Here is a 57,671-nt window from a genome sequence, read left to right on the forward strand (position 1 = left end):
TGCTTTGGCGGTGGGCGTCACGACCGGCAGGGTGGCCAGCGAGGCCGTCAGCTTCTGCCAGACCAGCAGGTAGCCGACCTCGGGGAACAGGCACATCGCCAACAGGAAGTAGACCCCGACACGCGAGGGCAGAGCGCGCAGACGGCGTTGCACGTTGCAGGTCTCCTCAAGGACCGCGTCGACGAGCTCGAACGGTATGAGCGCGGTCAGCTCACCCAAATGCCCGGGAGCGAACAACCGCCCGGCTGCCGAGCGGGGCGAAGATCCCGTCTCGACAGCACGGGAAACAGCAGAGCTGGCATACTCGGCAATCAACGGAGATCCGGTTCTTCGACGGCTGGTTGTGGAAGATCACCGTTCTACTGGATCTCCGTTCCCACGTCCTGAGAACTCGCGCGTTTGACAACACCACGACGACCTTAACTACCTGGCCTTGGGGCTTCCCCCTCGAACGTGGACGCCGATTTCAGGCGGCAGACTTCAGGCTATCTGTCGTCTTCTCGTAGTCGATCGGACTGAGCTGGCCGAGGCGGGAGTGCCGCCGGACCGTGTTGTAGCGGGTGATCCAGCGAAAGACGGCCAGGCGGGCGGTGCGGGGGTCGGGCCAGTGGTGCGCGCCCTGCAGCGTCTCGCGTTTCAGACTGGCATTGAAGGACTCGGCCGCCGCGTTGTCGGCGCTGGTGCCGACCGCGCCGCGCGAGCGGATGACACCGAGCCGGCGGCAAGCCCGCGCGAACTCCCGCGAGCAGTACTGCGCCCCGTTGTCGGTGTGAAACACCGCGCCATCCAGGCCGCCGCCGCGGGTGTGCGCCGCGGCCTGCAGCGCGTCGACGACGAGCTCGATGCGCATGTGATCAGCGATCGACCAGCCTGCCAGCCGACGCGAACACAGATCCACGACCGTGGCCAGGTAGAGGAACCGGCCACCGCTGACGGGCAGGTAGGTGATGTCGCCGACGTAGCGGGTGTTGGGCCGCTCGGCGGTGAAGTCACGCTGGAGCAGGTCCGGCACCGGTGCCGCGTCCGGTTCCGGGATGGTGGTGCGGACCTTCTTCCGTAGCCGTAGCCCGGTGATGCCGTGCTCGCGCATCACCCGTTCCACCCGCTTGTGGTTGACCACGACCCCGGCCGCGCGCAGTTCAGCCGTCATCCGGGGCGAGCCGTAGGTGCCGTCATGCTCGACATGGATCCGCCGCACCTGCCCGGCCAGTTGCTCATCGGCCTGGCGGCGGGCCAGCCGCGCCGCGGCGCCCTTCAACCACCGGTAGAACCCCGAGCGTGACACCTGCAGCACCCGGCACAACCGCTTCACCCCGTAGAGCGCCTTGTGATCCTCAACAAACTGGAAGCGGTTCACCAGTTTGTCTCGTTCGCGAAAAGTTTGGCCGCCTTGCGCAGGATGTCCCGCTCTTGCTCCAGCTCCCGGATCCGCGCCTTGAGCTGCTTGTTCTCCTCTTCCAGCACGTCGTCCGAGGGTAGGTGCCCGGCCGAGGTGTCCTTGCCGGGTCCGACCCGGCTGGCCGCTCGTTGCCCGCTTTCACCCCGAGCCTGCGCGGCGCGTACCCACACCCGCAGCGTCTCACGGCTGACCCCGAGATCTCGCGCGATCGACGTGATCGTCCGGTCCGGCCTCGACAGTACCAACGCCACCGCGTCGGCCTTGAACTCGGGCGGGTAGTTCTTCATCACCATCAGGGACATCTCTTCCCCTGGACCTCAAGATCCAGTCTCCAAGGTGTCCACGCTCAAGGGGAAAGGCCCGTCATTGCCAGGGCCCTCGGCTTCCACGACAAACCCACCACCCGAGTCGCCGCTGACGCAGGCGGAACCTGGAACCGCCACGCCCCGAATGACCACTCACAGTGAACGAGATCAGCGTGACCGGCTCGAATACAGACCACTTGATCAACGACTTCTACCAGTCTCGACCCCGGTGGTGCCGCATCACCAGGGTCGGCAGATCCGGCTGGGCGACCCCGAGCACGCCCCCGCCCACGACCGCGCCCTGGCCGCGGGGCCCATGGCAGGGCCCCGGCTGTCCCGTCTGCCACCGTCCCCAAAGACGCCAAGGATCCGCTGAGCATCGGACTGCAGGCCCGCAGCCGCCTGCCGGCCGTAGCGCTGGACCGGGGACGTCCCCGTCTGGGCAAGCTGAGGAATCTCGCCGCCCGGCTGAAGGTGATCGGGTTGCCCGCGGAGGATTAGCCGTGACGCAGGAGCAGCACTCCGCACTTACGGTACTCGGCGGCGCTCAGGGCGGTCTCGTTGATGTCGGCGAGGGTGACCGCGGCGCCGGACTCGGCGAAGGCGCGGGCGGCTCGATCAAGGCCGTGTGAAGCTTGTCCATCGTGGGCGTAGGGTGGCCCGATGCCCGGATCCTTGCGTGCGGCCGTGCTGGCAGTAGTGTCGATCCTCCTCTGCGGCTGCTCGGCCACGCCGGCGGCGGCCCCACCGTCCCCGACCGCACTGGCCAAGCCGACATCCACCCCCATCTGTGACGGCCAGCTGCCGCCCACGGGGCCGGAGAAGACCGCCTACACCGATCACATCGATGACTGGCAGCTCACCAAGGCCGTCAAGGACGGGTTTCCCGACGACCTGGCGGTCAAGCGGGACGGGACGGTATGGGTGGTCGGCACGGCCGAGGTGCCGGTAAAGCCCCATCTGGACAAGGAGCAGGGGTGCCTGATCACGACCGACACCGAGCGCCGGGGGAAGGTGTGGCGGTACGACGCGGGTACGTGGCGTGTGGTCGCTCCGCCGCGGAGGTGCTCGGACCACCTGTCCAAGGTCGACGTGACCGAGGACGGCAGCCTGTGGGTGTACGGCAAGCGACTGGAGAAGGATGACCAGGTGTCCTGCGTGGCTCGATGGAACGGCAGCGGATGGGAGGCGCGGACCGTCCGAACGGAGGACCCGGCGGAGGAGACCAAGGCGCTGACCGTCAGCGGCACCGATCCGTGGTTCATCGACTCCCGGGGGAGAACCGTTCGGCTGACCAAGGGGAAGCTCTCCGCTCACACACCGGTGGCGGAGGCTGACGTGCTCGCGCGAGGGCAGGGAGGCGCGCTCTGGGCGGCGGGAGTCCAGGGTGCACATCGCATCCAGCTCGCACGATGGAATCGCGGGCGGTGGCAGCGCGTTCCCGACCTGGCGCTGCCCCATCCGAAGGGGGAGCCGAGGGCCTGGCTCGCCTGCGACAGCATGGTCGCGACCGGGCCTGATGACGTCTGGGTGGCCGCCTCCTGGACCTGGTACGCGAGCGACGAGTCGGAGCCCGGGCGGCAGGTCCTGGCCCATTGGAACGGCTCGGCCTGGTCATGGCACACGGGCAGGGTGGCACTGCCGGACAGAGAGGCCGACCTCGCCCCGGATGGGCAGGGTGGCGTCTGGCTCACCTCCCTCGACGACACCGCCCTCGAACACGTCACCGGCCGGCGTCACGAGCCGATCAAGCTACCCGATACGGAGGAGGATTTCGGGCTGGGCATGCGGCTGTCCCAGCGTCCCGGCACCCACGAGGTCTGGGTGCTGAGCCAGGGGAACCTCTGGGTCACTCGAAGGGACGCCGGCTAGCGAACGGCCTACTTGGCGGCCGAGGTTGCCCAGCGCCTGACCTTCGCCGTGCCGGTCGTCCAGCTCCGGGCGGCGTTCAGCGCGATGCCCGTGACAGTGAGCATGTCGCCGAGGTGTCGACGCCAGGCCCCATACACCTGGAAGCACTCCACCAGGGTGTGATGACGGCGCGGAGACGACCAGTCTGGTGGGCGTGTGGCGGCGACCAGGTTTGAGGCGTTCCGTGTCGAACCAAGCCGGCGCGGCAGCTCGGTCGACGAACACCTCGGGCGTCTCCTGGCCGGGAAGCGCCCGCAGCCAAGCGGGAGCCGCGTACGCCGCGGGTAGTACGCGAAAAGCCGGTCCAGCGCCACCTCCCGCCCATCGTCAAGGGGTCCCGGTAGCAATGGAGCAGAATCCAACGGTGTTGCTGCTGACCTGCGGGAACTCCTTGAGAAACACCATCGCGGGACGGCTGCCCCGGAGCCCGTCGATGCAGGCCAGGCGCATATCCGTTGGATCTTCCGCTCAGCGGGGCACGTGCTGACCACGGGCTTGTCAGCAGCCCTCCAGGACTCTCCCCGCCGGGAGGCGCATGGCCGGCGTCGCGGACTTGCCTTTGGTTGGAGTAGGTGCGTCCTGCACCCCGGCCCATGCCGTAGGCGTTCTGCGGCACGAACCTGACCGGGTCGGGCAGATGGAGGGCCCCATGGTCGGGGTGGGACAGCAGGGGCCCAGTGGTGGTTGTCGGGCAGGTCGCCCTTGCCGTCATGCGGGGCGGTGGTCGCGATCGCGTACACCTCGCCGCCCAGGAGCCGGCCAGGACGGACCGTGGCCACCCCCGTCGCGGCGGCCGAGCCCCATGGGGGTGGCCGCCAGGTAAGACAGACGTGACATTTCATGCGGGCGGCGCTTCAATGGCTCGATTATGGACGATGCCGAAATGGCGGTGGAGCGGGTGGTCTCGCCCGTCCTCGTCGGCCGGGACGCGGAGCTGCGGCGGCTGCGGGCGGCGGTGCGGCGTCCCCCGGCCGTCGTCATGATCGAGGGCGAGGCCGGCATCGGCAAGACGCGGCTGGTCAGCGAACTGGCCGCCGCGCTGCGTGACCGGCCGCCGCCCGTCGCCGAGCCGCCTGATCGGCCGCCGCTCGTCGGTGGGTGCCCGCAGATTCGGGAGCCGTTCCCGCTCGGGCCCGTCATCGAGGCGCTGCGCGGCGCGGCCGGGAGGTTGCCCGAGGGCGGCCTGTCGCCGGTGACCGGCGCGCTGCGCCCGCTGCTGCCCGAGCTCGCCGCCGTCCTCCCGGCCGAGCCCGGCCCGCTGGACGACCCCGCCGGGCTGCGGCATCGCGTGTTCCGCGGGCTCGCGGAGCTGCTCGCCGCGCTCGGCCGGGCCGTCCTGGTGCTGGAGGATCTGCACTGGGCCGACGAGCAGACGGTCGAGTTCCTCGGCTACCTGCTCGCCGACCCGCCGCCCGGGCTCGTCCTCGTGCTCACGTTCCGCGGGGAGGAGGCTGGTCCCGGGCTGCGGGCGCTCACCGCGCGGTTACGTCCTGAGCTCGCCCATGCCCACCTCGTGCTGGCCCCGCTGGACGCCGCCCGGACGAACGAGCTGACGGCCTCGATCCTGGGCACCGCGCAGGTGTCGGACGAGTTCGCCGCCTACCTGTGCGAGCGTACGTCGGGCCTGCCGTACGCCATCCAGGAGCTGGTCGCGCTGCTGCGGGCCCGCGGCGTCCTGGTCCAGCGCGGTACCAGGTGGGCGCGCAAGACGCTCGACGAGCTGGGCGTACCGGCCGGGGTGCGCGACTCCGTACTGGAACGGGTGCGCGGCCTGAGCGCGAACGCGCAGGCGGTGGCGGAGGCCGCGGCGGTGCTGCGGGTGGCCGTGCCGGTGCCCGATCTCGTGGCCACCTGCCGCGTACCGGAGCAGGACGCCCACGAGGGCCTGGACGAGCTCCTCGACCGCGGCCTGTTCGCCGAGCACGCCGGTACGGCGGGCTTCAGGCACGCGCTGGCCGTCCAGGCGGTGTACGGGAGCATCCCGCTGCCCAGACGCCAGGACCTGCACGTCCGCGCGGCCAAGGCGGTGGCGCGGCAAAATCCCACGCCGCTCGGCCAGATCGCCCACCACCACCGTCACGCCGGTCAGCACGACGCGTGGGTGGACGCCGCGGAGGAGGCGGCCGACCGGGCCGTGGCCCTCGCCAACGACGCGGAGGCCGAACGCCTGCTGGAGGCGGTCCTTCGGCACGCGCCCCTCGCCCCGGAACGCGAGGGCAGGCTGGCGGCGAAACTGGGCTGGGCGGGCGGTTACGCGCTGGGCGCCGACGAGCTCATCGGCCTGCTGCGCGCCGCCGCCGCCCGCCAGCCGCCCGGACCGGTGCGCGGCGAGCTGAACTACCTCATCGGGCTGAAGCTGGAGGCCGGGGGCGCCGCGCCGGAGCTCATCCGCGGGGCCATGATCGAGGCGGTCGCCGATCTCGCCGACCGCCCGGTGCTGGCCGCGTACGCGATGGTGGGCCTGGGCATGCCGAGAACGCCCGGTGTCCCGCTCGCCGAGCACCTGCGCTGGCTCGACCTGGCGCTCGAACGGCTGCCCGTGATCGCGGAGCCCGAGCGGCGCATCTCCGTGCTCGGCAAGGTCGCCATGGTGCTGACCCTCGTCGGCGACCCGCGCGGGGCGAGCCTGACCGGGCAGGTCGTGGCGCGGACCGGCGGCCGTCCGACGAACCGGTGGGAGGTGGTGGCCTACGACTCGATCGGTGAGGTCGCCTGCCTGGCCGGGCATCACGACACCGCGTACCGCCTGCTGGACGCCGCGCTGGCCGAGGCGGCCGAGCACGATGTCACCGGCCTGATCGAGTCCAGGTGCCGGTTGAACCTGGCGACTCTGGCGTACTGCCGGGGTTCCTGGGACGGCGTGGCGGACGAGCTCGAAGCGTTGCGGGTGCGTTTCGCCGACCTGCCCAGTTTCCGCCTCACCGCGGACACCGTGTCCGGCTGCCTGGCCCTCGCGCGCGGGCGGGCCGACGCCGCGCGGCTCGACGACCTGGTGCGCGCGAACCTGGAGACGGGCGCGGCCGACGTGCTCGCGCTGCCGGTGAGCGCGCTGCTGCGGCTGGCCGTCGCACAGGACCGGGCCGGGGAGGCCGTGGCGCGTACCGGCGAGGCGTTCTCGTTGTGGGCGGCCAAGGGGTTGTGGCCGGTGGGTGTTCGGGCGGTTCCCGCGCTGGTCGAAGCCCTGGTGGGGCTCGGCAGGGTCGAGGAGGCCGGGGAGCTGGTGTCACGTCTCGAAGGCGAGCTCGCCGCGCTGGACGCGCCGCTCGCGCGGGCGGCGCTCGGCCATGCGCGGGGCTTCCTGTCCGCCGACGCCGTGCGCTTCATGGACGCGGCGGCGTCGTACGAACGGCTGGGGGCGCCGTACGAGGCGGCGCAGGCGCGCGAGCACGCGGCCGGGCTGCTGCTCACCGCCGGTGACGAGCGGGGGGCGTCGATGCTGGAGGCCGCCCTGCACGCGTACGGCGGGCTCGGCGCCGCCTGGGATCTCGACCGGGCGGGCCGGCTGAGCAGGCGCTGGGGCCTGCCCGTACCGGCCCGGCATCGCGGCGGCCCGCGCGGTTACGGGTCCGCGCTCTCCCCCAGGGAGGACGCGGTGGCCAGGCTGGCCGCCACCGGCCTGACCAACAAGGAGATCGCCAAGGAGCTGTTCCTGTCGGCCAAGACCGTGGACAAGCACCTGGGGTCGGCCATGCGCAAGCTGGGCCTGCGCTCCCGCGCGGGGCTGGCGCACCGCCTCGACGCCTGACTATTGGGGTGTTTGCCCCATAGGTAGCCATCTGTCGCTCCTGTGACGCTAGGCGCATGCCCGAAGAGCCCGATCCGAAGGACGAGCAGGACACACCCGAGCCCGAGGCCGACCCCGAGGCCGAACTCGAAGAGGGCTGGGTCGACGCATGAGGAGAGAGGCAGAACCCCCGATGCCAACCACCAGAAGGCGGCCGTGGCCGCGCGTGTTAGCGGGCGCGGCCGTAACGGCACTGGCCGCGGGCCTGCTCACCCCGGCGACGGCCCTCGCCGCGCCCGACGAGGGCGACACCGGCGTCGTCACGCTCCCCGGCGCCGCCGGCGGCGAATGGAACCTCACCCTGATCACCGGCGACACCGTCCGCCTCGCCAGGGACGGCGACGGACGCTACACCGCGACCCCCGAGGCCGTCCGCCGCCCCGACGGTCACACCCCGTTGTTCCGCAGCGAGGCCGGCCCGGAGGGGATATTCGTGATCCCGGACGACGCCCAGCCCGCCCTCGACGCGGGTGTCCTGGACCTCAAGCTGTTCGACGTCCGCTACCTGGCCGAGAACGGCTACGCCGACGGCACGGCCGACCGCCTACCGCTGATCGTCCAGTACCAGGGCACCCAGAAGAGCACCGCCCGCGCCCTGCCCGACAGCACCGCCACCCGGTCGCTGCCGAGCATCCACGGCGCCGCGCTCACGGTCGACAAGGCGAAGGCGGACGAGTTCTGGGCCACCCTGCGCGACTCGGCCAATGGCAGGACGAAGCTGGCCGGCGGCGTCGGCAAGGTCTGGCTGGACGCCAAGGTCAAGGCGGACCTGGCCGAGAGCGTGCCGCTGATCGGCGCCCCCGAGGCGTGGAAGGCCGGCTTCGACGGCTCCGGCACGACGGTCGCCGTGCTGGACACCGGCGTCGACGCCACCCACCCCGACCTGGCCGGCCGGATCGCCGACAGCCGCAGCTTCGTCGAGGGCCAGGAGGTGACCGACCACCACGGCCACGGCACCCACGTCGCCGCGACCGTGGGGGGCTCGGGCTCGGGCGCGGACGGCACGCGCAAGGGCGTCGCCCCCGGCGCCAGGCTCGTCATCGGCAAGGTGCTGGGCGACTCGGGCTCGGGCGACACCTCCGACATCATCGCCGGCATGGAGTGGGCCGCCACCGAGGAGAAGGCGAAGATCGTCTCGATGAGCCTCGGCGGCAACCCCACCGACGGCACCGACCCGCTGTCCCAGTCCGTCAACGACCTGAGCGCCTCGACGGGCGCGCTGTTCGTGGTCGCCGCGGGCAACGACGGCCCCGGCAAGGAGACGATCGGCGCGCCCGGCGCCGCCGCGTCCGCGCTGACGGTCGCCGCCACCGACAAGTCCGACCGGCTCGCGAGCTTCTCCAGCCGCGGGCCGAGGGCCGTGGACGGCGCGCTCAAGCCGGACATCGCCGCCCCGGGCGTGGGCATCGTCGCCGCCCGCGCCGCCGGAACCTCGCTGGGCAGCCCGGTCGACGCCCTCTACACCAGCCTGAACGGCACCTCGATGGCGACCCCGCACGTCGCGGGCGCGGCCGCGCTGCTGGCCCAGGAACATCCGTCCTGGGACGGCCGGCGGCTCAAGGCGGCGCTGATGTCGACCGCCAAGGACGCCGGATACTCCGCCTACGAGCAGGGCGCCGGCCGCGTCGACGTGGCCAGGGCCGTCTCCCAGGCCGTCGTCTCCACCACGCCGAACCTGGACTACGGCGTCATCCCCGTAGACGTGAACGACACGGTGGACAAGACCGTCACCTACGCCAACGACGGCGCCGCCGAGGTGACGCTGACCCTCGCCGCCACCCTGGGCGAGGCCAAGGACGCGCTGACGTTCAGCGCCCCGTCGGTCACCGTCCCGGCGGGCGGCACCGCGTCCGTCACCGTCACCCTGCGCCCGGACGGCCTGCCCAAGGGCGGCTACACCGGCGCCGTGGTCGCCACAGGCCCGTCCGGTACGCACGTCACGACCCCGGTGGGGCTGCGCCGAGGGCCCAAGAAGGTGCCGCTGACCGTGCACCTCATCGACAGGTACGGCAACCCGCCCTCGCCGGTGGTGACCTGGGTGGACGCGAGCGCGGTCGACGTCCCCGACACCTACGGCGTCGGCTCGGGCGAGTTCGTCAGCGACGGCGTCTACCGCTACATGGTCGAGCCGGGCACCTACAGCGTCCAGGCCGGCGTCCAGCACAACACGACCGACAGCGGGCCTCCCCCGGTCGCCCAGCTGTACGACCCCGAGGTGGTCGTGCCTGAGGGAGGAGCCGAGATCACCCTCGACGCCCGCGAAGCCGTGCTGCTGCGCGTCCAGACGCCCAAGCCGATCGACTGGCGGCACGCCAGAGGCACCATCTCCTTCGTGCGCACGGCCTGGGACGGCACCTCGCTGTCGTCCGGGAACATGGGCGCCCTCGGCATGAACGACTGGTACATCAGCCCCACCAAGAAGGTCACCAAGGGGAAGCTGCTGTTCTCGGTGCAGGCCACGGCCGCCAACCCGCAACTGGCCGTGCGCGCCGTGTCCCCGCGGAAGTACGCGATCGACGCCAGAACCTATGAGTACTTCGACCGTGGGCTGAGCTTCGACCTCGGCTGGGACATCCCGTTCCCGGCCGGCACCCGCCGCTACGACCTCGCGTACGTCGGCGGCGGCGCGAACCCGAAGGGCGACCTGCGCGGCAAGCTCGCGCTGATGACGATCGACCCCGATGACACCTGCCTCATCGAACTCGAGCGTCTCCAGGCGCTGAAGGCCGCGGGCGCCGCCGGGGTCGTGCTCTTCGCCAACCGCGTGTCCCCCGGCTGCTCGATCCCCGCCCCGCCCAGCGGGGACGAAAAGCCGGAACTGCCGGTGATTCAGATCTTCAAGGCCGTCGGCGCCCAGCTCGCGGCCGGCCGGGTCACGCTGGAGATCACCAGCCACCCGATCATCGACTACACCTACCAGCTCCTGAAGTACGGGGACGGCAGGGTCCCCGACCCCGTCTACCGCTTCACCGACAGCGGCCTGCGGGCCGTGGACACCGCCTACCACACGCCGTTGAGCCTCGACAACCAGATGGAGATCTGGCACAGCCGCAAGCCGCTGGAGCGGGTCACGTTCTCGACGGCCTTCCACTTCGCCGCCCCCTCCAGGCGGATCGAGTACTTCAGCCTGTCCGGCGCGGACACGCTGCGCGAGGGGACCGTCAGCGGCACCGACACGAAGACCTGGGGACTGGAGACGACGATCGAGAAGCCCGGCAGGGAGACCAGGCGTTGGGGCACCGGCCCGGCCACCCCGGGCGGCATGGTGATCCCGGAGGTCCCCGGCGTCGAGGAGAAGGTGTTGTGCGCGATGTGCCGGCGCGGCGACACGTTCCTGCCCGCCTACACCTTCGTGACCGGCGACGGGCGGCTGGCCATGACCGGCGGCAGCGTCAACACCAACGCGAAGCTGTTCAGGGACGGCAAGGAGATCCCGCGCGTCGCCGGCGCCGCGTTCCCGATGTTCACGCTGACCAAGGAGGAGGGCGTCTACCGGCTCGAACAGAGCGGCCCGGGCTCCGTCAACGCCTGGACCTTCCACTCCAGGGCCCGCGACGAGGACACCGTCCCGCCCACGACCGCCTGCCACCCGACCATGGGCTCGTCCGGTTCGTGCAACCCGCAGCCGCTGGTGTTCGTCGGCTACGACCTGCGTGACACCCAGGCCCTGGACACCTCCGTACGGGCCGGTGGCCGGCACACGTTCCAGATCGACGTGACCCATTCCCCGTCGGCCGAGCGGATGCCGGCCGTCGCGGGGCTGAAGCTGGCCTACAGCACCGACGATGGCCAGACCTGGAAGGACGCCAAGGTCCGCCGGGTGGGTACCGGCATCTACACCACCACACTCACCTACCCCGCCCTCGCGGATACGAAGGGCGCCGTAACCCTCAAGGCCGAAGCCTGGGACACCGAAGGCAACAAGGTCGAACAGACCACCACCCGCGCCTTCCCCCTGCGCTGACCCCTGGACCCGAATCCGTGCCCGCCACCCACCCAGGGCGGCGGGCACCTGCCTGACCGCCGCCGACACGATCTGTAGTCATACGCCGCAGGCCATCGCATCTCGTACCGGAGCGGCGGGTGACGCGGGTGGAGGGTCGGGATGCCGGCGTCGGCCGGTCCTGCGGATCAGCCGACGCCGCACCATCTCCACCCTGGCGATATGCGCATATACCGCGACAAGCTTCTCGGTAGTCGTCCGTTACAGTCTTTCCATGCTGCGGGGGCGGGATGACGATCAGCGTGCTGTCGACGAGGTACTTGAGGGCGCGCGGGCTGGGCGAAGTGGCGTTCTCGTCATCTATGGAGACCCGGGGATCGGTAAGACCGCGCTGCTCTCCTACGTGACGGGCCGGGCCGCCGACGCGCGGGTCCTGCGGTGCGCCGGGGTGGAGACCGAGGCCGAGTTGCCGTTCGCTGCCCTGCACCAGCTCCTGCGTCCCGCTCTGGCGCGGGTGGACTCCCTGCCCGAGCCGCAGGCGGCGGCCCTGCGCGGGGCGCTGGGTCTTGGCGCGGGCAGGGGTGAGGACCGCTTCGTGATCGGCCTGGCCACGCTCTCGCTGCTGTCGGAGCTCGCCGAGGAGGGCCCGCTGGTCTGCCTGGTGGACGACGCCCACTGGCTGGATCGGGCGTCCGTCGACGCGTTGCTGTTCGCGGCCAGGCGGCTGGACGCCGAGGGCATCGCGTTCATCTTCGCTTCGCGCGACGGCTTCCGCGCGCCCGGCCTGCCGGAACGGCGCCTGCGGCCGTTGGCCCCTGAGGCTGCCGCCGCGCTTCTGCGCGACTGCGACCCTGACCTGGCCGACGCGGTGAGGGCCAGGGTTCTCGCGGAGAGCGGCGGCAACCCGCTCGCGTTGATCGAGCTGCCCCGCACCGGGGACCGGCTCGCGCCCGCGCCTCTGCCGCGCCGCATCCAGGAAACCTACGGGGCCCGTATCGACGCGCTGCCGCGCCGGACGCGGCTGATGATCCTGGTCGCCGCGGTCGAGGGCACAGGGGACCTGGGTGTCGTCCTGCGCGGAGCCGAGTCGCTGGGCATCGGCCCGGAGGCGTTCGGCGCCGCCGAAGGTCTGGTCGAGGTCGATGGCGGCACGGTGACCTTCGCGCACCCGCTGATGCGGGCCGCCGCCCTCCACGTGGGCCTCCTGGACGAGCGCCTCGCCGTGCATCGCGCGCTGGCCGAGGTGCTGCATGACCAGGAGGACCGGCGGGCCTGGCATCTGGCCGCGGCGGCGCTCGGCCCCGACGAGCACGCGGCGGCCGCGCTGGAACGTACCGCGGAACGGGCCAGGGAACGGCAGGGGCACGCGGCCGCCGCCGCCGCGCTCGAACGGGCCGCGGAGCTGACCGCCGACCGCGTTCAGCTCGCCAGGCGGCTCACCGAGGCCGCCGTGGCCGCGGCGGACGCCGGTTCGCCCGAGCGGGCCCAGGAGCTGGCCGAACGCGCCGCTCCCCTGATCGACGCCCCTCGTCCCGCCGCTCGGCTGGCCGGGCTGCGCGCCAGGATCGCCTTCGAGCGCGGAGCCGTCCACACCGCGCACGACCAGCTCCTGGCGGGGGCCGTGCGCATCGCCGAACTGGATCCGGGCGCGGCCGGGCTCATGCTGGTGGACGCGGCACGCAACGCCTCGCAGCTCGGCGACCCCGCGCTGCTCGTAGAGGCGTCGAACCGGTTGCACGAGCTCCGTCTGGGCCCGGAGCACGGGCTGGACTCCGCCGTGGCGGCCGTCGCCGCCCGCGCGGAGTCGCTCATCGCGGGCCCGGCCAGGGCCCTGCCCGCCATGCGGCCGCTGGTGACCGACGCGCGCCGCATCGAACGCGGCTCGTACGGCCTGCGTCTCAACGCCGCGTTCGTCGCGGGGCTCGTCGGCGACTTCCCCGCGCAGCAGGAGATCTGCGCCGCCCTCGTCGAGGAGTGCCGCTCGCTGGGGACGACCGGGTGGTTGCCGATCGCGTACGCGACGCTGGCCTCCGCCGAGCTGCACCTGAACAGGTTTCGCAGCGCCATGTCCGATGCTGAGGAGGGGTTGCGGATCGCGCTGGACAGCGGCCAGCCCCACCGGACCGGCTATCTGGAGGGTGTCCTGGCCTGGCTGGCCGCCGTGCAGGGCGACGACGCGCGGTGTGCGGAGTTGGCCGTCCGGTGCCGGAATCAGTTCGCGCTGACCGGGATCGTGCACGGAATGGCCTGGGGTGAGTGGGCGCTGGCCATGCTCGACCTGAGCCGCGGCCGGCACGCGCTGGTGCTCGACCGGCTGGAGGAGGCTCAGGCCGGGCCGGTACGCCACCAGAACCAGGCCGTCTACTTCGCCGCCGACCAGGTGGAGGCCGCTGTGCGGGCCGGTGAGCCCGGACGGGCGGCGGAACCGCTGGCCCGGTTCGCCGAGTGGGCGGCCGCCGCCAGGATGGATTGGGCCGATGCCGTGCTGGCGCGCTGCAGGGCCCTGATGTCGGGGCAGGAGCAGCACTTCGTCACGGCCCTGCGGCTGCACGGGCCGCGCGAACGTCCTATGGAGCGGGCCAGGACGGAGCTGCTCTACGGCGAGTGGCTGCGCCGCGAGCGCCGCAACAGGGATGCCCGCACGCACCTGCGGGCCGCGGTGGAGATCTTCCAGCGGCTGGGCGCGCAGCCGTGGGCCGAGCGGGCGGCCGGGGAGCTGCGCGCGGCCGGCGACAGCGGCGCCGTGTCCGTTCCCGCCGACAGGCGCGGCGACCTGTCGCCCCAGGAGCTGCAGATCGTCCGGCTGGCCGTGACGGGGCTGACCAACAGGGAGATCGGTGCTCGCCTGTTCATCAGCCCCAAGACCGTCAGCTACCACCTCTATCGCGCCTTTCCCAAGCTGGGCGTCTCCTCCAGGGTGGAGCTGGCCCGACTCGGCCTCGGTGAGAACTAGCGAGGGCGTCGCAGGGCGGGCACGATCGAGGCGAGTACGCCGAGGAACGCACATCCTCCGGCCACAGCGGCGACCGAGGACCACGGCAGGCTGATCGAGATCGGCCCCGCGAGCTGCACCAGGGAAGCCCACAGTCCGGCGAGGCTGACCGCCGCCACACCCGCGGCCAGGACGACGCCGATGGCGACGACCAGCAGAGCCTCGCCCGCGGCGTAGCGCAGCACCTGGTCGTGGGTCGCGCCGAGCAGGCGCAGCGTGCCACGCTCGGCCTTGCGGCCGGAGGCCGCCATCAGCAGCGTGTTGACCAGCGCGATCGCAGCATAGGCCAGGATGATGCCGAGGACGACGAGCAGCCCGAGCCTGCTGGCCGAGCCACGCCGATCCCTGGTCTCCGCCACCCAGCTCGCCTTGGTGACGGCTCGCGCGTTGTGTCCGGAGACGGCGCGCTCCAATGCCGCCCGGACGGCGGCCGGTGACGTTCCCGGACGGAGCTTGAGGTAGGCGGCGGCCGTCGGCGCGGAGCGGGCCTGCGCTCGGGTGATGTAGGAATCGGCCGGTGCGTCGGCGCCGAGCAGTCCGACGACCTTGAGTGAGGCTTTGCTGCCGTCCGCGCGCCACACCCTCGCGGTCGCACCGAGCCTCATCTGCCAGGTCTCGGAGACGATGATGCCGTCATCGTCCAGATCGGCGAACGACCCCGCCGTCAGCGCCACATCCAGTACGGCGGGCAGCCGGGCCGGGTCGACGGCCTCGGCCGGGCGTTGGATGAGCACGGCGTCGCCTTCGAGGGTGTAGAGGCTGGTCGGCGCCGTGACCGCGACCTCCACGCCGGGAAGTGCGCGCAGGCGTTCGACGAGCTTGCGGTCCAGTCCTGCGCCACCGGTGGGGAGAACCAGGTAGTCGGCGCGCACCGGAGCCGCCTGCGCCGCGGCCTTGGCGGTGTCGGTCATCGCGGCGCCGCCGAGCAACGCGGCGGCCAGGCCGACGGCGATGAGCACGGGAGCGGCGACCGCGGCGGTCTGCCGGGCGGAGGCGACGGCGGCGGCGGGCACCAGGGTTCCGCCCGCGCCGCGCAGGTGGTCCATCGGGGCGGCCAGGAGCCGGGTGACCGGCCGCACCAGGGCGGGGGCGAGTATCCCCGCACCGGCGACCAGCAGCATCACGATCGGCATGAACGACTTGTTGTTCGTCGCTCCTGCCGGGTCACCGATGGCGGTCACAGCCATGCTGACCAGCGCCGTCCCGACGACGGCCGCGCCCATCACCCAGCGGCCCCACGTCATCGCTCGCGGCTCGACGGCCACCTCGCGCATGGCCTCGGCCGGACGCACCCGCCCCGCCCGCCCGGCCGCGAGCGCCACCCCGGAAAGTGCGACCACCACGCCGGTCGTGAAGGCCACGACGGACGGCCAGGTGTCGGTGCTCGGCACCAGCCAGCTCGGTGCCATCCCCAGCCCGACCAGCCAGTCCAGGATCGGACCTGCCAGGAAGGGGCCGATGACGGCGCCGGTCGCCGCCGCGATCACAGCGACGATTCCGGCCTCGCCGTACAGCATCCTGCGTACCTGACCCGCGGTGGCGCCGACGGTGCGCAGCAGCGCGAACTCGCGCCGGCGCTGCACGACCGCGAAGGCGAACGTCGAGGACACCACGAAGATCGCGATGAACACGGCGAACCCGGCGGCGATGCCGACAATCGTGCCGGCGTTGTTCCTCGCCTGCTCGTCGCTGTCCCTGGTGGGGTCGAGGAGAGCTCGATCCTGCCCGGTCAGCACCCTGGCGGTGCTCCCGACCGCGGCGCGCACCTCCTGCGGCGGGAGCCACAGCGCCAGCGCGTCGATCCGCGACGAGAGCCTGGCCGCCTCCGCGTCGCTGAAGAACACGGTGCCCGGCGCGGTCGTCACCCCCACGACTGTGTACGGTTTCGCGCCCTGGGCCGTCACCACCCGCACCAGGTCGCCGACCCGGGCTCCCCCACTCACGACGATTTCCCGTGGCCCCGCCGGCGCGCCGCCTTCGACAAGCCTCTGGGGCGCGGTGCGTGAGGCGGACCAGGGACGCCCGACGGCGGCGGGGCCACCGGCGAGCTGCGCGGCGAAAACCCGGTCGGCGACCGCGTCGGGGAAGCGTCCGGCCAGGCTCGCCGGCAGTCCGCGCGGCTCGGCCAGCGGGGCGCTGGTCTCGCCCAGATGGCCCTCGACTCTCAGCCGGTCGTCGGGCGCCACCACCACGGGGGCCGAGGCATAGCGCTGCGGCCCCCTTTCCGGCGAGCCGACCGTAGTGGCAAGGACCTGCCCCATCGCGGCCATCAGCGCCGCGCCGAGCGCCAAGGCCAGGAACGTGCCGGCGAAGGACACCATGCGGGTACGCAGGGTGCTGAAGGCAATGGTCAGCATGCTTCCTCCAGCAGGAGCATCCGGGCGGCCACGACCTCGGCAGTGGGGTCGGGGAGCTCTCCGCAGATCCTGCCGTCGGCCAGGAACAGCACTCGGTCGGCGTACGCGGCGGCCACGGGGTCGTGGGTCACCATCACGATCGTCTGCGCGTGCAGGTCGACCAGGCCGCGCAGCAGGCGCAGCACGTCCCTGCTGGTGTTGGTGTCCAGGGCGCCGGTCGGCTCGTCCGCGAACAGCACGGCCGGCCTGGTCACCAGCGCCCGCGCGACGGCCACCCGCTGTTGCTGCCCGCCGGACAGTTCGGCGGGGCGGTGTCCCGCGCGGTCGGCGAGCCCGACCGCGTCCAGGCTGTGCCTGACCAACTCAGGGTCGGGACGACGGCCGGTCAGCCGCAGCGGCAACGCCACGTTCTGGGCGGCGGTGAGCGACGGCAGCAGGTTGAACGACTGGAAGACGAACCCGATCCGGTCGCGGCGCAGCAGGGTCAGCTTCCGCTCGCTCATCTTCGTCAGGTCCCTGCCGTCCACCATGACCTGGCCCGAGGTGGGTCTGTCCAGCCCGGCCGCGCACTGCAGCAAGGTCGACTTCCCTGAGCCGGACGGGCCCATCACGGCGGTGAAAGTGGCCTGGCGGAAGCCGACGCTCACGTCGTTGAGTGCGACGACACCGTGTGCGTAGTGTCTGCTCACCGACGTCAGCTCGACGGAGGTCTCAAGGCGTTCCATCAGTTTCACAGCGGTCCTGTCCGTTCCCATCAGCAGCGATATCTGTCCCGAACGATAGAGAGGCCGGTCATCCCTCCGGTATCGGACAAGTGACTAGGAACTGCTCCGCCACGGACTAGACGGTCACCCGATTCCGGCCGCGCGCCGGCGTTCGTAGTGTTCCCTCATGACTTCCCCCTACCGCTTCGCCTTCCTCGCAGCACCGCTGCTCACCTTCACCTACGGCGTGATCCGGATCCTCGACGGCCTGGACGGCACCAGAGGGCCCGGCCCGGCATGGACCACCGGCCACCTGGCCTTCATCGCCGCAATGGCGATGTTCGTCTCCGTCTTCGTCCAGCTACGAAGACTGGCGGGCGGAAACCTGCTGTCCACTGTGATCATGTGGGTGGCCATCACCGGCGCTCTGGCGCTGACAGGGCAGTTCACCGTCGACATCGTGGCGGGATTCGCGGCCGACGATCACTATGCCATGAGCATGATCACCAAAGAGGTCCACAGCATTCCCGTGATCTCGCTGGCCATCTACGACGTCGGCCCCTACCTGTTCTACCTCGGCCAGCTCGCGCTCATCATCCAGCTCGCCGTCATGCGCCGCGTCAAGGTGTGGACGCCGGTCCTGGTGATGACGGACCTGATGATGCCGTTCATCGACAAGGATCTGATCCCCCTCGGCGCCATCGTGCTGTTCATCTCCTTCGCGCCCCTGGCCCGCCGTCCTCGGAACAGCGCCCTGCTGCCGCCTTCGTCCCCGCTGCGTGATTCCCCCGGGTTCATCGCGGCTTGACCGTCCCCCCAGGCCGGTCCTGGCGACCAAGTACCCCGTCACCGTCGACTCCGCGCTCACCATGTCACTCGACGGCGACGTCGATGTGGCCAACGACGGCACTGTGGGCGACCCCAGCAGGGAACTCCTCACAGAGGGATCGATCTTCGGTCTCCTTGACAGGACATACCTAAATTCAACGTCAATGCCTTTATTAGGCAGAACGTCCCCGGCGTGGGTGCTTCTCTGGACAGCCGCCGCTGTTGGGCTCGGGAAGCAGAGGCGTGATGAGGTCCCCTTGGGCGTCGGTCAGGTCTGAGGGGTAGCGCTGCGCCCAAACACGCTCCAACTCTGTCGGGGCTCCCGTGAGGCCGACGGCTACGCCGAGCGCGTCCGCGAAGCCAAACGGCGGCGCCCTCACCGACGTGATCCTCGACGCCGTCGGCGGCCCTGTTTTCGAGGCGGCCCCGCACGCGCCGGCCCCCTTCGTCCGCCTGATCTCCTACGGCACCTCCGGCGGGATCGACGCCGCCCCATCGACCCCAGGATCCTGGGCGAGCGCAACATCGCCGTCGGCGGCTACTGGCTGGGCGCCCACCTGGACGCGGCGGCGGCCAGACTGGCCGACAGCGGCATCCACCCGTGTGACGAGGTCGCGATGAGGCATCCCTCCTCGGCCACCGGCTCAGTTGCGGACGGCTCGTTGCAGGACGGCTTGGATGTGATCCGGGTCGGCGGGAACGTTGTCGAGGAGGATCGCCGTGCACAGCCCGTCGGAGGCCGCGACGAGGGCGGCGATGGCCGCGGGGTCGTCGGTCAGCGTGGTGGCGAGTTCGGCGATGTTCTGCCGCCAGCGTCGTGCCACGGGTCGCAGTGCGGGGCGGCGGGCGGCCAGGGTCGCCAGCTCGCGTTCGGCCAGGGCGCGTTCACGTCCGGAGCCGGCGGACTCGGCGATGAGGTGGGCCAGGCCGCTGAGCTTGTCGCCGGGCTTGTCGATGATGTCGCGGATGCGGGCGGTGTAGGCGTCGGCGACCGTCGTGAGGGCGGCGACGAGCAGGTCGTCGAGGGTCGCGAAGTAGTAGGTGCTCAGGGACGTCGTGGTGCCGGCCTGCTTGGCGACCGTGCGGTGGGTGACGCCGGCCGCGCCGTCGCGGGTGACCACGGCAAGGGTGGCCTCGATGATCTCCGCGCGCCGTTTCTCGCCGCGCGCGCGGCGTCCGTCGACGTGCTCGCTGTCGTCGGCGGTGTCGTCCTTGCTGCTCCTCGGCACGACGCCCAGGATAGTCGGACCGTCGTTCAACCGTCGGTGTCACGGTTCTGCGTCTCCCCGAGCGAGGGCACGTGACGCAGCATCCAGAAGCACAGCGCCGTGGCGGCGGCGATGGCGACCCCCGCGACCAGGGAAGCGACATTGAGCCCGCTGGCGAAGGCCCGCTGCGCCGCCTCGACGGTCCCGGGCGGAAGGCTGCCGGTGATCGCCATGGTCGCGTTCAGGCTGTCGGCGAGGGCGCCGGAGCTCTCCGGCGTCAGACCTTCGGGCACCGTCACCTGGGTGCGGTAGACGGCGGTGGTGAGGCTGCCGAGCAGGGCGACGCCGATGGCGATGCCGAGCTCCTGGACCGTCTCGGAGATCGACGCCGCCGACCCGGACCGTGCTGCCGGCACCGCGCCCACCACCATGTCGGTGCCCAGGGCGGCGAGGGCGCCCAGCCCGAGATAGACGAACGTGAAGCCGGCCGCCACGGACACCTCGTCGTCGAGTCCCGCGGTGGCGAGCAGCGCGTAGCCGGCGAGGGACGCCCCGAGGGCGGCGCCCATGACCGAGCCGGGGCGGAAGCGCCGGGCGACCAGAGGAGCGCCGATGGCGGCGGCGACCATCGCCAGCGCCGGCGGCCCCATCCAGAGCCCCGCCTCGAAGGGTGTGAGCCCCTCGACGAGCTGGAGGTACTGCGTGACCAGGTACATCGAGCCCCCGACTCCGACCAGGCCGATGAGCAGCACGCCCAGGGCCACGACGAAGGCCCGGTTGCCGAACAGTGCCACGTCCAGCAGCGGATCGGGGAGGCGGCGTTGGCGGCGTACGAACACGATCGCGGCCAGAACGCCCGCCACGGCACAGACGAGGGCCGGGCCGCCGGAACCGTCGGAGGCGATGTGCTTGACGGCGTAGATGACCGGCAGGATCGCCGCCAGCGACAGGCCCACGCTGACCGGGTCGAGCCTTCCGCTGGACGGGGCCGCGTACTCGGGGAGCAGGGCGCGTGCCCCGGCCAGGACGACGAGGGCGACGGGCACCGCCGCCAGGAACGGCGCTCCCCACCAGAAGGAGTCCACCAGGGCTCCGCCCACGATCGGCCCGGCGGCCATGCCGAGCGCGAACATCGTGGCCCACACCCCGATCGCGACCGCGCGCTGACGCGCGTCGGGGAACAGGTTCGAGATCAGCGACAGCGTGGAGGGCATGAGCGTCGCCCCGGCCACCCCCAGCAGGGCTCGCGCGAGGATCAGCAGCTCGGCCGTGGGGGCGAAGGCGGCGAACACCGAGACCGCGGCGAAGGCGATCATCCCGGCCTTCAGCAACCGGCGCCGCCCGATCCGGTCACCCAGCGTGCCCATGGTGATGAGGAACCCGGCGACGAGGAACCCGTAAGCGTCCATGATCCACAGCAGTTGGGTGGCCGACGGTGACAGGTCGGCCGCCATGCTCGGCGCCACCAGGTACAGGACGGTCACGTCCAGCCCCAGCAGCACCGTCGGCATGGCCAGCAGTCCGAGGCCGGCCCACTGGCGCGTCCCTGCCCGCGTGAACTGTTGCCGCGTCATCACGTCCCCTTCGCTCTCATCATGTTGAACGCTAGTACAACTTGTACGAACGTTCAACATGATGGGTGCGGCGGGCTCGCGGAACCTGAGTCAGTGATCGCCGTGCGCGCCGGTGATGGTGGCGCCGATCTCCGTCATCCGCTCGGCCGCGTAGCCGGGGTCGATCAGCGCCTCGGGGGTGTGGAGGCCGGGTGGCACGGGGGCGCCGCGCAGGCCGAGCAGCCGCTCGACGCCCAGGGCGATGCCGAGCGCCGTCAAGGGGCGCTGGCCCTCCGGGTGGAGGAGGTAGCGGGTCGTCCTGTGCGGTGCGCCCGCGCGGTCCACGCCTTCGAGGTCGATCCTGACCTCCGTGGACGCGGGCCCGCCGCGCCGCCTGCCCGACGACTCGCCGACCGCGAACGCGAAGCGCACGTTGGGCGCGCCCGTCGCGAGGGCCAGGCTCGGCACGTCGAGGATGGGGACGATCTGGCCGGGCAGCACGGTGCCGTCGACGCCGGTGACCTCCACCTCCGCGTCGGGGCCGGTGACCCAGTGGAAGACGCCGTCGCGGCGGAGGTGTCCCGCCGAGGTGGCGGCCAGCAGGCGTGCCATGTCGGCCGTGGCCGCGGGGCCGCCGCTGTCCTGTTCGTCCAGCACGCCGCCGATCTCGATGGTGTCGAGCCGGTCGAACTCCCCGGCGAGGCCGAGCACCGCGAGGACGACGAGGCCCGCGTACCAGTGGCTGGCCAGCAGGATCGGTGACGCGCCGGCGCGCAGGCCGGCGGCGACGACCTCGGGTCCGATGTCGACCAGGCCGCTGGAGATGCTGACGTACGGCAGGCCGCGGTCCTGTGCGTAACGCAGCCCGTTCAGGTGGCTGTCCCACACGGTCGCCACGACCGCCGAGTAGCCGTCGCTCCCCTTCAGGCCGAGGTCGCCTCTGCGCAGGTCGATGGTCGCGGCCGTCGCGCCGCCGAGTTCGTCGGCGACCCGCCGGGCGCGGCCGAGGTCGCGGCCCGCGATGGTCAGCGGCAACTCCGGGTGCCAGCGGCGCAGCAGGGCCGCGGTCCCCGCGCCCGCCTGGCCGGACCCGCCCATGATCAGTACGGAGTGCTCCACGGTGATGTCCTCTCCTTAACCTACATTCTGTAAGTTACATTTTGTAGCTTAAGATGGGAGGCGACGCAAGGGAGGACGATGACCACCGGATCGACCCGCCTGTCCAAGCCGGCCAGACGGGAGCAGCTGCTCGACACCGCCATGGCGATCGTGCGCGCCCACGGCACCGACGGCCTCACGCTGCTCAGCCTGGCCGAGGCCGCCGGGGTCAGCAGGCCGGTCGTCTACGACCACTTCGGCACCCGTCCCGGCCTGCTGATCGCGCTCTACCGGCGGCTCGACGAGCGGCACCGGGCCGCCGCCGAGCAGGCCCTGCGCGACGCCCCGGCGCTCCCCCTCGAGATCGCGCGCGTCCTGAGCGCCGCCTACTTCGCCTGCGCCACCGACATGCCCGAGTGGACCGCCATCTCGGCGGCGCTCAAGGGGAACCAGGAGATGGAGGCGATCGAGCGCGACCTGCTCGACGGCTACACGGAGCTGATGGCCACCGCCCTGCGGCCGCACTCCGGGCTCACGCGGGAAGCCCTCCGCCTGCGCTGCGTCGGCGTGCTGGGCGCGGCCGAGGCCATCGCCGCGGAGCTGAACCGGGGACGTGCCACCGCCGCCGCGGCCATCGCGGCGCTGACGGACCTGACCGTCGGCAGCATCGACGCCGCAGCTCAGACCTGACGCTGTCGCGGGGTCAGCACTTGACCGTGAGCGTGGGACCGGTCAGCACGGTGGTGCCGCTGGTGACCACGCGGAAGGTGTTCTTCTTCATGCTCTTGCACGTCGCCCGGACGTGGAAGCCCCCGTCTGGTCGCTGCGCAGGGTCCGGCCCGCCAGCCGCTGCCAGTGCGGGATGCCGAGGATCTTCGTCTTCTTCTGCAGCGCCATCCACCACGAGCCGTTCCTGCTGCCCTCAGGTGCCGCTCTCCGTGCCGGAGCGCGCCGGGAGATGACGATCCCGGCGCGCTCCAGGGGCTGCGGGCGTCAGGTCACGGGTTGGCCTTCGGGGTGATCAGGTGCAGCAGGCCCGGCGTCATGGCGTTGCGCATGGCGTAGACCATCTGGTCGATCGTCATGTAGTGGTGCTTGGCCTCCTGCGGGTCCCACACCCGGAACCGGTACGTCTGGCCGCCGCCGCTCGTCGGCTGGGTGGAGAAGCCGTGGATGACCACGTAGTGCCGCAGCAGGCCGTTGTTGACATCGACCCAGGGCAGGTAGTCGGACTTGGCGAGCAGGATGGACGGCTGGCCCTTGGTCGTCAGCGACCACCACACCGCGCTGAAGGTGTTGGCGATGGCCACCGCGTTGTCCTCGTCGGTGTTGCGCAGGTAGTTCTGGTTGTAGGTGTAGCCGACGATCGTGTTGCCGTAGTGGGCCATGTTGGTGGGCAGGGTGCCGAGCTGGCTGGTACCGACCTCGTCGGCGATCTCCCGCTGGGAGGGCACGGGATCGGCGCCGGTGGTGGACAGCACCGCCTGCATCGCCGTCGGCCCGCAGAAGGTGTTGTTCTCCTGGGCCGTGCCGCGGAAGCGCAGGTCGCCGACGTTGCGGTTCTGGGTGTCGCCGTTGAAGGCGTAGGCGACGCTCAGCTCCACCGTTCCGATGAACTGGGGACGCCAGGCCGTGGCGCAGGACCGTACCGAGTCCAGCAGGGCCGATTCGCAGCGCACCTCCACGCTGGAGCCCGATCCCGGCAGGTCGGACAATCGCAGGTTCAGGTGCGCGCGGGTGACGGTCGGCCTGGCCGGGAAGACGTAGGCGACGCCGCGCACCTCCTCCCAGCCGCGCTCCTTGCGGAACTCCAGGCAGGTCATGTTCCAGCCGCCGCCGGGCACGGTGTCGAGCCTGGTGGTGCAGTTCTCCTTGTCCGGCTCGTCGTAGCCGGGGTCGCCGGACCGCTCCCAGACCGTGGAGGAGTCGGCCAGCGGCGAGACCACCGCGTAGATCGGCGAGCCGTGCCCGCCGGGGTGGGCGCCGTACGGGGAGAAGGAGGTGACCTTCGTGACCGCGTTGCCGTAGTTGCCCTCGATGGTGGTGATCAGTCCGTTGCCGTCCACCTCCACCACCACACCGACATGGGTGCTGTTGCCCGCGCTCGTGCCGTACAGCACCAGGTCGCCCGGTCGGATGTCGCTGAGCGAGCGCAACGTGCCGCGGCTCTTGCCCCACCAGTAGAAGTCGCCGCTGTAGGGCAGGAACACGTCGATGCCGGCGTGCCGCCACGTCCAGCTCGCGAACATGCTGCACCAGGCCCAGCCGCACTTGACCGAGCCGCCCGAGCCGTAGGGGTTGCAGTTGTCGCCCCACTCGGCGACGCCGAGCTGGCTGTAGGCGGCCCGCACGATCTGGTCGCGCACGTTGCCGCGGTCGACGGTGCCGCTGCCCGGGGGCATCGGCGTGCCGGGGTTTCCGGTGCCGCCACCGCCGCCCGCGGGCTTGGGGTCGTTGTCGCAGCGCGGCAGGATGATGTCGGACGAGCCGGTCTTGACGTAGTAGTCGGCCACCCACAGCCCGTCGAGGGTTTTGTCCCAGACGGCCGAGCCGCCGTAGTTGAACTCACCGTAGGCCTGGCAGACGATCGCGATGTAGCTGTTGCCCGCGTACCTGTCCTCCTCGCGGGCCGAGCTCAGGCTCTTGCCGTGGTAGCCGTTGAGCGTGGTGCGCACCAGGTAGCGGTTCCCGCCGCCGCCCGAGGGGCCGTCGTTGTCGCAGCGGTTCATGACGATGTCGGTGGAGCCGGTGCGCACGTAGTAGTCGGCCACCCAGAGCCCGTCGACGGTCTTGTCCCAGACGGTTGAGCCGCCGTAGTTCGTCTCGCCGTAGGCCTGGCAGACGATGGTGATGTAGCTCTCCTCGGAGTACTTGTCCTCCTCGCGGGCCGAGCCCAGGCTCTTGCCGTGGTAGCCGTTGAGCGTCGTGCGGATCGGGAACTGGCGGCCGCCGCCCGGCTGCGTGCCGCCGCCGCCCGGGATGCCGAGCGAGGAGCAGGAGGGCATGCCCGGGATCCAGCCGGTGGTGCCGGTGCTGATGTGGACATCGGGCACCCACAGACCCTGGGAGGTGTAGTCCCACAGCGTGCTGCCGTTGACGGCGCCGCCGTAGTCCTGGCACTTGATGAGGATCTGGCTGTCACGCATGTAGGCGTCGATCCGTACCCGGTCGTCGGGGTTGGCGCTGCCCCTGCCGTCCAGGTCGACCTTGACCCGGTACGGTCCGTGCAGCGAGCCCTTGTTCGCGTAGCCGTCGATCCCGATCGACAGGCAGCGGGGGACGTCGGGCAGGAAGCCGTCGATCCCGGTGCGCACGTAGGTGTCGGGCACCCACACCTTCTTGGTGGTGTAGTCCCAGACGGCGCTCCCGCCGACCGCCGGACCGGTGTCCTGGCAGACGATGATGACGTCGGCGTCGGCGAGGTAGGCGTCGGTGCTGACGCGATCGTCCGGGTCCATGCTGCCCCGGCCGTCGATGTCGACCTTCGCCTTGTACGGCCCCGCGTCCGCCACCGCCGTGGTGACGCTGACCAGCGACAACGGCCAGATGACCGACAAGGCGAGCACAATCGTCACTAACTTGCGAAGAACGTGTCCCATACGCGCGGAACTCCCTGGGTGGCGAGGAACGATGCACGATCACGGGGCATGCTGATCATCGTCGCCGTGGCGGCCGACCTCGCTCATCGCCCACACCCCGACAGCTTGCTACGGCGGCGCGCCGCGGTCGTTAGCGTGAGACGCAGACTTTCTACGCACCAGGCGCACCCCGCGGTTCCCGCAGCGCCGTCACGCTGTGGCGGTAGTGCCTGGGCGACATCCCGTACGCCGCGCGGAAGGACCGGCTGAAGTCGGCGGCCCGCGGGAACCCCCCGCGGGCCGCGACGGCCTGGATCGACAACGTGTGCAGCCGCGGATCGGCCAGGTCGGCGCGGCAATGTTCGAGGCGCCGCCGCCTGATCCAGTCGGTCAGTGTGGTGCCCTGACGCTGGAAGAGCACCTGCAGGTGACGCACGGAGATGTGGTGACGGGCCGCGACGACCCCGGGCCCCAGTTGGGCGTCACCCAGATGGTGCTCGACGAACGCGCAGATCTGCGCCATGAGGCTCCGGTCCCGGGTCTCGGGCGCCAGCCGGTACTGGGCGTTCAGCCGGTGGGCCAGGAAGGCGTGGGCCAGGTCCAGGGTGGTCGCGCCCAGCCGGGTCGCGTCCTGAGGAGACATGGCGGGAACCTCGCGCACCAGGGTCCTGAGGTAGGTGGCGAGCACCGCGCTCAGCCCCCCGGTGGCGGGCATCCTGCGCGACAGCAGGCCGTCGACCTGCCGTTCGGGCAGCGGCAGCCCGGCGCGCGGCAGGTGCATGATGATGGCCTGCGCCTGGTGCGGCCCGTCGAAGGCACCGCCGTCGTAGGGACGCGAGGTCTGCCACATCACCAGGTCACCGGCGGTCATCCGGGTGTCGTCCCGGTTCTGGCAGATCCACATCTCGCCGCCCACGATCAGCGTCAGCTCGTACGCCTCGGGGTCGGAACGGCGGATCAGCGCCGGGGTCCGCACCGACGTGAGCGCCGGGAAGGAGGTGGTGGTGAGCTGGACGACGCCCAGGTCGATGACTCCGGCGGTGGCACGGAAGTCGGCCATGTGGTCGCTCGTGATGCGGGTGGGTCCCACATCCCGGCTGATCATGTCGCACCACCAACCGAAGCGTTCCTCGGCCGGCAGGTCCGTGCTCTTCAGGACGACGAAGCTCATCTGCGCAACCTCCACTACTGGACGACCGCCGGCTCCCATGATCGACCAGCGGCGAAGAGCCGGCAGCCTCTGATCGGAAGCGATGCCGGGCGGGGACTTGAGCAGCGGCGCGACGCCGGCGGACCCACGCCTGAAACCGTGCTCGTCTACCCGATCAGCCGACAGGCCAGACATGGCATCGGCATGAGCCCGCCGGGACATGGCTCTTGGGAACCCTTGATCGGAACCACTCGCGCAGCCGTGCTCCACGCTGTCGGCTCCGGCGCCACCACCACCTCACCTCGCCGGGTGCCGACCTTCACCGGCAAGCCGCACTCCCCAAGATGCCGACCGGGCCCTGGCACGTTTGGGCGAAGTCGCTCGCTCCGCAGCCTCCCAGGGCGCTGGCCAGAAGGAACTGCGAGCTTCGGAGCGACGTTGACGGCCCTGGCAGTCTCCCCCGGACCTTCGCCCCGGAGCCGTCCACCCCGGGACGGAACTCGCCGATCGGGCTCGCCAGAGCGGGCCGGACGGTGAGGGCTACGGGCGCTCGGGCGTACCCAGCAGGCCGCGGTTGTACGCCTCCGCCACCGCCGACGCGCGGTCGTTGACGTCGAGTTTCGCGTAGATGTTCAGCAGGTGCGTCTTGACCGTGGCCTCGGTGATGAACAGCCGGGCGGCCGCCTTGCGGTTGCTGTGGCTGGCCGCGACCAGCCGTAACACCTCCAGCTCGCGCTGGCTCAACGGCCCGGTCGAAGGCGCCGGGGTGCGGAGCCGGCTCATCAGGCGGGCGGCCACCGACGGCGAGAGCGCGGCCTCGCCGCGCGCGGCGGAGCGTACGGCACGGACGAGTTCCTCGCGCGGCGCGTCCTTGAGCAGGTAGCCGGTGGCGCCCGCCTCGATCGCGGGCAGCACGTGGCTGTCGGTGTCGTACGTCGTCAGCACCAGCACCCGGGCCGGCACGCCGCGCCTGGCCAGCTCGCCGATCGCGGTGACGCCGTCCATACCCGCCATCCGCAGGTCCATCAGGATCACGTCCGGGGCCAGGGCCTCGGCCAGCCGGACCGCCTCGGCCCCGTCCGACGCCTCGCCCACCACGGTGAACTCGGGATCGCGGGCGAACATGCTGCTCAGCCCGTCGCGCACGACCGGGTGGTCGTCGACGACGAGCAGCTTGATCGCGTCACTCATGTGCCTGCCTCCGGCGTGTGCGCGGGCAGGCAGGCCGAGATCCCGGTCCCGCCGCCCAGCTCCGATTCGATTCGCAAAGCGCCCGACAGCGCCTCGATCCGCTGCCGCATCGCCACCAGCCCGAAGCCCCCGTCGTGACCGGCGCGCGCGTCCAGGTCGAAGCCGGGGCCGTCGTCGCGGACGTCGAGCACCGCCTGCCGGTCGGTGTAGGAGAGGGTGAGGCCGACGCGGGTGGCCGTGGACGCGTGCTTGGCGACATTGGCCAGCGCCTCCTGGGCGACCCGCAACAGGGCGACCTCGGCCTGCGCGGGCATCGTCCGGGTCTCGCCGGTGACGGCCACCTGGACCGGAAGGCCGTGGCGCGCCGACCACTTGGCCGCCACCTCGGTGACGGCGTCGGCCAGCCGGCCGGACTCCAGGGGTTCGGGACGCAGCTCGTTCACCGAGCGCCGCGCCTCGGTGAGGCTCTCCCTGGCCAGCGCGGTCGCCGCCGCGTGGTGCCGCCGCCACGCGGCCGGGTCGTCGGCCGCCTGCTCGGCCGCCTGCAACTGCGTGACGATGCCGGTCAGGCCCTGGGCCAGGATGTCGTGGATCTCCCGCGCCATCCGGGCCCGCTCGTCCAGGACGCCGGTCTCATGAGCCTGCTCGACCAGCCGTTCCTGGAGTGCCGCGTTCTCGGCCAGGGCCGCGGCCAGCCGGGCGTTGGCCTCCCTGCTCTCGCGCAGCGCCGTCTCCCGTGCCGCGTAGTAGCGTGCGCCGACCTCGCTGAGCCAGGCCATCAGGCACATCGGCACGACGTTGACGGTCAGGACCCCCAGGTACTCCAGCAGGCCCGTCCAGGTGCCGAAGTCCAGGCCGGCCGACTGCGCCGTGCCCGCCACCACCGCGACGCCCGCGATGAAGTACAGCTCACGCGGCCAGCCGATGATCCGGAAGGCGTAGAAGTACAGCGCGGGCGTGTAGACGCCGAACCACGGATCGCGTACGACCATGACCAGCCCGAACAGGATCAGGCCCGCGATGAACACGCTCATCACGCCGACTCGCCCGCGCCACTGCGGGTGCAGCGTGAAGAGCACGAGCTTCCACACCGCGGCTGCCGCGCAGAGCGCGAGGTCGAGGGCGAGCGAGCCCGGCTGGTCGTGCTTGACGACGATCGTCAGGGCGGCCATGACGGCCAGCAGCACGTACGGGACCACGGTGATCATGGGAAGGAGCCGTCGCTCCCAGCCCGCCGGCGCGGCCATCCGCCAATTGTCCATCGCTCACCTGCTCCCAGAACAATCTAGCCGCTGCCGTCGATACTCCCGCGCCGCTGGAAGCACCGCGCTCCAGCGCCGCCTCATCGATCGACGAGCTCAGCGCCGGTCCGCCGGCCGCCGGTTGAGCTGGACGACCACAGGCAGCAGGAGCAGGCCGCAGACACCCTGCTCCAGCTTGAACCACAGCGGGAACAGACCGGGCAACGCGATGATCACCACGATCGCGACCAGCATGATCGAGGTGACGATCCGCAGCCGCAGCAGCATCTTCCGCTCACCCCTGGCCGCCCGTGCCGCGAACAACCAGGTGACCAGCGAAGCGACGGCGACGAGCGTGCCGCGGACCCACACCGAGTCGGGGACCATCGCCGCGTCGTTCCGGAACACGACCATCGTCACCAGCGTCAACACGCTGACCACGACGTACCCTCTGACCAGCCACACCATGTTGCGCATCTCGACCATCTCCGTCCTTGGTGCTCACCGACCGGATTCAGCGTCGCAACAGAGGCGCCCTGCGCGGATCGCCCGATCCGCCGATTGGGCGGTGGATTCGCGCGACCGTTCAGGTGGTGGAGCCGATCAACCGATCGGTGGAGCACGCCCTGGCTGAACGCCCCGGTCCGGGACCGCCGTCCCGGACGCGAGGACGGTGAGCGCTAAGAGGAGACCGCACGCGCGGCAACCCACACCAGAGGTGCTTTCAGATGCGTGTGCCCAGCGTGCGGAGACGGCGAGCAGACCGGCGGCCAGGGCGCGGCCGTGCGCGGCGGCGTGCTCGCCGTCGCGCAGCCGGATCCGCCGGTCTTCGTGGTGCAGCACCCACGGCGCCGTCCGGCTGCCGGGCGACTGCGATGCCTGCGCCGGCCAACCTCACCCCGCGAGCCCCCTCACCGAGGTCGCCGCTGAGGTCGGCCAGTTCGGGCAGCACCAGCCCGGCAGCGGTCTGGGCGGCGGCCAGCCGCTCACGTAGCTCCCGCACCTGTTCCTTGAGCTTGCTTTCGGCCCGGGCGGCGTGGGCCTGCTGCTCGGCGGCCACGGCGCGCTCGTTCTGGGCGTCGCGCTCCTGGCGGGCCTGGCGCAGCTCCTCTTCGGCGCGGGCCTGCAGCCGCGCGGCGGTGACGGCCTCGCCTGTCGAGGGCGCGGGCACGCTGGAGTTCCGCTCGCGTCGGCGCTGATCGTGGCGTCCGACAACCCGGCAGCCGCGCGGGCGAGCACGAACCCCGCCAGCACATCGGTCTCGAACTCAGCCGGCTCCTGCGCCCCGGTCGAAGCGCGTGCCTCGCGAAGATCCCGCACGACCGACAGGCTCAACCCACGTCTCCTCGTCTTCGACGCCGATGTCAGACGATCGAGGAGGACGATGAACCTTCACAATCTCCTGGTAGCCGGCACGTCGATCGCGTGCCTGTCCTGGGTGGCCTTGTACCAGACCTCCCCGATCTGGGCGTCAACTCTGCCCGTGCTCAGCCGCGGGGAATCGACCTACAGTTTTGGCCTTGCACCCACAACGAGCCCTCTGCCCAGCCGGTGTGACAGGCGTAGTAGATCTGACCTGCCGCGCCGATGACGAAGTTGCTCAGGGGACCCCAGTGGCCCGTGTTGCAGCTGGTTCCCCGGACGGTGGATTCAGAGGCATCGACGGATTCGCATGTTATGACGGTGGCGGCGTGGGCTGCAGGGAGCGGTGCGGCGGCTATCGCAGCAGCAGCGACGAGAGGGGCCAGCAGGGGCAGAGCGAGTCGCATGATCGGATCCCTTCCGGAGGTGTGGGCGTGGCGGACGCCACCCCATCAATCATTAACTCTATGTAGTTATACAGCTACTGTCTGTAGTGGAAGTTTGCCCGCGCTCTCGGCAAAATCAGAACAGCCCGGCGAACCCCATCGCCTCCTCATCAAACGCCACCACAGGAACGGGCACCCCATGAGCCGCTCTCCTGCTCGGTCTCGAAGAACATGCCGGCCTGCCGCTCCCCCAGCCCCGGAACCGTCACGACGTCGTTGAAGACCACGGTCCGGACTCCCTCGAAGGTTCCGCCGTCGGCGCTGTACGCAGTGGTGAAGGCGCCCAGCCTGAGGAAGCCAGAGTTTATCCCGTTGATCAGAGTAGAAGTCCGGACCGATGCTGATCTCCCGGGACCGGCCCGTCCCCCCTACCTCCTGGGAGATCGTCGTGGTGTCGGCGGGATCGCAAATGATGATCTCTACCTCGCCACGGCAGCGTGGCCCGCCCCGGGAGGGGCAGCCCGGTCGGCAGGCAAGCCGGTGGCCTACCGCCGACGCCACCCGCGAGGACCTGCCCGACTTCGCTGGTTCCCACGCGAGACCTGGCTGGTCGGCGCGCTGCCGGCCGAGCAGACCGACGAACGGACCGAAGCACGCCGCAACATGGGCTTGGACGTCCTGGCCGAAGCCCGTATCCAGCCGATCCCGACCAGCGCAGCGCAGACACCTACCGCTTGACCTGCAGAAACGGGCGGCCCCGCCCCTTTCCGCCGCGGCGAGCGGAGAGGACGGGGACGGGTTCCCTCGGCGGTGAGCGGTCAGAAGGACGGATGCGTGTGCACCCGTCGTCCCTCCACGTAGGTGGCGAGGACGGTGATACCGCCCAGGTCACCGGGGGGGACGGCGAACGGGTCGGCGTCGGTGACGATGAAGTCGGCGAGCTTGCCGGGCTCGATGGTCCCCGTCCGGGTGTCGAGGTGGTTGATCCGGGCGGTGCCGATCGTGTACGCCGACAGGGCCGCCGCCACCGGGAGGCGCTGCGCGGGCAGGAACGGCCGCCCCGATCCGTCGGGGAGCATCCGGTTGACGGCGACGTGGATGCCGAGGAACGGATCCGGGCTGCTCACCGGCCAGTCGCTGCCCGCGGCGAGGGCGGCGCCCGAGCGCAGGAGGTCGCCGAAGGGGTACTGCCAGGTGGCGCGCCGGTCGCCGAGGAAGGGAATGGTCAGCTCGTCCATCTGCGGCTCGTGCGCCGCCCACAACGGCTGGATGTTGGCGGTGACCTCCAGGGCCGCGAACCGCGGCACGTCGTCGGGATGGACGACCTGGAGGTGGGCGATGTGATGCCGGTTGCCCTTGCGCCCGTTGACCTTGAGCGCCGCCTCGAACGCGTCCAGCGCCTCCCGGGCGGCTCGGTCGCCGACCGCGTGCACGTGGATCTGGACCCCGACGGCGTCCAGCCGGGTGATGTGGGCGCGCAGGTCCTCGGGTCCGATGAAGCTGATGCCGCTGTTGCCGGTCCGGCATCCGCAGCCGTCCAGGTAGGGGGAGGTCATGGCGGCGGTGTAGTTCTCCGCCACGCCGTCCTGCATGATTTTCACGCTGGTGGCTCTGAACCGTCCGGTGGTGGTACGGCGGGCGAGCAGTTCGGGGATCTGCTCCTCGCCCCGGTCCCGATCCCACCACAGGGCGCCGACCACGCGCCCGGTGAGCATCGAGGCGTCGGCGGCGGCCTGGTAGGCGCGCTGGACCTCCGGGCTGACCATCGCGTCCTGCCATGCCGTCACTCCGGCCTGGTGCAGGCGTCGCTGGCCCGCCTGGAGGCCGCGGAGCAGGTCCTCGTCCGTGGGTTCGGGCACGTGCCTGCCCACGAGCGAGGCGGCGCCCTCGTGCAGGGTTCCTTGGGGGGTGCCGTCCGGTTCGCGTTCGATGCGGCCATCGGCCGGGTCGGGGGTGCCGTGGTCGACGGCGCACAGTCGCAGGGCCTCGGTGTTGACCCATGCGCCGTGCCCGTCCCTGTTGGTCAGGTAGACCGGCCGGTCGGGGACGACCTCGTCGAGCGCGATCCGGCTCGGTGTACCGCCGGGGAACCATTCCATGGACCATCCGCCGCCGGAGATCCAGCGCGTCTCGGGATTGGCCGCGGCGTACGCGCGGACCGCGGCGAGGGCGTCGGCGGCGTCCCGCGCCTCGTGCAGGTCGCACCGGGTCATGGTGAGCCCGGCCAGGACCGGGTGCACGTGGGCGTCCTGGAATCCGGGAAGCAGGGTCCGGCCGGCCAGGTCGACGACCTCGGTCCGCGGGCCCGCAAGGTCGCGCATCTCCTCGTCGTCGCCGAGTGCCAGGATCCGCCCCTCGCGTACGGCCACCGCACGGCTCGGGGTGCCGGCCATGGGGCGTACTCGGCCGTTGACGAACAGGATGTCGGCAGAAGTCATGAAACTCTCCTCAGAGCTGCGGGCGGGTGGACCACGGCAGGACGCGTTCGACGGCGGCGCCGATGTGGAAGACGGTCGCGTCGTCGTAGCTGCGGCCGACGATCTGCACCCCGGTCGGCACGCCGTAGGACGACAGGCCCGACGGGACGTTGAGCACGGGGCAGCGGCTGGCGATGTTGAACACGGGCGTCAGCGAATACTCCAGGTAGTGGTCGAGCCGGACGCCGTTGACCGTCAGCTTGGTGTCCACGTAGTCCTCGCCCGCGGGCAGCGCGGCGGCGCCGGCGGTGGGGCAGATCAGCGCGTCGTACCGGTCGAGCAGGTCACCGATCACGGCGTAGACGCGGCCCTCCAGCTCCAGCCCGGCCAGGAAGCCGTCGCGCGCCAGCGCGGCGCGAGAGTCCTCGGCGAAGGCGAGGGCGTAGGGCGTGAGCTCGTCGCGGTGCGCGTCGGCCACGCCGGCGACCATGGGCCCGAAGATGGCGCCGAAGTGGATGAAGGCCGCGCGCATGACGTCGGCGCGCCGCAACGGCACTTCCACCTGCTCCACGACGGCCCCGGCCGTGGCCAGCGCGTCGGCGACCGCGCGGGTGTTGGCCGCGACGTCCGGCTCGATCTCCCAGTTCCCCAGGTCCGGTGAGTACGCGATGCGCAGCCCTGCGACGTCGCCGAGGCGTTCGGGGACGTGTACGGCGGGGCGGATGGAGACGACGTCGGCCGGGTGCGGCCCGACGATGACGTTCTGCAGGAGCGCGCAGTCGGCGACGGTGCGGGCCATCGGGCCGTCATGGCAGTAGTGGTCCAGGTTGTACGGCGACATCGCGGGCACCCGCCCGTAAGGGGGCTTGTATCCGACCGTTCCGGTGGCCGCGGCGGGCAGGCGGATCGAGCCGCCGATGTCGGACCCCGTGGCCAGCGTCGCCGTCCCCGACGCCAGCGCCGCGCCCGCGCCGCCGGAGGAGCCGCCGGGCGAATAGTCCAGGTTCCAGGGGTTACGGGTGATGCCCCACAGCCGGGAGTGCGTGTAGGCGGCGCAGCAGAACTCCGGCGTGGTGGTGCGGGCGTGGACGATCCCGCCGGCGGCGATGACGCGCTCCACGACCGGGTGGGTGGCGTCGGCGACGTGGCCGGCGTAGGCCAGGGAGCCGTCGCTGGCCCGCCTTCCCGCGATCGGCTGCTCGTCCTTGGTGGCGACCGGGAGCCCTTCGAGCGGTCGCGGCGACCCGTGGACGTAGGCGTGCTCGGCCTTCCTGGCCTGGTCGAGCGCCTGCTCGAACATCGTCTCGCTGAGCGCGTTGACCCGGGGCTCGACGGCCTCGGCCCGCTCGATGACCGCGGTCATGAGCTCGACGGGCGACAGAGCCCGGGTCCTGAACAGCTCCAGGGCTTGCGTGGCGGGCAGGTGCGCGAGGTCACTCACATGATCTCCTGAAGGGCGCGCCGGTCGGCGGCGATCTGTACGGGGTCCCAGCCGGGCCGCGGCACGGAATGCAGCAGCAGGCGGGTGTAGGGGTGCTGGGGGGCGGCCAGGACCTGCTCGGTCGGCCCGGCCTCGACGACCTTGCCGCGGTACAGCACGACGATGTCGTCGGCCGCGTGCCGGACCAGGGCCAGGTCGTGGGTGATGAACAGGTAGGCGATGTCGAGAGTGCGGCGGATCCGCGCCAGCAGGTCGAGGATCTGCGCCTGGATGGACACGTCGAGCGCCGAGGTGGCCTCGTCCAGGATGAGCACCTTCGGTTCGGTGGCGAGCGCGCGGGCGATGGCGACCCGCTGGCGTTGCCCGCCGGACAGCCGTCTGGGCAGCGCGGCCGCCTCGCGTTCGCCGAGCCCGACGCGTTCCAGCAGCTCATCGCGCCGGGCCTGCCGGGCCTGCCGGTCCATGGCGAAATGCAGGCGCAGCGACTCCTCCACGCATTCGCTCACGCTGATGCGCGGATCGAGGGAGAGGTAGGGGTCCTGGAAGACCATCTGGATCTCCCGCGCCCGCGCGAGCCTGGCCCGGCGGCCGCGCGGGACGCGCGAGCGGTCGCGGCCCTCGACGCCGATCCGTCCCGCGTCCGGGATCTCCAGGCCGACGAGCATGCGCGCGGTCGTCGTCTTGCCCGATCCCGACTCGCCCACCACGGCGAGCGAGCCGCCCGCCCGCAGCGAGAAGGAGACGCCGTCCACGGCGGTCTTGCCGCCGAACGCCTTGCGCAGCCCCTCGACCTCCAGCACGTTCTCAGTCATGGACCGGCTCTCCCGCTCTCAGGCACGCCACCTGGGCGTGCTCCAGGGTCTCCAGCACGGGCCGCCGCTCCCGGCACCGCTCGACGGCCAGGTGGCAGCGGGCCGCGAACGCGCAGCCGTCCGGCGACTCCGCGAGCGACAGGGGCCTGCCCGGCACCCCGTGCGGGGGCTCGTGCGACTCCAGCCGGGGCGTGGCCGCCAGCAGCCCGGCCGTGTACGGGTGGCGGGGCCGGGCGAAGAGCTCGCCGGTGGCCTGCTCCTCGACGATCCGGCCCGCGTACATCACGTAGATGCGATCGCAGATGGCCGCGGCCAGCTCCAGGTCGTGGGTGACGAACAACATGCCCATCCCGCGCTCGGTTCTCAGGTGCGACAGGATCGCGATGACTTCCGCCTGTGTGGTGACGTCCAGCGCGGTCGTCGGCTCGTCGGCGAGCAGCAGGTCGGGCTCGGCGGCGAGCGCCCCGGCGATCATCACCCGTTGCAGCATCCCGCCGGAGAACTCGTGCGGGTGGCGGCGCAGCGCGGCTCGCGGGTCCTCGATGCCCACCGCCTCCAGCAGCCCCTCCGCACGATCGAGGGCCTGCCGGTACGGCAGGCCGCCCGCCCGCAGCCCCTCGGTGACGAAGTCGCCGATCCGCCGGACGGGATTGATCGACGCCCGCGGATCCTGGAAGATCATCGCCACTCGGCGACGGCGCAGGTCACGCAGTCCCGCGGCGGTCTGCGACAGCACGTCCTGGCCGTCGACCAGGACGCGCCCGCTCACGGCGGTCTGCCGGGGCAGCAGGCCGAGCACGGCCCGGCAGGTGACGGACTTGCCCGACCCGGACTCGCCGACGAGCCCGACGGCCTCGCCCTGGGCGACATGCAGCGACACCGCGTCCAGGATGGGCCGTGCGGCCTGGCCGGGCGCCAGCCGTACGGTCAGGTCGTTGATCTGGAGCATCAGCGCTCCCTCCCGGAGACACGGTCGGCGATGCCCTCGCCGACGATGCTGAAGGCCACCACCGTGACCACGACGGCGGCGCCGGGGACCAGCGCGGGCAGCATGGCGCCCTGCAGCAGCGCGGACGCGCCCTCGTTGATCATGGCGCCCCAGTCCGGGACGGGCGGCTGCGTGCCGAACCCGAGGAAGGACAGCGCCGCGAGGTCCATGAGCGCGTAGCCGAAGTTGATCGCCGACTGCGCGAGGATCAGCGGCACGACGTTCGGGACCAGGTGTCTCAGGCAGATGACCCAGCCGGACCAGCCCTGCACCCGGTAGGCGTGGATGTAGGGACGGGACATCTCCCGCAGGGCGACGCCGCGCGCCAGCCGTCCGACGTATGGGGTGTACGCGATGCTCATCGCCACGACGGGCGCGGTCAGACCGGGCCCGAACATGGCCACCAGGCTGATCGCCAGCAGCAGCGCGGGGAAGGCGAAGACGAAGTCCATCGCGCGCGACAGGACCGCGTCGGCGACCCCGCCGGTCCAGGCGGCGAGGACGCCGAGCAGGGTGCCCGCCACCGTCGACAGGGTCACCACCAGGAGAGGGCCGAGCAGTCCCGCCCGCGCGCCGAAGATCAGGCGGGACAGGACGTCGCGGCCGGACTGGTCGGCGCCGAGCAGGTGATCGGCGCTCGGGCCGCTCAGCGCTGCCGAGAAGTCGATGGCGAGCGGGTCGTGCGGCGCCACGACCGGGGCGAGGATCGCCACCGCCACCAGGACGGCCAGGACGGCGACGCCGGCGACGGTCGTCCTGTCGGCCGGGAGCCGGTATCGGCGGTGGAGGGTCACGGCTGTCAAGGGGACTCCTTCGCTACGCCCTGCGCAGGCGCGGATCAATGGCCGGTTGGACCAGGTCGACCAGCAGGTTGGCGCCCACGAAGACGACGACGATCAAGGTGGTGACGGCCTGCACGACCGGGAAGTCCTTGACGGTGACCGAGCTGACCAGCAGCTGCCCGATCCCGGACAGGCCGAAGGCGGTCTCCACGATCGAGGTGGCGACGAGCAGCCCGGCGATCACCGTGCCGGTGACCGTGCTGATCGGGCCGAGCGAGTTGCGCAGGACGTGGCGCCGGATCACCGCGTTCTCCTGGACGCCGCGCGAGCGCGCCACCTCGACGTGCTCGCGGGCCAGCTCCTCCAGCATGGACGCGCGGGTGACCCGGGCCAGCAGCCCGGCGAACGTCAGGGCGAGCGCGGCCGCGGGCAGGGTCAGATGCCAGAGCCGGTCGACCAGCCCCTCACCGTTGCCGAAGGCGGGGAACCAGCCGAGCTGGACGGAGAACAGCGAGATCAGGCCGATCGCCGCGACGAACGAGGGGGTCGCGGTGGCCACCCCGGTGCCGATGAGGACGACCCTGTCGAGCGGGCCCGGCCGCAGCGCGGCCAGGGCGCCGAGGATCAGCCCCGCGGCCACGATGAGCAGCCCGGCGTAGCCGACCAGGAAGAGCGTGGTGGGCAGCCTGGCCAGGAGCAGGCCGGTCACGTCCTGGCGGAACTGCACCGAGCGGCCGAAGTCCCCGGTCACCGCGCCGCCGACCCATTTGAGGTACTGCGTGAGGAACGGATCGTCCAGGTGGTACTGCGCCCTGATCGCCGCGATCGCCTCCGGGGACGCCGAACGCCCTTGGGTGAGGAACGAGGCCGGGTCGCCGGGAGCCAGGTACACGGCGGAGAACACCGCGAACGAGGCCCCCAGCAGGGTCGCGACCAGTCCGGCGAGCCTGCGGGCCAGGAAGGCGCCCATCAGTCGGCCGACCCGAGCACCGCGGCCCAGGGATAGACGAGCTGGGTGATGCCGGTGGGCGCGCCGGTGAGCCGCTTGTTGAGGAACATGCTGTGCGGCACCTCGTACAGCGGGATCCACACCATGTCCCGGACGGCGATCTCCTGCAGCTCGGCGACGACGGCGGCGCGGGCCGCGGGGTCGGCCTCGGCGCTCGCCCGGTCGACGAGCTTGTCGTAGTCGGGGTTGGAGTAGCCGCCGTAGTTGGCGAAGTTGCCGGTCTGCAGGATCCCGTAGAACTCCAGCGGGTCGGGGGTCGAGTCGTACCAGATGGTCATGACCAGGTCGATGCCCTCGCGGGCCTTGGGGTCGGAGAACAGCGCGGAGTAGGCGTCGGGGGCCACCGCCTTCTGCTCGACCTGGAGTCCGATGGCCTGGCCCGCGGCCTGGACGGCGTTGGCGATGACGCCGATGTCGGGAGCCATCGTGCTCGTGGCGATCACGATCTTCCTGCCTGTGCCGCCGGCCTCCTTGACCAGCTTCTTGGCCGCTTCGAGGTCGGTGTTCAGCTCAGGGAGCTTGGCGTAGTACTGCTGGGCGGCCTCGGGGGCGATCCCCCACGCGCCGATCGCCGCCGGCGCCTTGGCCGGTGTGGCGACCCCGGCGACGCTGGCCTTGAGGATGTCCTTGCGGTCGAGCGCCATGGACAGCGCCTTGCGCAGCCTCAGGTCGCCGAGCGTGCCCTTGAGGTCGAGCGGGATGAGGCTGACGGCGGCGGTGTTGGGGCCGAAGTACAGCTTGCCGCTGGAGGCGGCGCCCAGGCGGGTGAAGCCGGTGGTGGGGACCAGGTAGCTGCCGTCCGCCTCGCCCGAGAGCAGGGCGTTGACGCGGGCCGCCGGGTCGGAGATGAAGACGTTCCGGACGGTCGCGGCCCTGGCCTTGAGCGCGGCGTCCCAGTAGCCGTCGAAGCGCTTGAGGTTGATCGCCTGGCCCTTGTCCCACCTGTCGAGCGAGTACGGCCCGGTGCAGTTCACGCCCTTGTCCGGGGTGCCGTACCCGGTGCCCTGCGCGGCCAGGAACGCGGCGCTCTCGATGGTCCCGGCCGACGTGCCCATCTGCTCGTTGAACAGCTGGTCGGGCTTCTTCATGTGGACGGTGACCTCCATGGGGCCCGTCTTCTCCACCGATTTGACGTTCTGGTAGGACGAGACCCAGTACGACCCCACCTTCGGATCCATGTGCCGGCGCATGCTGGCGACCACGTCGTCGGCGGTGAGCGGCGAGCCGTCGTGGAAGCGCACGCCCTCGCGGATCGTGTACACCCAGCGCCCGGGGTCGGGCGATTCGGCCTTGCTCGCGAGCCCCGGCTCGACCCGGAAGTCGGGCGTGATCCGCATGAGCTGCTCGCACACGTTGGCGAGCACGGTGTTGGGCGGGTAATCGAAGGCGTAGGCGTAGTCGAGCGACTGCGGCTCCGCGTAGAGCGCCCAGGTCACGGCGTCCACCGGGCCCTTGGCCGGCGGGAGGTCCGCCGTGACGGTGAAGGCGCCGGCTCCGGACGCCTTCGGAGCGGCCGTGCCGCCTCCGCAGGCAGCGGCCGCCAGTACGGTCAGCGCCGCGGCGGCGAGACGAGCGGTACGCATCGGACCACCTCTTCCTCGTGCGGGAAAGTGCCACGAGTATTGGTGAAGGAACGTTCCTGCACAAGACACTGAAGGAACGATTCAGCAACGGTCAGCGAGGTGGCGAATTGCCTGACATCCTGCAAAGATCGGACCCATGGAAGAGCCAGAGCGTAAGGTCGGCGCGCGCGTGCGCCTGGTCGACGTCGCCCGCGCGGCGGGGGTGTCCAAGACCACCGTCTCGGACGCGCTCAACGGCGCGGGCCGCCTCCCCGACGCCACCCGCGAGCACGTCCGGCAGGTGGCGCGCCGGCTCGGATACCGGCCGAACGCCACGGCGCGGCGGCTGCGCGCCGGGCGCTCACGCCTGCTCGGCCTCGCCGCCCGCGAGTTCGTCGAGCATCCGTGGTTCTACACCGAGCTCGCCTACTTCGCCCGGCTGACCGCCGCCACGACCCGCGCGGGCATGACCCACGGATACGGCGTGGTGCTGCTGCCCACCACCGGCCCCGACGACTACTGGACGGACCTGCCTCTCGACGGCGTGTTCGTGGTGGATCCGGTCGAGGGAGACCCCCTGGTCGGAGACTTTCTCGCCGCGGGAGTGGCCGTGGTCTCCGACCGCAGAGCCGTGGCGGGGACACCGTGGCCATGGGTCGACTTCGACTACGGCGCGGCCCTGCGCGGTGTGCTCGACCACCTGGCGGCGGCGGGCGCCCGGCGGATCGCCGCGGTCGGCGCCCCGACCACGGCCTGTTACCACCGGGATTCCGTCCAGGCCTACCTCGACTGGTCTGCGGAGAGGGGCCGCGTCCCGTTGCTGGCCCAGCTCGGCGGGCCCGGCTTCGAGCCGACGCTGGCCGCGGTGGAGAGGTTGCTGGGCGATCCCGAGCCGCCGGACGCGCTGGTCGTGCTCGTCGAGGTCAGCCCGTCCCTGCTCCTGGACAGGATCCGCAAGCTCGGCAGGTCGGTGCCCGGCGACCTGCTGCTGGTCTGCGCGACGGAGGACCCCACAGCGCCGTTCACGGATCCGCCCGTCAGCACGCTCAGCTTCCTGCCGGTCGAGACGGCCGACATCGCGGTCGGGATGCTCGTCGACCTCATCGAGGGCCGCGGTGTCGCGGGCGGCCGGCTGCTCCAGGCGAGGTTCGACATCCGCGTCTCCTCCGATCCCCGCTCTGCGCCGGGAGGCTGATCACTTTCGAGCCGGGCGCAGGGTCGTCCACGCCAGGGTGAGGGCGGTGCGGAAGGTGTCGGCCTGGTCGGGCGACAGGCCCGAGATCATGCGGTCCTCAAGTTCGGCGGCGGCCTCGGCGTGGGCGTCGAGGAGCGCCCGGCCCTCGTCGGTGAGGTAGAGCAGCAGTTCGCGCTTGTTGGCCGGGTTGGGCGAGCGTCGGATGAGGTGACGCCGGTCGAGGGCGCCGATCAGGTCGGCCATGGCCTGCGGGGTGACGAAGGAGTCGCGGGCGAGCTGGGCGGCGGTCATCCCGTCCTTGTGCCGCAGCACGGTGAGCGCCGTGTACTGCGGCGTGGTCACGCCCGAGTCGCGCAGCATCTCGTCCAGGCGCGACTTGATCGCCAGTTCGAGCCGTTTGACGGCGTACAGCAGCGACGGGGCGGGGCGGGGCGGGGCGCTGGCCATGACGAACAGTATCCCAGCCAGTCATTGACAGGAAACCTGATGATACTTCAGCCTTCTTCATCAGGATTCCTGTCAATTGGAGAGCCTGTGATCCCTCCCTGCCCTGACCTGCCCCCGTCACTGGCCCCGTCACTGGCGCTGGAGCGTCACGGGGACGTCGCGGTGCTGTCGTTGAACCGGCCGGCCAAACGCAACGCGCTGGACGAGGCCACGATCGCCGGGCTCGGCGCCTTCTTCGCCGCCCCGCCCCCGTGGGCCATGGCCGCGGTGCTCGCCGCCGAGGGCGCACACTTCTCCGCCGGGCTCGACCTCGGCGAGCTCACCGTACGAGACGCCGTCGGAGGCCTGCACCACTCGCGCGGGTGGCACGAGGCGATGGACCGGATCGGCCACGGCGTCCTGCCGGTGATCGCGGTCCTGAAGGGCGCCGTCATCGGCGGCGGCCTGGAACTGGCCGCGGCCGCGCACCTGCGCGTCGCCGAGGAGTCGGCCTTCTTCGCCTTCCCCGAGGGCAGCCGGGGGCTCTTCGTGGGCGGCGGCGCCTCGGTCCGGGTCTCCCGGCTGATCGGAGCTCAGCCGATGATCGACATGATGCTCACCGGAAGGGTCCTGACGGCCGCGGAAGGCGAGGCCCGCGGCCTGGTCGACTACCGGGTGGCCGAAGGCGACGGGATCACCAAGGCCCTGGCCCTGGCCCGGCAGGTCATCGGGAACTCGCCGATCGCCAACTACGCCGTCCTGCACGCCCTGCCGCGCATCGCCGACGCCGACGCCGAGACGGGGCTGCTCCTGGAATCCCTCATGTCGGCCGTGGCACAGAGCAGCACGGAGGCCAAGGCCCGGATACAGGACTTCCTCGACGGCAGGGCCGCCAAAGTCGGCCCTCCGGGAGCCGCCCGATGAGCACCCGCCTCCCCCCGGCAGAGCCGCTGTACGTCCCCGGCCCCGAGCAGATCGCCAGGGCGCACGCCACCGGCTTCATCGGCTGGCTCGCCCGCGAGCGCGGCGTGACCGTACCGACCTGGAACGAGCTGCGGCACTGGTCGGTCACCAGCATCGAGGACTTCTGGGCAGCGGTGTGGGACTACTTCGAGATCAAGGCCCACGCGCCCTACGACAGCGTCCTGGCCGAACCGGGCATGCCCGGCGCCCGCTGGTTCCCGGGAGCGACCCTCAACTACGCCGAGCATTGCCTCGGTACGCCCGAGGACGCCGGCCAGGTCGCGGTCGTCGGCCATTCCCAGACCCGGCCGCGCGTCGAACTCACCTTCGCCGAGCTCGCCGAGCAGGTCCGGCGTGTCCGGGCCGGCCTGCGGCGGCTCGGGGTGCGGCGCGGCACCCGGGTGGTCGCCTACCTGCCCAACTGCCCGGAGACACTGATCGCGTTCCTGGCCACGGCGAGCCTCGGCGGCATCTGGGCGAGCTGCGCCCCGGAGTTCGCCGCCCCCGCCGTGGTGGACCGGTTCGGCCAGATCGAGCCGGCCGTCCTGCTCGCGGTGGCGGGCTGCACCTACGGGGACAAGAGGATCGACCGGCGCGAGCAGGTCCAGGCGATCCGGGACGGCATCCCTTCGCTGGAGCACGTCGTGCACGTCCCGTACGGCGGGCTCGACCTCCCCGGCGCCTTGTCCTGGACGGAGCTCGCCGCGCCCACGGACCAGGCGCTGAGGTTCGAGCCGGTGCCCTTCGACCACCCCCTGTACGTGCTGTTCTCCTCCGGTACCACCGGGAAGCCGAAGGCCATCGTGCACGGCCACGGCGGCATCCTGCTGGAGCACCTGAAGAACCACGCCTTCCACTGGGACCTGGGCGCCGGCGACCGGCTGCTGTGGTTCACCACGACGGCGTGGATGATGTGGAACACGCTGGTCTCCGCGCTGCTCGTGCGCTCCTCGATCGTGATGATCGACGGCAACCCGCTCCACCCCGACCTGCGCGCGCAGTGGCGGCTCGCGCAGGAGACCGGCGCCACCCTCATGGGCGCCAGCCCCGGCTACCTGATGGCCTGCCGCAAGGAAGGGGTGCGGCCGGGTGAGGAGTTCGACCTGTCCCGGCTGCGGCAGATCGGCGTGGCCGGCAGCCCGTTCCCCGTCGAGGGTTTCCGGTGGGTGGCCGAACAGTTCGGCCCCGCCGTCCTGCTGAACGTCGGCAGCGGCGGCACCGACGTGTGCACCGGCCTCGTCCAGGGATCGCCGTTGCAGCCCGTGTGGGAGGGGGAGATGTCCGGGCCGAGCCTCGGCGTGGACGCCAAGGCGTTCGACGAGCACGGCAACGTGGTGGTCGGCGGCGTCGGCGAGCTCGTCATCACCACGCCGATGCCCTCGATGCCGGTACGCCTGTGGGGCGACGAGGACGGCCGCCGGATGCGCGAGACCTACTTCAGCCGTTATCCCGGCGTCTTCCGCTTCGGCGACTGGTGCCGTTTCTCCTCCCACGGCTCCTGCGTCATCACCGGCCGATCGGATGCCACGCTCAACCGCGGCGGCGTCCGGCTGGGCACCGCCGAGTTCTACCGGGCCTTGCAGGACGTCGAAGAGGTCACCGACAGCCTCGTCGTCCACCTGGAGAGCAAGGAGGGCGACATGGGAGAGCTGATCCTGTTCGTCACCCTCGCCGACGGGCTCGTCCTGGACGAGCCATTACGCGCCCGCCTGATAGCGCGTATCCGCGCCACACTGTCCCCGCGGCACGTGCCCGACGCCGTCCTGGCCGTCCCCGCGATGCCCTACGGACGAACCGGCAAGAAGCTCGAAGTCCCCGTCAAGAAGATCCTGCTGGGCGCCGCCCCTGACGAGGTCGCCTCGGCCGGCTCCCTCCTGGACCCGGCGGCGCTCGACGCGTTCACCGCCATCGCCCGCGACCGCGCGTGGCAGGCGTGAAGAGCCCGGCGGACCAGCCGGTCGCCGTCATCGGCACGGGCGTCATCGGCGCCGGATGGGCAGCTCTGTTCCTCGCCCGCGGCCTCGACGTCACCGCCTTCGACCCCGTCCCGGACGCCGAGGAACGGTTGAGGGCCGCGCTCGACCTGGCCTGGCCCGCGCTCACCCGGCTCGGCCTCGCCGACGGCGCCTCCCGCGACCGGCTCACTTTCACCGCGACCGCAGGTGACGCCGTCGCCGGAGCGCGGTTCGTCCAGGAGAACGGGCCGGAACGCGTCGACCTCAAGCGCACACTGCTGGCCACGCTGGACGAGGCGACTCCGCCGAGCGCCCCGATCGCCAGCAGTTCGTCGGGCCTGATGCCCAGCCGCCTACAGGAGATGTGTCCGGCTCATCCCGAAAGGGTGCTCGTCGGACACCCGTTCAACCCCGCCCACCTGATCCCGCTGGTGGAAGTCGTGGCCGGCGAGCGCACCGGCCTCGACATCACCCGGCAGACGATGGACTTCTACCGCTCCGTCGGCAAGCGGCCGGTGCTCGTGCGGCGTGAGGTTCCCGGGCACCTCGCCAACCGGCTCCAGGCCGCCCTGTGGCGGGAGGCGTACTCGCTGGTGGAGCGGGGAGTCGCGAGCGTCGCCGACATCGACGCCGCCATCGCGCACGGCCCCGGCCTGCGGTGGGCCCTGCTCGGCCCGCTGGTCAACCAGCACCTCTCGGGCGGACCCGGCGGGATGGCGCACACCCTGCGCCACCTCGGCCCGCCGGCCCAGACCTGGATGGACGACCTCGGCACGCCGCGGCTCACCCCCGAACTCGCCGACCTGCTCGTCGACGGCGTGCGCGACGAGCTCGACGGCATCGACCAGGAAGCCATGACGGCCGACCGCGACGCGCTGCTCGTCGGCCTGCTGCAGGCCAAGCGCCGGCACCACGCCCTTCCCTGACACACCGAGAAGGAACGATGATCTACACCCCGCGCATCGACCCGGACGCCATCGTGGCCCTGGACGTCCACGCCCACATCGAGGCCGACCACCACGGCCGCCTCTCCCTCGACGCCGAGCTGATGGCGGCCTCGGCGAAGTACTTCAAAGCCGGTCAGGACCGCACCCCGACGATCGACCGCGTCGCCGCCTACTACCGGCAGCGGAACATGGCCGCGGTGGTCTTCACCGTCGACGCCTCCACCGAACTCGGCCACCCGGCCCTGTCCAGCGAGGAGATCGCCCGTCAGGCGGCCGAGCACGCCGACGTCCTCATCCCCTTCGGCTCCGTGGATCCGCGCCGCGGCCCGGCCGCCGTCGCCCAGGCGCGGCGGCTCGTGCAGGAGTTCGGCGTGCTCGGCTTCAAGTTCCACCCGAGCCTGCAGGGCTTCACCCCCAACGACCCCGCCCACTATCCGCTCTGGCGGGCGCTGGAGGACCTGGGCAGCGTCGCACTGTTCCACACCGGCCAGACCGGCATCGGCGCCGGCCTGCCCGGCGGGCGCGGCATCAAGCTGCGCCACTCCGACCCGATGCTGCTCGACGACGTCGCCGCCGATTTCCCCGGGCTCACCATGATCCTCGCGCACCCGTCCGTTCCCTGGGTCGACGCCTCCCTGTCCATCGCCGGCCACAAGTCCAACGTCTACCTCGACCTGTCCGGCTGGTCACCGAAGTACTTCCCGCCGCAGCTCGTCCGCCAGGCCGCCGGGCCCCTGCGGCACAAGGTCCTGTTCGGCTCCGACTACCCCGTCCTCACCCCCGACCGCTGGATGGCCGACTTCGCCGCCCTGGACGTCAAGGACGAGGCCAAGCCCCTCATCTACAAGGAGAACGCCCTACGCGTTCTCGGCCTGCGCAGGGCGAGTCGATGAACGCGGCCCGGGTACGGTCAGCCGACTGCGTAGGCGCGGGTCACCGTCTGGGTGACGCCGTCACCGGCGGTGTCCTTGACCGTCGCGCGCAGGGAGACGAACCCCGACGAGCCTGGGTTGGCGACGGTCGCCGTCCAGCCGGAGGCGGCTGCCCGGGTCCTGACGGGCTGCCATGTGGCGCCGTCGTCGGTGGAGAACTCCAGCTTGACCGTGCGCACCGCGGCGCCGCGGGCGCCGGGGGTGCGTTCGATCCACATCGACAGCTGGGTTCGTGACCCGGGTTCGGCCCGGTTCGCGGTGTCGAGGCCTCTGGGCGCGTACCTGACCGCCATCAGCGGCAGGGGCGTGGCCTGCGCCGTACGGGCCGAGCGGAACGTCCAGACGGCGTCGACACCTGTGGACAGGGCGTTCACGGACATGTCCCTGTGCGAGGACACGGCGAGAGTGTAGGTGCCGGCGTCCTGCGGCAGCGTCGCGGACAGCGCGCACTGATCGCTGTTGCCGGGCGCGCACCCGGCGATGCCGCCGGTGGCGATCTGCCTGCCGTCGCGCGAGAGGGTCAGGGTGCCGGTGGCGGTGGCGTCCATGCCGGTCAGCTCCGCGACGCCGTCGGTGTAGAGCCGGCCCGCGAAGAACTGGAGCGTGTCCCCGCTGCGGCTGCCGCCGGGCGTGGCGAACGACGGGCCCGCGACCGCCGCGTTCCAGACCTCGGAGAAGGCCCGCTCGCGCACCGGGCTCGTGCCGATCTGCCGGGAACCGCCCGCCTGGAACTCCGAGGACCAGGCGAGCCCGGGGCTCCGGTAGTGCGTCATGGCGGAGGGCAGCGGGATTTCCCTGGTGGGCAGGGTGAGTGCCCAGATGCCGGCCGGGTCCAGCGGTAGGGGCTGGGCGCGGCGTCCTTCTTGTGCCAGACGCTCCAGGACTCGTAGGTGAGCCCTGGTTGCCGGACGGGAATGACGTAGTAGCCCTCATTGGGGTCCTGACCGGAGGAGTACCAGCCGTACTGCCATGGACCGTTGGCGAGGTGGAGGCCGAACTCCTGGTCGGCCGCGGCGGTGGGGGCGTCCACGGCGAACCGGATCCGCTCGCCCTCGCGGGCGTCGACCGTGATGCGCACGTCGTCGTCATCGACCGCGAGCGGCCGGTGTCCGGTCGTCAGGACGACGGGGTCGAAGTCGTAGATCTCGGTGTAGAGGTTCCAGGCGCCCTTCGGGAGCCGTGCCTTCGCCACCCCGTCGCGGAAGCGGAGGGTCCGCTGAGCACCGCTCGCCTGGTCGTAGACCATTCCGTACGCCATGCCGGCCGGAACGCCCGACCTGGCGACAGCGGTGACGGTGACGTCGTGGGACTCCGGTTCCACGTACGCGCCCGCCGGCGTACGGAGGACAGTGTCGCCGGAGGTGGCGGTGAGCACGCCCGGGTAGTCGCCGGCGGCCTTGCCGGCGACGTCGACAGTGAGGGAAAGGGACGCCTGCCCACCCGCCGGGACCTCCAGCTTGTCCTGCGGCAGCTTCAGCACGTCGGTGTCGGTCGTGAGGTTCAGGGTGACGGGGGTGTCCCCGTCGTTGGTGTAGGTGATCGTCCGGGTCGCCTGGTCGCCACCGGTGTGCTGCCACGGGAAACCGGCCCAGACAGTGGCGGGAGAGGCGATCACCGGCTGCGCCAGCGCGCGGGGCACGTCCACCCGCCCGGCGCCCTGATCGTAGAGGCCGGTCCCGCTGGTCGGCCTGGCGCTGTCGACCAGCGCGGCCTTGAGCTGCTGCCCGGTCCAGCCGGGGTGTCGCTGGGCGAGGATCGCCGCCGCGCCGCTCACGTGCGGCGCCGCCATGGAGGTCCCGCTGTGCGCCACGTGGGGCCCGTCTGCGGTGCCCTCGGCCGCTGCGGCGACGATGTCCACGCCAGGGGCGGTGATCTCGGGCTTGATCGCGTGATCGCCCGCTCTGGGGCCCTTGCTGGAGAACTCGGATACCCGGTCCGACCGGTCGACGGCGCCTACGGAGAGCGCGGCGTCCGCGGTGGACGGGCTGGTCACGGACCCTTCGCCGCCCTCGTTGCCGGCCGCCACCACGAAGAGCGTGCCCGTCCGTTCCGACAAGGTGTTCACCGCCTGCTCGACGGGATCATCGCCGGGCTCGTCCACCGTGCCGAGGCTCAAGTTGACGACCTTGGCGCGGACCTCGGTGGCGGCCCACTCCATGCCTGCCGGCAACGCCGAGTCGGCGATACCGTCGACGCCGCCCACCTTCCCCATGGCGATGCGGGCCCCCGGCGCGACGCCTCGGTACTTCGTCCCGGCCCCGGCGACGATCGAGGAGACATGCGTGCCATGGCCGACGCGGTCGGTCATGTCCGGCTCGTCGGAGAAGTTGCGCTCCTGGGTGACGACCCCCTTGAGATCGGGATGCCCGGCGTCGTAGCCGCTGTCGAGCACGGCCACCGTGACGCCCTGGCCGGTGACCCCCTGCTGCCACGCCTCGGTCGCGCCGATCTGCGCGGTGCTGCGATCCAGCGTGAAGGACCGGCGCCCGTCGAGCCAGATCTTGCCCTTCCCCGCGGCCGGCGTACGAACCCTGCTCACCAGATCCCTCCACGTCCGCGCGGCGGTGCTCTTCGGCACCCGCACCGCCGCCACGCCGAGGTCGTCGAGCTCGCGGGTCAGGCGCGTCCCGCTCAGTGTCGGGGCCGGCTTCTCCCCCAGGGCCTGACTGATCAGCGGGATCTCGTCCGTGTCGGCGTCGCCGTACCTCCATGCGAGAAGCCGGGTCACATCGAAGAGCCGATCGTCGAGCAGTCCCTCGCTGACGAGCGGGAACGCGTCCGCGGGGATCACGTAGAGGTGTCCGTCGCGCAATTGCGTCGAGTAGCGGACCTGCCGTCCAGGGGCGCTCTCCACCCGGTGGCCCCGGCCGCTGACCGTCACCTTGTCCCCGGTCAGGAGCGTCACGCTACCGGAAACGACCGGGCCGGATCCTACGGGGGCCTGCTGAGGGGCCGCGGCGAAGGAGGCTTCCTGAGCCGTGACGACTGCCAAGGAACCGGCCAGTACGGCGGTCACCAATCCTGTTCGCAAAGTTGTGAATGCCACACCCCTACTTGGGCGAACCGGCGTGAAGCATTATGAGACACGTCCGGAGGGGCGACACTCGGCGTCCGGCCGTTTCTGTTACTTCTGGGCGAGTGCGGCCTGCGATGTCTGCTGGTGAGCGGGTGCCGAGGCCGGGCGCCGTACCAGGAGGAGGGTGATCGCGCCTGCGGCGAGGCCGATCGCGCCGGCGGTCAGGAAGGTGGCGTTCAGGCCGGAGGCGTACGCGGCGGCCTCGGAGACGGTGTGGTCCAGGGCGTCTTGCAGCTTCGAGCGGAAGACGGTGCCGAGGACGGCGACGCTGACCGCGAACCCGAGCTGGCGGAAGGTGCTGACCGCCCCGGCCGCCATGCCGGCGCGTTCCGGCGGCACCGAGGCCATCGTCGCGGCCGTCACGTTCGGCACGGCCACCCCGACCCCGACCCCGACGACGACGGCTCCGGGGACGAGGGCGGCCCAGCCCGAGTCCCCGGTCAGCACCGCCTGGCCTGCCACGCCGGCGCCGACGAGCAACATCCCGAGGCCGATCGTCCAGCGCGGCGAGACGGCGTGCAGGAAGCGGCCGGACAGCAGAGAGACCACCAACGACACCGCGGGGATCGGCAGGATCACCAGCCCGGCCTGGAGCGCGCCGAGCCCCTGGACGGACTGCAGCCACATTGAGGTGTACATCAGGTACGCGAACGCCGCCCCCGACATCGCCAGGGAGGCGATCATGATTCCGGTGAAGGACGGGCTGCGGAACAGGCGAAGGTCCAGGATGGGGGACGGGCTACGGGCCTCGACCGCGACGAAGGCGGCCAGCGCGATCGCCGCGGCGGCGAACGTCCCGACAATGACGGGCGATCCCCAGCCGTCCTCGCCGGCCCGGGTCAGCGCGTAGACCGACGCGCCCGCTGCGGTGGCGAACAGCGCGATGCCCGGCAGGTCGATCCGCCGCGCGTCCGGGTTGCGGGACTCGTCCACCACGCGCAGGGTCAGCGCCACGGCGGCCACGCTGACGGGCAGGTTGACCAGGAACGTCGACCTCCAGCCGAGTTGCTGGGTCAGCAGCCCGCCCAGGATCGGCCCGATCCCGGACGCGGCGCCGTTGACCGCGCCCCAAACGCCGAACGCCACGCCCCGGTCACGTCCCTCGTAGGAGGCACCCACGAGCGCCACCGTCGTGGCGAACATCATCGCGGCGCCCGTGCCCTGGATGGCCCGTGCAGCGATGAGGGAGCCCACGTTCGGGGCCAGTCCGCTCGCCAGCGACGCCACGGCGAAGGTGACCAGGCCCACCACGTACACACGGCGGCGACCGAGCAGGTCGGCCAGCCCACCCGCGCCCAGCAGCAGAGCCGCGAGCGCCAGCGCATAGATGTCCATCACCCATTGGAGAGACGAGAACGACGCCTTCAGCGACGCCGCCATGTCCGGCATCGCCACCGTCACGATGTTGACGTCCACCAGCAGCATGAACGTTCCCAGGCTGACGGCGGTCAACGGCCCCCACTTGCCCATGATGATCCTTCCGATCGTTATGCGAAGACGCCTCAACGATCAGCGCAAATATGCAGGAAAGCCACTTGGAAGCCGTCACTTTCCTGCATTTCGACATCAAATAGGATCACATGGTGAAATCCGACGTCGCGGACGAACTTGATCGCCGCCTGATCCAGGCACTCCAAATGGACGGCCGCGCCCCGTTCAGTCGCATCGCTGAGGTCCTCGGCGTCTCCGACCAGACGATCGCCCGCCGGTACCGTCGGCTGCGCTCACGCGACATCCTGCGCGTCGTGGGCGTCCCGCCTGTCAGCTACGTCGCGGAGGGTCGGTGGATCCTGCGCCTGCGGTGCGTCCCAGGCGCCGCCCGGAGCGTCGCCGCCGCGCTGGCGCGCCGTCCCGACACCACCTGGGTGCAGCTCGTCTCGGGCGGCACGGAGATCCTCTGCGTCGTCCGCGCCCGGAGCGAGGTCGACAGCGAGCAGCTCCTGCTGGACCGGTTTCCGCGCGGCGCCCGGGTCGTCTCGATCGCCGCGCATGCGGTCCTGCACACCTACTACGGCTCACCGCACGTGATCCGCGGCCTCGACGCGCTGTCCCCGGACGAGGTCGAACGGCTGCGCCCCGCGCCTGCGCCGGACACCGGCGAGATCGACTCCCTCGACCCCGGCGACCAGCGTCTGATGGACGTCCTGGCGCGCGACGGGAGAGCGGGCCTGGCCGAGCTCGCGGCCGCCACCCGCTGGTCGCAGTCCACCGTCGCCCGGCGTCTGGAGCACCTGCGCGCGACCGGCGTCCTGCACTACTACGCCGAGTTCGACATCGCCTACGTCGGCCTGCGCAGCGTCGCCCGGCTGTGGATCACCGTGCCGCCGGCCGAGCTGGTGGCCACCGGGCAGGCCCTGGCCGAGCACCGCGAGGTGGTGTTCGCCGCCGCGACCACCGGCCCGACCAACCTGGCGGTCCAAGTCGCCTGTCGCAGCTCCCGCGATCTCTACCGCTACCTCACCGAACGCGTCGCCGCCCTGCCCGCGATCACCCATGTCGAGACTGCTCCGATCGTCCAGAACGTCAAGCGCGTCGGCACTCACCTCGACATCGGCCTTGGGATCGGCACGGTCGTCGGCGCCGACAACGATCATGGTCGTTCAGGCCCTTCATTCGGGAAGCCGCGATGAGACCTGAGCAGCCCCGCGTAGTAGTGATGCCGTTCGGTGCGGAATGTGGCGTGGTATTCCACGGTCAGGTGCCGGTGTAAATCACTGGTTTGCCTCGTGCGTGTCCGATCCCGGTCAGCTTGTGGCCTGGCCGAGGTCCTCCAGCGGGTAGATCTCCAACGGCCGCTGTCCGGCCGGCGTCGCAGCGCAGTCCGGGGGTACGCCGCCTCCCGCCGCCGGCCGGACCTACGTCCGCCGGGTCGACGACCTCGCGGGCCCCGCGCAGGTGGGCGCCGAGCTCGCGGCTGACCGCCGGCCTGTGATCCGATGAACGCTCCCCTGCCTGTCGGCGGGCGCCCGGCGCCACTGTGGAGGCCATGAACGATGACATGTGGCGACTGCGACGACTCCCCCGACCCGGCCGCACCTCGCGTGCTGATCCGGGTGCAGGGGACGGCGGCCGACGCGCGGTTCACCTTCGCGGCGGTGGGGCTGGAGTCGGCCATGGTGGGGGCGTTCCTGACCATCGCTGGTGGCGAGGCGGTGATGCGCCCGTTCCGGGACACCCTGGGCACCCACCCAGAACTGACGAGCAGCGCGCTTTGGCTCGCGGCCCTGGACGAGGTGACCTTTGCTGCGGAGGGCGCGGAGCCGGCCGAGCGCCCCCAGACGCGATCACGACCGCACCCGCGCGGTTCATGTCGTACCTCGCGGACGGCTTGGCCGCCATCAGGCGGTCATCAACAAGCGGCTCAACCGAGTACCGCAAGTCGGCCTACGGTGTCAGCGAGCCGCCGCCTCGGTCGAGGAGATCGCCGACCGGCTGCACGAGTACCTCGACGACGACGTCACCTACGCTCCCTACGTCATCCTCCCGGGCACCCCCTTCTGGCGTGGTGCCGGCCGGAGAGCATCAAGACTCGGATGCCGCCCGAGGGCGTGCCCGCCCACAGCGGCAGGCTGTTGCTCCCGGAACTGGACGAGCCGCTGGAGGTGCGGTTCTGGATCACCTCCGCCGAGGCGTCCGGTCCGGCACACTGGCGAGCGACGCATTGATCGGGCTCGGCGGCCGAGCGGGCGGGGTTCCAGGCGGGGACGGGCTTGAGGCCGATGGCGGTGTCGCAGTTGGCGCACACGTAGATGCCGTCCAGGTCCGCTCACCACCATGAACAAGCGATCAACGATGAGCAGAAGAGCGCCTGCCTGGGCTGGTCGGTTCGGTACGCCGTGCATTCCGTCGAACTACAGGGTCGCGATGACCAGCCCGAGCAGGAAGAGGCTCGCCAGCGCGAGAACCACGGAGAGTCGCATGAGTCAACCTTAGGTTGACGCTGCATCAACGTCAACCTAAGGTTGACGAACGTGGAGAGCCATGCCTGTTCGGCGCCTTCGTGGTGGTCACGGTCGGGCAGCAGCAGGACCACGCTCTGGCCGTAGATGTGGGTCGCCTGCTCAAACGGCGTCCTGCCGCAGAAGTGGTCGGGCTTGCCGGGCCTGATCGCGGCTGTTGGGTCAGTTCTCGGCGAGACGTGCCTTCTTGACCTTGTTGCCGCAGGTGTTCATGGAGCACCAACGGCGGTTGGCTCCGCGGCTGGTGTCGAGGAAGAGTCCCGCACATCCGGGGCCTTCGCAGTTCTTGATGCGGCTGCGGTCGGGGCCCCCGAGGACGTGGATGGCATCTGTGGCCAGGACCCCGAGGGCGTCACCGACAGGCGTCGCCGCGGTCAGGCGCCATCCTGCGCGATCGCGTTCGAGCGCGGCCTTCGCGTGCCCGGCGGCCGCGACCGTGTTGAGAGTGCGGACATCCTCCGAATCGGGCCGTTCACCTGCGGCGATCGCCGACCCGATCCGGTAGATCACCTCGCGCAGCGCGACGGCGTCCTTCAGATCGGCCGGCGACACGTCCGTGGCGTCGAGCCCTGTCGCCTGCAGCCACATCTTCAGTCGGGCAGGGTCGGTCAGCCGCTCGCGCGGCGCCATGCCGGCTCGATCGCTGACGGTGGCGGTGAACCGGAACGCCAGGACCTCGTTGTCCATGCGGAACACACGACGTGCGTCCTCGGCCATCCCACCTCCGCAGCAAGCGACGACACCTTCGAACCGTCTTAGCCGGTTCGACACGATGGTACCCCTATGACATCGTGGAACCACCTTAGACGGTTCACAGAGAGGGTTCTCCTCATGAGCGACATCGCGGTCATCGGTCTGGGCGCAATGGGACGGCCCATCGCACGCAACCTCTTGAGAGCCGGGTACGACGTCGTGGTATGGAACCGCTCCGACAGGCCCGCGGACGAGCTCGTCGCGGCGGGTGCCCGGAGAGCCGCCTCGGTCGCCGAGGCCATGCACTCGCCGGTGGTCTTCTCGGTCCTGGCCGATGACCGGGCCGTCGCCGAGACGTTCATCGACTCCGGCGTTCTCGCTCGGGCCCCGGGCGGGACCGTTCACGTCAACCTCGCGACGGTGAGCGCCGGCCTGGCCCGCCGGGCCGGCGCGGCGCACGCCGAGCACGGTGTCGGGTACGTCGCGGCACCGGTCTTCGGCCGTGTTCCGGTCGCCGAAGCCGGAGCGCTCAACATCCTCGCGGCGGGCGAGCAGGGGCTGATCGACCGCGTGCAGCCGCTCTTCGACGTGATCGGCTCGCGGACCTGGCGACTCGGCGACCGTCCGGAGCAGGCCAACGTCGTGAAGATCCTCGGGAACTACCTGATCGCCTGCGCGATCCAGTCCCTGGGCGAGGCCGTCAGTCTCGCGGAAGGCGCCGGTGTCGACTCGGGGCGGTTCGTCGAACTGCTGACCTCGACCCTCTTCCCGGGAGCCGTCTACACCGGCTACGGGGCGATGATCGCCGAACGGCGCTACCAGCCACCCGGATTCACTGCGGTCCTGGGCCGCAAGGACCTGCACCTCGCGCTCGATGCCGCGAACGACCACGACGTTCCGCTCCCGATCGGTGAACTCCTGCGGACTGTCTTCGACCAGGCCATCGCCGACGGTCACGGGGCGGACGACTGGGCGGTCATCGCGGAACGGCAGCCGCGGTGACCGCCGTGGAGGCGGCCGGGCGATCACGCCACGAGGCAGCTCTTCGCGTTCCGCGAAGTCAACCGAAGGACTTCCGAAGCCGACCACCAGGCCTTCTGGCGCCGTTCCCGGTGAACCGCGCGGCTCACCGGGAACGGGTCACGGGCTGGTGATGACGCCGCGGGGGCCAGGTCGAACCTTCCCTCGACGATGACGTTGTCGCCCACCTTGAGCCCGTCCCCGACGCAGCGGGGGTTGACGGTCGCGATGCGCAGGTGGTCGCGGTCCTCCAGGAGGATCGCGCCGCTGGTGTTGTCGTAGGTGGCGTCGGCCTGCCCGGTGGCGGTCAGGACGTCGGCCGTGACGTCCAGGGTGGCGCCCACGGGGGCGAAGGAGATGCCGGTGATGGAGAGGCCCCCGCACCGAGCAGGCCCGTGCCACCCTCCTTTTCAGCCTCGACCGCCCTCCTCCGAGGTGGTCGATGCAGAGGCGGGGCCGTTCGGGCGGTTCCCCCGTTCGGCCTCGCCAGGAAGGGCGCGGGGCTCAAGGCGCGAGGTTGTCGAGAGCGACCGAGTAGACGACCCGCTGATCTTCGCCTTCGGTCAGCCCCCACAGCTCGCCCCCGGTGCCCGAGTACCACAGCGACAGGTCCTCCGGCCGGTAGCCCCAGTTCGTACGGGCCGTCATCGTCATGGAGGCCAGGTCCACCGACGCGAAGCGCCTGGAGTACGGGACGTTGACGAACTTGCCGGCGCTCATGTTGACGTAGAGCCGGCCGTCGTGGAGCTGGACGCCTTGGACGTCGCTGATGGCGTGGGTCTCCGCCGTCGTGGGCGTGGTGGACTCCCAGGCCGCCGTCGGGGTCAGGCCGAGCCGGTAATCGCCGGTCTCGGCCGAGCGGAAGGCGTAGCGCGCGATCCGGGTGCCGTTCAGCGGCTGGGGCTGGCCGTTCAGCCATGTGGCCCGGTAGTCGCCCACCACGAGGGCCTGCCGGCCGGTGCTCGTCCGGTCCAGCGAGATGTAGTCGAAGTCCAGGTCGGGGCTGACGAAGTTGGCCACCTCCGGCATGACGTACTGGTAGTCGTCGAGCTTGGTCTGATGGCGGTAGATCCGGCGGGTGTCGAACACGCGGATGGCGCTGCGCTTGGCGCTCGGGGCGCCGGTGCCGTCGGGCCAGCCGGGGGTGGTGGCCATGAACAGGTAGGGGCCGCTCCAGGCCAGGCCGCCGCCGTGCCCGTAGATCCGGCTCAGGGTCCCGTCCGGACGGACCCAGACCGGCAGGACGGTCCGGTAACGCATGTCGTTCAGGTTCACCACCGACAGCCGCACCGAGTTGGCCAGCGAGTGGGTGGGCGGGTTCTGCCAGGACCAGCTCGTGATCAGCGCGTCCTTCGAGGTGGGCACCGGAGCGGCGTCGTTCCTCGCCTCACCGGAGGTGGCCAGGCCCTGCGGCACCCAGGCCGTCTCGCCCGTCAGGCCCTGCAGCTTGGCGTCCCAGCAGAACGCCCTGCCGACTCCGCCCGTCGTCGGCCCGAAGGACTGCATGCGCGAGGCGCAGGCCGGGTCGTCGGCGGGCGTCGGGAGCTGGGTCCGATCGTCGCCGCTGAGCACCTGGTCCAGAGTGGTCAGTGCGAACGCGTCCTCCATGGGCTGGGTGTACGGCTCGGCCCCGACCGTGAGCGACAGCCCGGTGAGCGCGTCGCCGGTCAGGCGCTTGAGCGGCGCCACCACCTGGGCCGCCGCGGCGGCTTCTGTGGCCGCGGACGCAGGGGCCGCGGTGGTGGGGGTCGCCGGCGCGGTGCTCATGACGGTGGCCGTCATCGCCAGCGCGATCAACATCTTTCCCAACGGAATCCTCTTCTCGCTGTGATCGTCAGGCGTCGCAGGACGCCTTCTGGGTGGGCCAGGCCCGCCGGCACCACCGGGTGTTCACGCCGGGCCGGGCGTCACGGGCGACGCGGACGTGCAGGGTGCCCGCCTCGTCGTAGAGGGCGGCCTTGCCGTACCGGTAGGCCAGGATCCTGGCGCCGTCGAACGTCCACCATTGCCCGCTGTCGCCCGGCGCGCAGGGGGTCAGGAGCGCGTCCTGGTTCTTGGGCCCCCGGGCGGTCAGGCATCGGCGGTCGTACCTCTCGTGGTCATTCCGGATCATGAACGTCCCGGGCACCCCTGTGGCCCGGGAGATGTCCTCGACGTGCCAGAGCTGCCACCCGTCCTCGGGCTTGCCGGCCTCCCGGTTGCAGGCCAGGGAGCGGACGTCGTCGCCGTTGTTGGCGTCCAGGCAGTCGCCGGTGCCCGCGTTGACGAACCTGACGACGCCGGTGCCGCCCGCCGCCGGAGCGGCGGTTCCGGCGGGCACCGGCGTGAGCAGCGACAGGGTCAGGGCGACGAGCAGGCGCATGGATCTCCTCGGCTTCTCGGCGGCGTGGCAGGTCCCCAGTCTCGGCGTGGCGATCATTGTCCGGAAGCCCGTTTCGCACCCTGGACAAACTTGATCAAATCGGGGTGAAGACGTATTTTGCGCTGGTTTGTGGTTCTCATGG

At 71.4% G+C, this 57,671-nt stretch carries 43 protein-coding genes; 15 read left to right on the forward strand and 28 right to left on the reverse strand.

The window, feature by feature from the left end; translation table 11 throughout:
• Both ABZ815_RS29970 and ABZ815_RS29975 read right to left on the reverse strand, forming a co-directional pair.
• On the reverse strand, positions 1-237 hold a 237-nt coding region (locus tag ABZ815_RS29970; RefSeq protein ID WP_357703731.1), incomplete at its 3' end, for a transposase domain-containing protein.
• A gap of 229 nt (positions 238-466) precedes the next feature.
• Positions 467-1,692, reverse strand: a protein-coding gene (locus tag ABZ815_RS29975) for an IS3 family transposase (RefSeq protein ID WP_357703733.1) whose coding sequence is annotated in 2 segments (ribosomal slippage) — positions 467-1,380 and positions 1,380-1,692 — 1,227 coding nt in all. Because the reading frame shifts where the segments join, the coding sequence is not laid out codon by codon here.
• 515 nt (positions 1,693-2,207) lie between these two features.
• Between ABZ815_RS29975 and ABZ815_RS29980 the strand changes: the two genes are divergently transcribed.
• The 5 genes from ABZ815_RS29980 (at position 2,208) to ABZ815_RS30000 (ending at position 14,295) form a co-directional block, all read left to right on the forward strand.
• A complete protein-coding gene (locus ABZ815_RS29980; RefSeq protein WP_357703735.1) occupies positions 2,208-2,336 on the forward strand; it encodes a hypothetical protein in 129 nt (42 codons plus the stop codon).
• A 31-nt stretch (positions 2,337-2,367) separates the two neighbouring features.
• On the forward strand, positions 2,368-3,576 hold the full coding sequence (locus ABZ815_RS29985; protein ID WP_357703737.1) for a hypothetical protein: 1,209 nt from the start codon (positions 2,368-2,370) through the stop codon (positions 3,574-3,576).
• Positions 3,577-4,483: 907 nt separating this feature from the next.
• On the forward strand, positions 4,484-7,360 hold the full coding sequence (locus tag ABZ815_RS29990; protein WP_357703739.1) for an AAA family ATPase: 2,877 nt from the start codon (positions 4,484-4,486) through the stop codon (positions 7,358-7,360).
• 172 nt (positions 7,361-7,532) lie between these two features.
• Complete coding sequence (locus ABZ815_RS29995; protein ID WP_357703741.1) at positions 7,533-11,363, forward strand: S8 family serine peptidase; 3,831 nt, start codon at positions 7,533-7,535, stop codon at positions 11,361-11,363.
• Between the two features lie 253 nt (positions 11,364-11,616).
• On the forward strand, positions 11,617-14,295 hold the full coding sequence (locus tag ABZ815_RS30000) for an AAA family ATPase (RefSeq protein ID WP_357703743.1): 2,679 nt from the start codon (positions 11,617-11,619) through the stop codon (positions 14,293-14,295).
• Here the strand turns inward: ABZ815_RS30000 and ABZ815_RS30005 are convergent.
• Positions 14,292-16,691: an FtsX-like permease family protein gene (locus tag ABZ815_RS30005; protein WP_357703745.1), complete on the reverse strand. Its 2,400-nt coding sequence runs from the start codon at positions 16,689-16,691 to the stop codon at positions 14,292-14,294. The genes ABZ815_RS30000 and ABZ815_RS30005 overlap by 4 nt on opposite strands.
• Positions 16,685-17,416, reverse strand: a complete 732-nt coding sequence (locus ABZ815_RS30010; protein WP_352364994.1) for an ABC transporter ATP-binding protein — start codon at positions 17,414-17,416, stop codon at positions 16,685-16,687. The genes ABZ815_RS30005 and ABZ815_RS30010 overlap by 7 nt, the downstream gene beginning before the upstream one ends.
• A gap of 166 nt (positions 17,417-17,582) precedes the next feature.
• Between ABZ815_RS30010 and ABZ815_RS30015 the strand changes: the two genes are divergently transcribed.
• On the forward strand, positions 17,583-18,203 hold the full coding sequence (locus ABZ815_RS30015; protein WP_357703747.1) for a hypothetical protein: 621 nt from the start codon (positions 17,583-17,585) through the stop codon (positions 18,201-18,203).
• Positions 18,204-18,867: 664 nt separating this feature from the next.
• Here the strand turns inward: ABZ815_RS30015 and ABZ815_RS30020 are convergent.
• From ABZ815_RS30020 to ABZ815_RS30030, 3 genes are all read right to left on the reverse strand, one after another.
• Entirely contained in the window at positions 18,868-19,452 is a 585-nt protein-coding gene (locus tag ABZ815_RS30020; protein ID WP_357703749.1) for a TetR family transcriptional regulator, read from the reverse strand.
• 26 nt (positions 19,453-19,478) lie between these two features.
• A complete protein-coding gene (locus ABZ815_RS30025; protein ID WP_357703751.1) occupies positions 19,479-21,005 on the reverse strand; it encodes an MFS transporter in 1,527 nt (508 codons plus the stop codon).
• 90 nt (positions 21,006-21,095) lie between these two features.
• Positions 21,096-22,103 carry a hypothetical protein gene (locus tag ABZ815_RS30030; protein WP_357703753.1) on the reverse strand — a complete coding sequence of 336 codons (1,008 nt, stop codon included), beginning with the start codon at positions 22,101-22,103 and terminating at the stop codon, positions 21,096-21,098.
• A gap of 78 nt (positions 22,104-22,181) precedes the next feature.
• Between ABZ815_RS30030 and ABZ815_RS30035 the strand changes: the two genes are divergently transcribed.
• Positions 22,182-22,772, forward strand: coding sequence for a TetR/AcrR family transcriptional regulator (locus tag ABZ815_RS30035; RefSeq protein WP_357703757.1), 591 nt, complete (start codon positions 22,182-22,184; stop codon positions 22,770-22,772).
• 308 nt (positions 22,773-23,080) lie between these two features.
• On the opposite strand, the gene ABZ815_RS30040 is transcribed toward ABZ815_RS30035, so the two are convergent.
• The 13 genes from ABZ815_RS30040 to ABZ815_RS30100 form a co-directional block, all read right to left on the reverse strand.
• Positions 23,081-25,639 (reverse strand): C39 family peptidase, encoded by a 2,559-nt coding sequence (locus ABZ815_RS30040; protein ID WP_357703759.1) that lies wholly within the window; start codon positions 25,637-25,639, stop codon positions 23,081-23,083.
• Positions 25,640-25,832: 193 nt separating this feature from the next.
• On the reverse strand, positions 25,833-26,831 hold the full coding sequence (locus ABZ815_RS30045; RefSeq protein ID WP_357703761.1) for a helix-turn-helix domain-containing protein: 999 nt from the start codon (positions 26,829-26,831) through the stop codon (positions 25,833-25,835).
• Positions 26,832-27,350: 519 nt separating this feature from the next.
• Positions 27,351-28,001 carry a response regulator transcription factor gene (locus ABZ815_RS30050; protein WP_357703763.1) on the reverse strand — a complete coding sequence of 217 codons (651 nt, stop codon included), beginning with the start codon at positions 27,999-28,001 and terminating at the stop codon, positions 27,351-27,353.
• A complete protein-coding gene (locus tag ABZ815_RS30055; protein ID WP_357703765.1) occupies positions 27,998-29,263 on the reverse strand; it encodes a sensor histidine kinase in 1,266 nt (421 codons plus the stop codon). Before ABZ815_RS30055 ends, ABZ815_RS30050 begins: the two co-directional genes overlap by 4 nt.
• Before the next feature lie 96 nt (positions 29,264-29,359).
• Positions 29,360-29,728: a hypothetical protein gene (locus ABZ815_RS30060; RefSeq protein ID WP_357703767.1), complete on the reverse strand. Its 369-nt coding sequence runs from the start codon at positions 29,726-29,728 to the stop codon at positions 29,360-29,362.
• Between the two features lie 238 nt (positions 29,729-29,966).
• Positions 29,967-30,413, reverse strand: a complete 447-nt coding sequence (locus ABZ815_RS30065; protein ID WP_357703769.1) for a hypothetical protein — start codon at positions 30,411-30,413, stop codon at positions 29,967-29,969.
• Positions 30,414-31,808: 1,395 nt separating this feature from the next.
• Complete coding sequence (locus tag ABZ815_RS30070; protein ID WP_357703771.1) at positions 31,809-33,428, reverse strand: amidohydrolase; 1,620 nt, start codon at positions 33,426-33,428, stop codon at positions 31,809-31,811.
• 10 nt (positions 33,429-33,438) lie between these two features.
• Positions 33,439-34,848 (reverse strand): amidase, encoded by a 1,410-nt coding sequence (locus tag ABZ815_RS30075; protein WP_357703773.1) that lies wholly within the window; start codon positions 34,846-34,848, stop codon positions 33,439-33,441.
• The gene (locus ABZ815_RS30080; protein WP_357703775.1) at positions 34,845-35,660 is read right to left on the reverse strand and encodes an ATP-binding cassette domain-containing protein; all 816 of its coding nucleotides are present in this window, start codon (positions 35,658-35,660) and stop codon (positions 34,845-34,847) included. The genes ABZ815_RS30075 and ABZ815_RS30080 overlap by 4 nt, the downstream gene beginning before the upstream one ends.
• On the reverse strand, positions 35,653-36,609 hold the full coding sequence (locus ABZ815_RS30085) for an ABC transporter ATP-binding protein (protein WP_357703776.1): 957 nt from the start codon (positions 36,607-36,609) through the stop codon (positions 35,653-35,655). Before ABZ815_RS30085 ends, ABZ815_RS30080 begins: the two co-directional genes overlap by 8 nt.
• Positions 36,609-37,442, reverse strand: coding sequence for an ABC transporter permease (locus ABZ815_RS30090; RefSeq protein WP_357704019.1), 834 nt, complete (start codon positions 37,440-37,442; stop codon positions 36,609-36,611). The genes ABZ815_RS30085 and ABZ815_RS30090 overlap by 1 nt, the downstream gene beginning before the upstream one ends.
• Before the next feature lie 22 nt (positions 37,443-37,464).
• Complete coding sequence (locus ABZ815_RS30095; RefSeq protein WP_125645850.1) at positions 37,465-38,400, reverse strand: ABC transporter permease; 936 nt, start codon at positions 38,398-38,400, stop codon at positions 37,465-37,467.
• On the reverse strand, positions 38,400-40,022 hold the full coding sequence (locus ABZ815_RS30100) for an ABC transporter substrate-binding protein (RefSeq protein ID WP_357703779.1): 1,623 nt from the start codon (positions 40,020-40,022) through the stop codon (positions 38,400-38,402). The genes ABZ815_RS30095 and ABZ815_RS30100 overlap by 1 nt, the downstream gene beginning before the upstream one ends.
• 136 nt (positions 40,023-40,158) lie before the next feature.
• Here ABZ815_RS30100 and ABZ815_RS30105 point away from each other — a divergent pair, with 136 nt between their 5' ends.
• Positions 40,159-41,196 carry a LacI family DNA-binding transcriptional regulator gene (locus tag ABZ815_RS30105; RefSeq protein WP_357703781.1) on the forward strand — a complete coding sequence of 346 codons (1,038 nt, stop codon included), beginning with the start codon at positions 40,159-40,161 and terminating at the stop codon, positions 41,194-41,196.
• On the opposite strand, the gene ABZ815_RS30110 is transcribed toward ABZ815_RS30105, so the two are convergent.
• Positions 41,197-41,643 (reverse strand): MarR family transcriptional regulator, encoded by a 447-nt coding sequence (locus tag ABZ815_RS30110; RefSeq protein ID WP_357703783.1) that lies wholly within the window; start codon positions 41,641-41,643, stop codon positions 41,197-41,199. It lies immediately after the preceding gene.
• Positions 41,644-41,730: 87 nt separating this feature from the next.
• On the opposite strand from ABZ815_RS30110, the gene ABZ815_RS30115 reads away from it, so the two are divergent.
• Genes ABZ815_RS30115 through ABZ815_RS30130 form a run of 4 tightly spaced genes read left to right on the forward strand, consistent with a single transcriptional unit; the run spans position 41,731 to position 46,380 of the window.
• Positions 41,731-42,546 (forward strand): crotonase/enoyl-CoA hydratase family protein, encoded by an 816-nt coding sequence (locus ABZ815_RS30115; protein WP_357703785.1) that lies wholly within the window; start codon positions 41,731-41,733, stop codon positions 42,544-42,546.
• Positions 42,543-44,522, forward strand: coding sequence for an acetoacetate--CoA ligase (locus tag ABZ815_RS30120; protein WP_357703787.1), 1,980 nt, complete (start codon positions 42,543-42,545; stop codon positions 44,520-44,522). The genes ABZ815_RS30115 and ABZ815_RS30120 overlap by 4 nt, the downstream gene beginning before the upstream one ends.
• Positions 44,519-45,466, forward strand: a complete 948-nt coding sequence (locus tag ABZ815_RS30125) for a 3-hydroxyacyl-CoA dehydrogenase NAD-binding domain-containing protein (RefSeq protein WP_357703789.1) — start codon at positions 44,519-44,521, stop codon at positions 45,464-45,466. The genes ABZ815_RS30120 and ABZ815_RS30125 overlap by 4 nt, the downstream gene beginning before the upstream one ends.
• A 17-nt stretch (positions 45,467-45,483) precedes the next feature.
• On the forward strand, positions 45,484-46,380 hold the full coding sequence (locus tag ABZ815_RS30130) for an amidohydrolase family protein (RefSeq protein ID WP_357703791.1): 897 nt from the start codon (positions 45,484-45,486) through the stop codon (positions 46,378-46,380).
• Positions 46,381-46,397: 17 nt separating this feature from the next.
• On the opposite strand, the gene ABZ815_RS30135 is transcribed toward ABZ815_RS30130, so the two are convergent.
• From ABZ815_RS30135 to ABZ815_RS30145, 3 genes are all read right to left on the reverse strand, one after another.
• Positions 46,398-47,192, reverse strand: coding sequence for a hypothetical protein (locus ABZ815_RS30135; RefSeq protein WP_357703793.1), 795 nt, complete (start codon positions 47,190-47,192; stop codon positions 46,398-46,400).
• Complete coding sequence (locus ABZ815_RS30140; RefSeq protein ID WP_357703795.1) at positions 47,189-49,324, reverse strand: S8 family serine peptidase; 2,136 nt, start codon at positions 49,322-49,324, stop codon at positions 47,189-47,191. Before ABZ815_RS30140 ends, ABZ815_RS30135 begins: the two co-directional genes overlap by 4 nt.
• 219 nt (positions 49,325-49,543) lie before the next feature.
• The gene (locus tag ABZ815_RS30145; protein WP_357703797.1) at positions 49,544-50,965 is read right to left on the reverse strand and encodes an MFS transporter; all 1,422 of its coding nucleotides are present in this window, start codon (positions 50,963-50,965) and stop codon (positions 49,544-49,546) included.
• 110 nt (positions 50,966-51,075) lie between these two features.
• Between ABZ815_RS30145 and ABZ815_RS30150 the strand changes: the two genes are divergently transcribed.
• Together ABZ815_RS30150 and ABZ815_RS30155 are read left to right on the forward strand one after the other, a co-directional pair.
• Positions 51,076-52,125, forward strand: coding sequence for an AsnC family transcriptional regulator (locus tag ABZ815_RS30150; protein ID WP_357703799.1), 1,050 nt, complete (start codon positions 51,076-51,078; stop codon positions 52,123-52,125).
• Positions 52,126-53,028: 903 nt separating this feature from the next.
• The gene (locus ABZ815_RS30155) at positions 53,029-53,160 is read left to right on the forward strand and encodes a hypothetical protein (protein WP_357703801.1); all 132 of its coding nucleotides are present in this window, start codon (positions 53,029-53,031) and stop codon (positions 53,158-53,160) included.
• Positions 53,161-53,616: 456 nt separating this feature from the next.
• Here the strand turns inward: ABZ815_RS30155 and ABZ815_RS30160 are convergent, their stop codons facing one another.
• Positions 53,617-54,171, reverse strand: a complete 555-nt coding sequence (locus ABZ815_RS30160) for an ABATE domain-containing protein (protein WP_357703803.1) — start codon at positions 54,169-54,171, stop codon at positions 53,617-53,619.
• A 66-nt stretch (positions 54,172-54,237) separates the two neighbouring features.
• On the opposite strand from ABZ815_RS30160, the gene ABZ815_RS30165 reads away from it, so the two are divergent.
• Positions 54,238-55,149 carry an NAD(P)-dependent oxidoreductase gene (locus tag ABZ815_RS30165; RefSeq protein ID WP_357703805.1) on the forward strand — a complete coding sequence of 304 codons (912 nt, stop codon included), beginning with the start codon at positions 54,238-54,240 and terminating at the stop codon, positions 55,147-55,149.
• 23 nt (positions 55,150-55,172) lie between these two features.
• Here ABZ815_RS30165 and ABZ815_RS30170 read toward each other — a convergent pair whose 3' ends face one another.
• The 3 genes from ABZ815_RS30170 to ABZ815_RS30180 form a co-directional block, all read right to left on the reverse strand.
• Positions 55,173-55,511: a hypothetical protein gene (locus ABZ815_RS30170; protein WP_357703807.1), complete on the reverse strand. Its 339-nt coding sequence runs from the start codon at positions 55,509-55,511 to the stop codon at positions 55,173-55,175.
• Between the two features lie 160 nt (positions 55,512-55,671).
• A complete protein-coding gene (locus tag ABZ815_RS30175) occupies positions 55,672-56,976 on the reverse strand; it encodes a hypothetical protein (RefSeq protein WP_357703809.1) in 1,305 nt (434 codons plus the stop codon).
• A gap of 25 nt (positions 56,977-57,001) precedes the next feature.
• Entirely contained in the window at positions 57,002-57,529 is a 528-nt protein-coding gene (locus ABZ815_RS30180) for a ricin-type beta-trefoil lectin domain protein (RefSeq protein WP_357703811.1), read from the reverse strand.
• Between the last annotated feature and the right edge of the window lie 142 nt (positions 57,530-57,671).

Source organism: Nonomuraea sp. NPDC047529, from assembly GCF_040642995.1.
GTDB lineage: Bacteria > Actinomycetota > Actinomycetes > Streptosporangiales > Streptosporangiaceae > Nonomuraea.

Bases quoted from the DNA above. Each gene is read 5' to 3' on its own strand.
- ABZ815_RS29985 (WP_357703737.1), top strand. From the start codon at position 2,368: ATGCCCGGATCCTTGCGTGCGGCCGTGCTGGCAGTAGTGTCGATCCTC.
- ABZ815_RS29990 (WP_357703739.1), top strand. From the start codon at position 4,484: ATGGACGATGCCGAAATGGCGGTGGAGCGGGTGGTCTCGCCCGTCCTC.
- ABZ815_RS29995 (WP_357703741.1), top strand. From the start codon at position 7,533: ATGCCAACCACCAGAAGGCGGCCGTGGCCGCGCGTGTTAGCGGGCGCG.
- ABZ815_RS30000 (WP_357703743.1), top strand. From the start codon at position 11,617: ATGCTGCGGGGGCGGGATGACGATCAGCGTGCTGTCGACGAGGTACTT.
- ABZ815_RS30005 (WP_357703745.1), bottom strand. From the start codon at position 16,691: ATGCTGACCATTGCCTTCAGCACCCTGCGTACCCGCATGGTGTCCTTC.
- ABZ815_RS30010 (WP_352364994.1), bottom strand. From the start codon at position 17,416: ATGGAACGCCTTGAGACCTCCGTCGAGCTGACGTCGGTGAGCAGACAC.
- ABZ815_RS30015 (WP_357703747.1), top strand. From the start codon at position 17,583: ATGACTTCCCCCTACCGCTTCGCCTTCCTCGCAGCACCGCTGCTCACC.
- ABZ815_RS30025 (WP_357703751.1), bottom strand. From the start codon at position 21,005: ATGACGCGGCAACAGTTCACGCGGGCAGGGACGCGCCAGTGGGCCGGC.
- ABZ815_RS30035 (WP_357703757.1), top strand. From the start codon at position 22,182: ATGACCACCGGATCGACCCGCCTGTCCAAGCCGGCCAGACGGGAGCAG.
- ABZ815_RS30045 (WP_357703761.1), bottom strand. From the start codon at position 26,831: ATGAGCTTCGTCGTCCTGAAGAGCACGGACCTGCCGGCCGAGGAACGC.
- ABZ815_RS30050 (WP_357703763.1), bottom strand. From the start codon at position 28,001: ATGAGTGACGCGATCAAGCTGCTCGTCGTCGACGACCACCCGGTCGTG.
- ABZ815_RS30055 (WP_357703765.1), bottom strand. From the start codon at position 29,263: ATGGACAATTGGCGGATGGCCGCGCCGGCGGGCTGGGAGCGACGGCTC.
- ABZ815_RS30060 (WP_357703767.1), bottom strand. From the start codon at position 29,728: ATGGTCGAGATGCGCAACATGGTGTGGCTGGTCAGAGGGTACGTCGTG.
- ABZ815_RS30070 (WP_357703771.1), bottom strand. From the start codon at position 33,428: ATGACTTCTGCCGACATCCTGTTCGTCAACGGCCGAGTACGCCCCATG.
- ABZ815_RS30080 (WP_357703775.1), bottom strand. From the start codon at position 35,660: ATGACTGAGAACGTGCTGGAGGTCGAGGGGCTGCGCAAGGCGTTCGGC.
- ABZ815_RS30085 (WP_357703776.1), bottom strand. From the start codon at position 36,609: ATGCTCCAGATCAACGACCTGACCGTACGGCTGGCGCCCGGCCAGGCC.
- ABZ815_RS30095 (WP_125645850.1), bottom strand. From the start codon at position 38,400: ATGGGCGCCTTCCTGGCCCGCAGGCTCGCCGGACTGGTCGCGACCCTG.
- ABZ815_RS30100 (WP_357703779.1), bottom strand. From the start codon at position 40,022: ATGCGTACCGCTCGTCTCGCCGCCGCGGCGCTGACCGTACTGGCGGCC.
- ABZ815_RS30105 (WP_357703781.1), top strand. From the start codon at position 40,159: ATGGAAGAGCCAGAGCGTAAGGTCGGCGCGCGCGTGCGCCTGGTCGAC.
- ABZ815_RS30110 (WP_357703783.1), bottom strand. From the start codon at position 41,643: ATGGCCAGCGCCCCGCCCCGCCCCGCCCCGTCGCTGCTGTACGCCGTC.
- ABZ815_RS30120 (WP_357703787.1), top strand. From the start codon at position 42,543: ATGAGCACCCGCCTCCCCCCGGCAGAGCCGCTGTACGTCCCCGGCCCC.
- ABZ815_RS30130 (WP_357703791.1), top strand. From the start codon at position 45,484: ATGATCTACACCCCGCGCATCGACCCGGACGCCATCGTGGCCCTGGAC.
- ABZ815_RS30135 (WP_357703793.1), bottom strand. From the start codon at position 47,192: ATGACGCACTACCGGAGCCCCGGGCTCGCCTGGTCCTCGGAGTTCCAG.
- ABZ815_RS30145 (WP_357703797.1), bottom strand. From the start codon at position 50,965: ATGGGCAAGTGGGGGCCGTTGACCGCCGTCAGCCTGGGAACGTTCATG.
- ABZ815_RS30150 (WP_357703799.1), top strand. From the start codon at position 51,076: ATGGTGAAATCCGACGTCGCGGACGAACTTGATCGCCGCCTGATCCAG.
- ABZ815_RS30155 (WP_357703801.1), top strand. From the start codon at position 53,029: ATGCCGCCCGAGGGCGTGCCCGCCCACAGCGGCAGGCTGTTGCTCCCG.
- ABZ815_RS30160 (WP_357703803.1), bottom strand. From the start codon at position 54,171: ATGGCCGAGGACGCACGTCGTGTGTTCCGCATGGACAACGAGGTCCTG.
- ABZ815_RS30165 (WP_357703805.1), top strand. From the start codon at position 54,238: ATGACATCGTGGAACCACCTTAGACGGTTCACAGAGAGGGTTCTCCTC.
- ABZ815_RS30180 (WP_357703811.1), bottom strand. From the start codon at position 57,529: ATGCGCCTGCTCGTCGCCCTGACCCTGTCGCTGCTCACGCCGGTGCCC.